General features: G+C 32.4%; 56 protein-coding genes and 6 pseudogenes (1 of these 62 running past the window's edge). 49 read left to right on the forward strand and 13 right to left on the reverse strand.

Going from position 1 to position 57671, the window contains the following annotated elements:
- A partial coding sequence (locus ACQKNR_RS05675) for a DUF4183 domain-containing protein (protein ID WP_427316031.1) occupies positions 1 to 511 on the forward strand: 511 nt, incomplete at its 5' end.
- A gap of 66 nt (positions 512 to 577) precedes the next feature.
- On the opposite strand, the gene ACQKNR_RS05680 is transcribed toward ACQKNR_RS05675, so the two are convergent.
- The gene (locus ACQKNR_RS05680) at positions 578 to 868 is read right to left on the reverse strand and encodes a DUF4183 domain-containing protein (protein ID WP_001121647.1); all 291 of its coding nucleotides are present in this window, start codon (positions 866 to 868) and stop codon (positions 578 to 580) included.
- 710 nt (positions 869 to 1578) lie between these two features.
- Complete coding sequence (locus tag ACQKNR_RS05685; protein ID WP_427316994.1) at positions 1579 to 2229, reverse strand: cupin domain-containing protein; 651 nt, start codon at positions 2227 to 2229, stop codon at positions 1579 to 1581.
- A gap of 293 nt (positions 2230 to 2522) precedes the next feature.
- Between ACQKNR_RS05685 and ACQKNR_RS05690 the strand changes: the two genes are divergently transcribed.
- The 3 genes from ACQKNR_RS05690 to ACQKNR_RS05700 all read left to right on the forward strand — a co-directional run bounded on the left by ACQKNR_RS05690 (position 2523) and on the right by ACQKNR_RS05700 (position 5079).
- Positions 2523 to 2828 carry a luciferase family protein gene (locus ACQKNR_RS05690; RefSeq protein ID WP_141556101.1) on the forward strand — a complete coding sequence of 102 codons (306 nt, stop codon included), beginning with the start codon at positions 2523 to 2525 and terminating at the stop codon, positions 2826 to 2828.
- A 93-nt stretch (positions 2829 to 2921) separates the two neighbouring features.
- Positions 2922 to 4232, forward strand: a complete 1311-nt coding sequence (locus ACQKNR_RS05695; RefSeq protein ID WP_427316034.1) for a phytoene desaturase family protein — start codon at positions 2922 to 2924, stop codon at positions 4230 to 4232.
- Positions 4210 to 5079, forward strand: coding sequence for a sigma-70 family RNA polymerase sigma factor (locus ACQKNR_RS05700; protein WP_427316036.1), 870 nt, complete (start codon positions 4210 to 4212; stop codon positions 5077 to 5079). The genes ACQKNR_RS05695 and ACQKNR_RS05700 overlap by 23 nt, the downstream gene beginning before the upstream one ends.
- Before the next feature lie 39 nt (positions 5080 to 5118).
- Here ACQKNR_RS05700 and ACQKNR_RS05705 read toward each other — a convergent pair whose 3' ends face one another.
- Positions 5119 to 5277 carry a hypothetical protein gene (locus ACQKNR_RS05705; protein ID WP_001100984.1) on the reverse strand — a complete coding sequence of 53 codons (159 nt, stop codon included), beginning with the start codon at positions 5275 to 5277 and terminating at the stop codon, positions 5119 to 5121.
- A gap of 304 nt (positions 5278 to 5581) precedes the next feature.
- Between ACQKNR_RS05705 and ACQKNR_RS05710 the strand changes: the two genes are divergently transcribed.
- From ACQKNR_RS05710 to ACQKNR_RS05725, 4 genes and pseudogenes are all read left to right on the forward strand, one after another.
- On the forward strand, positions 5582 to 6175 hold the full coding sequence (locus tag ACQKNR_RS05710; RefSeq protein ID WP_427316038.1) for an O-methyltransferase: 594 nt from the start codon (positions 5582 to 5584) through the stop codon (positions 6173 to 6175).
- Between the two features lie 314 nt (positions 6176 to 6489).
- On the forward strand, positions 6490 to 7602 hold the full coding sequence (locus tag ACQKNR_RS05715) for a toxic anion resistance protein (RefSeq protein ID WP_061457196.1): 1113 nt from the start codon (positions 6490 to 6492) through the stop codon (positions 7600 to 7602).
- Positions 7603 to 7626: 24 nt separating this feature from the next.
- On the forward strand, positions 7627 to 8460 hold the full coding sequence (locus tag ACQKNR_RS05720) for a DUF3974 domain-containing protein (protein ID WP_427316040.1): 834 nt from the start codon (positions 7627 to 7629) through the stop codon (positions 8458 to 8460).
- Positions 8461 to 8636: 176 nt separating this feature from the next.
- Positions 8637 to 8735: pseudogene (locus ACQKNR_RS05725) on the forward strand (DUF6688 family protein); the annotation flags it as partial.
- Positions 8736 to 8773: 38 nt separating this feature from the next.
- Here ACQKNR_RS05725 and ACQKNR_RS05730 read toward each other — a convergent pair.
- A complete protein-coding gene (locus ACQKNR_RS05730; protein WP_427316042.1) occupies positions 8774 to 10333 on the reverse strand; it encodes a glycoside hydrolase family 10 protein in 1560 nt (519 codons plus the stop codon).
- Positions 10334 to 10559: 226 nt separating this feature from the next.
- On the opposite strand from ACQKNR_RS05730, the gene ACQKNR_RS05735 reads away from it, so the two are divergent.
- The 7 genes from ACQKNR_RS05735 to ACQKNR_RS05765 all read left to right on the forward strand — a co-directional run bounded on the left by ACQKNR_RS05735 (position 10560) and on the right by ACQKNR_RS05765 (position 16965).
- Entirely contained in the window at positions 10560 to 10865 is a 306-nt protein-coding gene (locus ACQKNR_RS05735) for a PTS sugar transporter subunit IIB (protein ID WP_427316044.1), read from the forward strand.
- 11 nt (positions 10866 to 10876) lie between these two features.
- On the forward strand, positions 10877 to 12160 hold the full coding sequence (locus ACQKNR_RS05740) for a PTS sugar transporter subunit IIC (protein ID WP_098991865.1): 1284 nt from the start codon (positions 10877 to 10879) through the stop codon (positions 12158 to 12160).
- A gap of 78 nt (positions 12161 to 12238) precedes the next feature.
- Positions 12239 to 12508, forward strand: a complete 270-nt coding sequence (locus tag ACQKNR_RS05745; RefSeq protein ID WP_427316046.1) for a hypothetical protein — start codon at positions 12239 to 12241, stop codon at positions 12506 to 12508.
- Positions 12509 to 12526: 18 nt separating this feature from the next.
- Positions 12527 to 13681, forward strand: a complete 1155-nt coding sequence (gene anmK / locus ACQKNR_RS05750) for an anhydro-N-acetylmuramic acid kinase AnmK (RefSeq protein WP_427316048.1) — start codon at positions 12527 to 12529, stop codon at positions 13679 to 13681.
- A 15-nt stretch (positions 13682 to 13696) separates the two neighbouring features.
- Complete coding sequence (locus ACQKNR_RS05755; RefSeq protein ID WP_427316050.1) at positions 13697 to 14590, forward strand: BadF/BadG/BcrA/BcrD ATPase family protein; 894 nt, start codon at positions 13697 to 13699, stop codon at positions 14588 to 14590.
- Positions 14591 to 14730: 140 nt separating this feature from the next.
- The gene (gene plsY / locus ACQKNR_RS05760) at positions 14731 to 15279 is read left to right on the forward strand and encodes a glycerol-3-phosphate 1-O-acyltransferase PlsY (protein ID WP_427316052.1); all 549 of its coding nucleotides are present in this window, start codon (positions 14731 to 14733) and stop codon (positions 15277 to 15279) included.
- Positions 15280 to 15369: 90 nt separating this feature from the next.
- Positions 15370 to 16965, forward strand: a complete 1596-nt coding sequence (locus ACQKNR_RS05765) for an aminotransferase class V-fold PLP-dependent enzyme (protein WP_427316054.1) — start codon at positions 15370 to 15372, stop codon at positions 16963 to 16965.
- Between the two features lie 104 nt (positions 16966 to 17069).
- Here ACQKNR_RS05765 and ACQKNR_RS05770 read toward each other — a convergent pair whose 3' ends face one another.
- A complete protein-coding gene (locus ACQKNR_RS05770) occupies positions 17070 to 17207 on the reverse strand; it encodes a DUF3956 domain-containing protein (RefSeq protein ID WP_000443202.1) in 138 nt (45 codons plus the stop codon).
- A gap of 342 nt (positions 17208 to 17549) precedes the next feature.
- Here ACQKNR_RS05770 and ACQKNR_RS05775 point away from each other — a divergent pair, with 342 nt between their 5' ends.
- Positions 17550 to 17762, forward strand: coding sequence for a hypothetical protein (locus tag ACQKNR_RS05775; RefSeq protein WP_000416118.1), 213 nt, complete (start codon positions 17550 to 17552; stop codon positions 17760 to 17762).
- Positions 17763 to 18013: 251 nt separating this feature from the next.
- Here ACQKNR_RS05775 and ACQKNR_RS05780 read toward each other — a convergent pair whose 3' ends face one another.
- Positions 18014 to 18343 (reverse strand): YkvA family protein, encoded by a 330-nt coding sequence (locus ACQKNR_RS05780; protein WP_427316057.1) that lies wholly within the window; start codon positions 18341 to 18343, stop codon positions 18014 to 18016.
- A gap of 203 nt (positions 18344 to 18546) precedes the next feature.
- Between ACQKNR_RS05780 and ACQKNR_RS05785 the strand changes: the two are divergent.
- Positions 18547 to 18807 (forward strand): annotated as a pseudogene (locus ACQKNR_RS05785) (MazG nucleotide pyrophosphohydrolase domain-containing protein); the annotation flags it as partial.
- A gap of 72 nt (positions 18808 to 18879) precedes the next feature.
- Here the strand turns inward: ACQKNR_RS05785 and ACQKNR_RS05790 are convergent.
- On the reverse strand, positions 18880 to 19410 hold the full coding sequence (locus ACQKNR_RS05790; RefSeq protein WP_427316059.1) for a GNAT family N-acetyltransferase: 531 nt from the start codon (positions 19408 to 19410) through the stop codon (positions 18880 to 18882).
- Between the two features lie 533 nt (positions 19411 to 19943).
- On the opposite strand from ACQKNR_RS05790, the gene ACQKNR_RS05795 reads away from it, so the two are divergent.
- Both ACQKNR_RS05795 and ACQKNR_RS05800 read left to right on the forward strand, forming a co-directional pair.
- Positions 19944 to 20129, forward strand: a complete 186-nt coding sequence (locus ACQKNR_RS05795; RefSeq protein ID WP_427316061.1) for a hypothetical protein — start codon at positions 19944 to 19946, stop codon at positions 20127 to 20129.
- A gap of 443 nt (positions 20130 to 20572) precedes the next feature.
- Positions 20573 to 21259 (forward strand): MBL fold metallo-hydrolase, encoded by a 687-nt coding sequence (locus ACQKNR_RS05800; RefSeq protein ID WP_427316063.1) that lies wholly within the window; start codon positions 20573 to 20575, stop codon positions 21257 to 21259.
- Positions 21260 to 21303: 44 nt separating this feature from the next.
- Here the strand turns inward: ACQKNR_RS05800 and ACQKNR_RS05805 are convergent.
- Positions 21304 to 22005 (reverse strand): annotated as a pseudogene (locus ACQKNR_RS05805) (hypothetical protein).
- Between ACQKNR_RS05805 and ACQKNR_RS05810 the strand changes: the two are divergent.
- From ACQKNR_RS05810 to ACQKNR_RS05845, 8 genes are all read left to right on the forward strand, one after another.
- Positions 22004 to 22273: a hypothetical protein gene (locus ACQKNR_RS05810; RefSeq protein WP_427316065.1), complete on the forward strand. Its 270-nt coding sequence runs from the start codon at positions 22004 to 22006 to the stop codon at positions 22271 to 22273. The pseudogene ACQKNR_RS05805 and the gene ACQKNR_RS05810 overlap by 2 nt on opposite strands.
- A gap of 73 nt (positions 22274 to 22346) precedes the next feature.
- Positions 22347 to 23693, forward strand: a complete 1347-nt coding sequence (locus ACQKNR_RS05815; RefSeq protein WP_427316067.1) for a DEAD/DEAH box helicase — start codon at positions 22347 to 22349, stop codon at positions 23691 to 23693.
- A 257-nt stretch (positions 23694 to 23950) separates the two neighbouring features.
- A complete protein-coding gene (locus ACQKNR_RS05820; RefSeq protein WP_427316069.1) occupies positions 23951 to 24586 on the forward strand; it encodes a TetR/AcrR family transcriptional regulator in 636 nt (211 codons plus the stop codon).
- 64 nt (positions 24587 to 24650) lie between these two features.
- The gene (locus ACQKNR_RS05825) at positions 24651 to 25895 is read left to right on the forward strand and encodes an MFS transporter (protein ID WP_427316996.1); all 1245 of its coding nucleotides are present in this window, start codon (positions 24651 to 24653) and stop codon (positions 25893 to 25895) included.
- 6 nt (positions 25896 to 25901) lie between these two features.
- Positions 25902 to 28241, forward strand: coding sequence for an FtsX-like permease family protein (locus ACQKNR_RS05830; protein WP_427316071.1), 2340 nt, complete (start codon positions 25902 to 25904; stop codon positions 28239 to 28241).
- 12 nt (positions 28242 to 28253) lie between these two features.
- Positions 28254 to 29015, forward strand: coding sequence for an ABC transporter ATP-binding protein (locus ACQKNR_RS05835; protein WP_427316073.1), 762 nt, complete (start codon positions 28254 to 28256; stop codon positions 29013 to 29015).
- A gap of 106 nt (positions 29016 to 29121) precedes the next feature.
- A complete protein-coding gene (locus ACQKNR_RS05840; RefSeq protein WP_427316075.1) occupies positions 29122 to 29832 on the forward strand; it encodes a class I SAM-dependent methyltransferase in 711 nt (236 codons plus the stop codon).
- 119 nt (positions 29833 to 29951) lie between these two features.
- Entirely contained in the window at positions 29952 to 30359 is a 408-nt protein-coding gene (locus ACQKNR_RS05845) for a VOC family protein (protein ID WP_427316077.1), read from the forward strand.
- A 44-nt stretch (positions 30360 to 30403) separates the two neighbouring features.
- On the opposite strand, the gene ACQKNR_RS05850 is transcribed toward ACQKNR_RS05845, so the two are convergent.
- Positions 30404 to 32080 (reverse strand): alpha-keto acid decarboxylase family protein, encoded by a 1677-nt coding sequence (locus ACQKNR_RS05850; protein WP_427316079.1) that lies wholly within the window; start codon positions 32078 to 32080, stop codon positions 30404 to 30406.
- 123 nt (positions 32081 to 32203) lie between these two features.
- Here ACQKNR_RS05850 and ACQKNR_RS05855 point away from each other — a divergent pair, with 123 nt between their 5' ends.
- From ACQKNR_RS05855 to spoIISB, 5 genes are all read left to right on the forward strand, one after another.
- Positions 32204 to 32686 (forward strand): MarR family winged helix-turn-helix transcriptional regulator, encoded by a 483-nt coding sequence (locus ACQKNR_RS05855; protein WP_427316081.1) that lies wholly within the window; start codon positions 32204 to 32206, stop codon positions 32684 to 32686.
- Between the two features lie 167 nt (positions 32687 to 32853).
- Complete coding sequence (gene gpmA, locus ACQKNR_RS05860) at positions 32854 to 33591, forward strand: 2,3-diphosphoglycerate-dependent phosphoglycerate mutase (protein WP_427316083.1); 738 nt, start codon at positions 32854 to 32856, stop codon at positions 33589 to 33591.
- Between the two features lie 186 nt (positions 33592 to 33777).
- Positions 33778 to 34518, forward strand: coding sequence for a type II toxin-antitoxin system SpoIISA family toxin (locus ACQKNR_RS05865; RefSeq protein ID WP_427316084.1), 741 nt, complete (start codon positions 33778 to 33780; stop codon positions 34516 to 34518).
- A 113-nt stretch (positions 34519 to 34631) separates the two neighbouring features.
- On the forward strand, positions 34632 to 34757 hold the full coding sequence (locus ACQKNR_RS05870) for a D-alanyl-D-alanine carboxypeptidase (RefSeq protein ID WP_427316086.1): 126 nt from the start codon (positions 34632 to 34634) through the stop codon (positions 34755 to 34757).
- 75 nt (positions 34758 to 34832) lie between these two features.
- Positions 34833 to 35009 (forward strand): stage II sporulation protein SB, encoded by a 177-nt coding sequence (spoIISB, locus tag ACQKNR_RS05875; RefSeq protein WP_427316088.1) that lies wholly within the window; start codon positions 34833 to 34835, stop codon positions 35007 to 35009.
- A 48-nt stretch (positions 35010 to 35057) separates the two neighbouring features.
- Here spoIISB and ACQKNR_RS05880 read toward each other — a convergent pair whose 3' ends face one another.
- Complete coding sequence (locus ACQKNR_RS05880; protein ID WP_427316089.1) at positions 35058 to 35447, reverse strand: YxeA family protein; 390 nt, start codon at positions 35445 to 35447, stop codon at positions 35058 to 35060.
- Between the two features lie 243 nt (positions 35448 to 35690).
- Here ACQKNR_RS05880 and pepD point away from each other — a divergent pair, with 243 nt between their 5' ends.
- The 4 genes and pseudogenes from pepD (at position 35691) to ACQKNR_RS05900 (ending at position 40480) form a co-directional block, all read left to right on the forward strand.
- Positions 35691 to 37160: a beta-Ala-His dipeptidase gene (pepD, locus tag ACQKNR_RS05885; RefSeq protein ID WP_427316091.1), complete on the forward strand. Its 1470-nt coding sequence runs from the start codon at positions 35691 to 35693 to the stop codon at positions 37158 to 37160.
- A 159-nt stretch (positions 37161 to 37319) separates the two neighbouring features.
- Positions 37320 to 38128, forward strand: a pseudogene (locus tag ACQKNR_RS05890) (papain-like cysteine protease family protein).
- A 25-nt stretch (positions 38129 to 38153) separates the two neighbouring features.
- Positions 38154 to 38756, forward strand: coding sequence for a hypothetical protein (locus ACQKNR_RS05895; protein WP_427316093.1), 603 nt, complete (start codon positions 38154 to 38156; stop codon positions 38754 to 38756).
- Positions 38757 to 39298: 542 nt separating this feature from the next.
- Positions 39299 to 40480, forward strand: coding sequence for an agmatine deiminase family protein (locus ACQKNR_RS05900; protein WP_427316095.1), 1182 nt, complete (start codon positions 39299 to 39301; stop codon positions 40478 to 40480).
- Positions 40481 to 40751: 271 nt separating this feature from the next.
- Here ACQKNR_RS05900 and ACQKNR_RS05905 read toward each other — a convergent pair whose 3' ends face one another.
- Both ACQKNR_RS05905 and ACQKNR_RS05910 read right to left on the reverse strand, forming a co-directional pair.
- Entirely contained in the window at positions 40752 to 40967 is a 216-nt protein-coding gene (locus ACQKNR_RS05905; RefSeq protein WP_427316097.1) for a hypothetical protein, read from the reverse strand.
- Positions 40968 to 41265: 298 nt separating this feature from the next.
- A complete protein-coding gene (locus ACQKNR_RS05910; protein ID WP_427316099.1) occupies positions 41266 to 41517 on the reverse strand; it encodes a response regulator transcription factor in 252 nt (83 codons plus the stop codon).
- A 247-nt stretch (positions 41518 to 41764) separates the two neighbouring features.
- On the opposite strand from ACQKNR_RS05910, the gene ACQKNR_RS05915 reads away from it, so the two are divergent.
- The 7 genes and pseudogenes from ACQKNR_RS05915 to ACQKNR_RS05945 all read left to right on the forward strand — a co-directional run bounded on the left by ACQKNR_RS05915 (position 41765) and on the right by ACQKNR_RS05945 (position 50450).
- A complete protein-coding gene (locus ACQKNR_RS05915) occupies positions 41765 to 42643 on the forward strand; it encodes a helix-turn-helix domain-containing protein (protein ID WP_427316101.1) in 879 nt (292 codons plus the stop codon).
- A gap of 139 nt (positions 42644 to 42782) precedes the next feature.
- Entirely contained in the window at positions 42783 to 43061 is a 279-nt protein-coding gene (locus ACQKNR_RS05920) for an AbrB/MazE/SpoVT family DNA-binding domain-containing protein (RefSeq protein ID WP_427316103.1), read from the forward strand.
- Positions 43062 to 43462: 401 nt separating this feature from the next.
- Positions 43463 to 44019 (forward strand): annotated as a pseudogene (locus ACQKNR_RS05925) (type B chloramphenicol O-acetyltransferase).
- Positions 44020 to 45334: 1315 nt separating this feature from the next.
- The gene (locus ACQKNR_RS05930) at positions 45335 to 46648 is read left to right on the forward strand and encodes a D-alanyl-D-alanine carboxypeptidase family protein (RefSeq protein ID WP_427316105.1); all 1314 of its coding nucleotides are present in this window, start codon (positions 45335 to 45337) and stop codon (positions 46646 to 46648) included.
- Between the two features lie 501 nt (positions 46649 to 47149).
- The gene (locus ACQKNR_RS05935; protein ID WP_427316107.1) at positions 47150 to 48307 is read left to right on the forward strand and encodes an acyltransferase family protein; all 1158 of its coding nucleotides are present in this window, start codon (positions 47150 to 47152) and stop codon (positions 48305 to 48307) included.
- A gap of 351 nt (positions 48308 to 48658) precedes the next feature.
- Positions 48659 to 49690, forward strand: a complete 1032-nt coding sequence (locus ACQKNR_RS05940; protein WP_427316108.1) for a VanZ family protein — start codon at positions 48659 to 48661, stop codon at positions 49688 to 49690.
- Between the two features lie 142 nt (positions 49691 to 49832).
- Complete coding sequence (locus tag ACQKNR_RS05945) at positions 49833 to 50450, forward strand: SGNH/GDSL hydrolase family protein (RefSeq protein ID WP_427316110.1); 618 nt, start codon at positions 49833 to 49835, stop codon at positions 50448 to 50450.
- A 281-nt stretch (positions 50451 to 50731) separates the two neighbouring features.
- Here ACQKNR_RS05945 and blaIII read toward each other — a convergent pair whose 3' ends face one another.
- On the reverse strand, positions 50732 to 51682 hold the full coding sequence (gene blaIII / locus ACQKNR_RS05950; RefSeq protein WP_400529977.1) for a class A beta-lactamase BlaIII: 951 nt from the start codon (positions 51680 to 51682) through the stop codon (positions 50732 to 50734).
- Positions 51683 to 52281: 599 nt separating this feature from the next.
- Here blaIII and ACQKNR_RS05955 point away from each other — a divergent pair.
- From ACQKNR_RS05955 to ACQKNR_RS05980, 6 genes and pseudogenes are all read left to right on the forward strand, one after another.
- Positions 52282 to 52686 (forward strand): annotated as a pseudogene (locus ACQKNR_RS05955) (thiol-activated cytolysin C-terminal domain-containing protein); the annotation flags it as partial.
- A gap of 295 nt (positions 52687 to 52981) precedes the next feature.
- The gene (locus ACQKNR_RS05960) at positions 52982 to 53686 is read left to right on the forward strand and encodes a response regulator (RefSeq protein ID WP_427316112.1); all 705 of its coding nucleotides are present in this window, start codon (positions 52982 to 52984) and stop codon (positions 53684 to 53686) included.
- Complete coding sequence (locus ACQKNR_RS05965) at positions 53686 to 54672, forward strand: sensor histidine kinase (protein ID WP_427316113.1); 987 nt, start codon at positions 53686 to 53688, stop codon at positions 54670 to 54672. The genes ACQKNR_RS05960 and ACQKNR_RS05965 overlap by 1 nt, the downstream gene beginning before the upstream one ends.
- 143 nt (positions 54673 to 54815) lie before the next feature.
- Complete coding sequence (locus tag ACQKNR_RS05970; protein WP_427316115.1) at positions 54816 to 55586, forward strand: ABC transporter ATP-binding protein; 771 nt, start codon at positions 54816 to 54818, stop codon at positions 55584 to 55586.
- Positions 55561 to 57531 carry an FtsX-like permease family protein gene (locus tag ACQKNR_RS05975; protein ID WP_427316116.1) on the forward strand — a complete coding sequence of 657 codons (1971 nt, stop codon included), beginning with the start codon at positions 55561 to 55563 and terminating at the stop codon, positions 57529 to 57531. Before ACQKNR_RS05970 ends, ACQKNR_RS05975 begins: the two co-directional genes overlap by 26 nt.
- Before the next feature lie 32 nt (positions 57532 to 57563).
- A protein-coding gene (locus ACQKNR_RS05980; RefSeq protein ID WP_427316118.1) for a lipoprotein BA_5634 family protein crosses the window boundary here: on the forward strand, positions 57564 to 57671 show its beginning. The gene runs 636 nt beyond the window's last position; 108 of the gene's 744 nt are visible here — the first part of the coding sequence; its start codon is at positions 57564 to 57566; its stop codon lies off the right edge, out of view.

Below are 57671 nucleotides of genomic sequence, written 5' to 3' on the forward strand. Positions count from 1 at the left end.
AAGCGGGCCCACCGGATCAACAGGGGCAACTGGAATAACAGGGCCGACGGGATCAAGCGGGCCCACCGGATCAACAGGGGCAACTGGAATAACAGGGCCGACGGGATCAAGCGGGCCCACCGGATCAACAGGGGCAACTGGAATAACAGGCCTGACGGGATCAAGCGGGCCCACCGGATCAACAGGGGCAACTGGAATAACAGGGCCGACGGGATCAACAGGTCCCACTGGAGAACCTGGGGTTATTGGACCTATAACAACAACTAATTTATTGTATTATACTTTTGCAGATGGAGAGAAACTTATATTTACAGATGCGGATGGGATAGCTCAATATGGTACAACGCAGATATTATCTCCTAGTGAGGTTTCATATATTAATTTGTTTATTAATGGAATACTGCAACCGCAACCATTATATGAAGTTAGTGCAGGTAAACTCACTTTATTGGATAATCAGCCACCGTTGCAAGGAGCTTCAATTATTTTACAATTTATCATTATTAATTAAAAAAGACAGATCCTTAATGAATGAAAAGGAATCTGTCTTTTTCGCTCTAATTTACATTAGTTGCAATTAAGTGACGATAAATTCAATTGTAATTGGAATTCCACCGTCTAACGCATCTCCGCCAGGAATTGTAATAGCACCAGTAGGACCAGTAGTAACACTGGAGTTCACACTAGGTTGAAGAATACCGTTTACATAGAGATTATAATACGTAAAAGTCGGAAAAGCAGTTGCAGTAGTACCGGCATCGTTTAAACAAGCTGTAGCAGCGATAGCAAAAGCTGCACCTGTGCCTGTTCCAGCTCCTAGTGTAGATGTAAATCTTCTTGATGCCATAAATGGTTGAATGATAGGCAATTAATTCTCACTCCTTTTAATATTTTATTGGAACGAAGTATAGAATAACTTGTCCACTATAGTGTATGAGAGTTTTCTATAATAGAAACGGCATCATGGCTATAGGACTAGTACAATTTTAGTAAAGGTATAATCTTTACCAAAATGAAAAAAGTGGTGTTGTTACTTGTGGAATATATGCTAAGGGTTAATTTGAATTTGTATATTAAAATTTAAATGCTTTGGAATTTAATAGATAAACGTGGAAAATTAAAATTTATCATTTACACTTTATAGTTCATGGAATAAATTATACCGTTTGAAGAATTCCCCATCCCTTACATATACTATATAGTAGGATAGTATATTGTTTATCGTGCGCAGTGAAAGATCATTGTTCAAATTAGTAATAAACTATTTATTTTTATTACAGTTGCATCCTTTTTTCTTTACATAGCCTTGTTGAGCTAACTCTTTTTGCGATTGGGAATCGGAAGATTGGGAATTCGAAGATTGAGAGGATGCTGACGAACTACTATTTGTATTATGAGAGTAGTTTTTTCGATAGTTATAATTACTCATAGTACTATCACCTCCAATTAAATATATAAATATTATATGTATGTACACTATTAATTGTTACGATAAAGAATAGGAAGAGAACATACAATAAAAAATCTCCTAGATATTTTCCGAGGAGATAAATGATGTTTCTCTTAAAATGTTATAAATTAATATCCCCAGTAAAGAGGGAAATAATATGAATCTTGGTAATATAGATTTTGTTGTTGAGTAGATGGCTGAGATGGTGGATTTATTATTCCTCGGTTTGGATTACAGTTTGCTGGAGGACCAATTACTGTAGTGGATTGAATTGGGGAGATCGCTTGTTTCCATTGTTGTTCATTGAGACAATAAGTATGATCCATCATATTGGCTGGTGTTAATCTTAAAATGTCAGACCCAAAAATTACTTCTGGGGTTGGGGCATCGAAAATGGCTAATAAATGCGTACTATCGGTTGTAGCAATTTCATAATGCCACCATGCTTGTGGAATGTTAGCAACTTGCCCTGGTTTAATCGGTAAGTTTAATATTTGGTTCGTAAATGGATTAAGTAAAGAAACAACAGCAGGTCCTGAAATACAGTAAACAAGTTCAGCTGCATTTTGATGAATATGTGGTTCTACAACATTCCCGGTACTTAAATAAATATCTAATAAAGAAGTATTTTCTAAAGTATTTAATTGTTTAATACCTAGTACGTTTATATAATTTGGGGCATCTTTCTTAAAAAAATTAATTTTACTTAAATCATAAGTGAAGTTCGTTGAAGGAGAGGTGTAGTCAATTGTATTACCTGCCTTTCTATTGGTAAGTATGGATACAACTTTAGGATATGTGCCTAGTGTTAGTTATGTGCATTTGTCTGTATCGTAATAAATTCACCTGTTTTATAACGAATATAGGCTGTACTTCTTATTTCTCAATAATGTTAATACGGATAAAAATTAGAGTGAAATAGTGAAAATCGGAATTATTGATGTTAGGTCAGGATTAAGTATATTGAGATTAAACTATATTCGTATTCCCATTCATACTTTGGATTGATGGAAAAAAGTAATGAACGTGTTAATTTAAAATTACATCAATCATTAATAAGGAGTGAATGTTCATGTCATTTAGTGAAATAATTAGAAATGAAGTGCTCAGCTGGGCGGGTGTTTCTGAAAAACCGCATCGATTTGGTGGTATTGAAATAAATTATGGTAAGAAAGAACTTGGTCATCTGCATGGTGATAAGTTAGTTGATTTACCATTTCCGAAGTTAAAGCGAGATGAATTAGTGAACGAAGGATTAGTGAAACCACATCACGTATTACCTGAATCAGGATGGATAAGTTATTATATAAAGAGTGAAGAGGATATTCCATTTGCAATTGAGTTATTTCGTATGCAATATGATCGAATAAAAAAATAATGAAATAAAGTAGAGTAATAGAAATTTATTTTCATGTCACATCCCTCCTTATTCGTTCGTCTTGTATGTAGAACGATAAGGAGGGATTATATTATGAATAAATTTGATGTAGCAATTGTTGGCGGTGGGCTTGCTGGATTAACAGCATCTATATATTTAGCGAAAGCGGGAAGAAAAGTGATTGTATTAGAAAAATCCAGTCGCTTTGGTGGCCGAGGGATGACAATAAATAAAAATGGGATTTGCATGAATCTTGGTGCACACGCTTTATACAGAGGAGGAGAAGCATTTTTAACTTTTAATGAGCTTGGTATGAATCTTCCGGGTGGAATGCCATCTACAAAAGCGCATGGAATATGGAAAGGGGATGTATTTACCATCCCAACAGATTTTCGCTCTATTTTATCAACACCGTTACTTTCATGGTCTGCAAAAGTACAATTCTCTCGTCTGATGATTCATTTAGGGAATTTAGATGTAGAGGAAGTTCCAAAAATGAGCCTAACTACATGGGCGGAAAAAGAAATAAAGGATCCAATGGTTCGAAATATATTTTATGCGCTATGTCGAACAACAACATATACGTATGCTCCTACAATACAATTAGCATCATCAGTACTAAAGCAAATACAGCTTTCTATGAAAGAAGGAGTATTTTATGTAGATGGTGGTTGGGAGACGATAATAACAAAATTAAGAGATATAGCGAATGAAGTTGGTGTGCAATTTCTGGCTAATAAGCATGTTTTGGAAATAGAGCATAGCGAAGATAAACAAAGAATACATTGTTTTGCCGATGAGATATTTGAAGCAGGTACAGTCATCGTGACGACTCCACCGAAAGAAGCTTGTAAAATAATAAAAGGTGCAGAAGGAACTAGTTTGCAAAAATGGAGTAAGCAATCAATACCAGTGACCGTGGCGGCGTTAGATATTGGTTTGAAGCGATTACCAAATCCGATGCATCAATTTGCATTAGGGTTAGATCAACCTATATTTTTTACGAACCAATCAAGAGCAGCTAAATTAAGTGAAGATGGATCAATTGTAGTGAGTTTAATTAAGTACCATAATCCTATGGTAGAGATAAATCATTTTCATGATGATAAAGAACAGTTAGAAAAAACGATGGAGTTGTTACATCAAAATTGGAAAAGAGAAGTTGTTGTAAAGCAATATTTACCGAAAATAACGGTAGTACATGATTTTCCTCATATTGACCGAGTTGAAAACCCGGGTCCTAATATCCCTGAAATGCCAGGTGTTTACGTTGCAGGAGATTGGGCTGGACAGGATGAATTATTAGCTGATGCTGCGGTAGCAAGTGGAAAACGTGCAGCGTTACACATTTTAAAGCAATTAGAAAGTGAGGCTGTTCATCATGGAAACGGAGCACTTATATGAAACTTATCAACCATTATTATTTTCATTAGCATACAGAATCCTTGGGAGTGTTATGGATGCTGAGGATATAGTTCATGACGTATTTATCACGCTAAATAATATAGAGGACGATCAATCTATTGAAAATATGAAAGCATATTTATGTAAAATGGTGACAAATCGTTCAATTGATAAATTACGTTCGGCAGCGCATAAACGTAACGTATATGTAGGGATGTGGTTACCAGAGCCACTTGTGGAAGATAGTGATGAGCCATCAGAGTCATTTGTAATGAAAGAATCCCTTTCTACGGCATATTTATTACTTTTACAACAACTGTCTGAGGTAGAAAGGATTGTTTTCATATTAAGAGAGGTTTTCAGTTATGACTATGAGGAAATAGCTTCAATTGTTGATAAAAGTAGTGTGAACTGCCGGAAGATCTTTCAACGCGCACGAAAAAGTTTTTTGGATAAGCCGAAGCAATCAAAATTAAACACGAAGAAAATGGCTACTTATGTTGAAAAGTTTGTATCATCATTACAGTGTGGGGATGCACAAGGCATGTTAGAGGTATTAAAAACAGATGCGATATTCAAAGCAGATGGTGGCGGTAAAGTTACAACTGCCATTAATCCGATTTATTCTGCGGATAAAATTATACGTTTGTTCTTTGGAATTGCAAAACGATTGCCAGAAGAGTATACGGTTGATTTCAAAATGGTAAATGGTGCACCAGGAGTTATTGTTACAATAAATAATAAAGTGACTTATGTACTTTCATTTGCATTTGAGGATGAGAAAATTTCAAACATTTATATGATGGTTAATCCCGAAAAACTTATGCATTTAAATGTTAAAATATAAAATAAAGACGCATTTCAATAGAAATGCGTCTTTATTTTATTACTTTTCTAACATTTCAAGGGGTACATCTTTTTCTCCGGCTACCTCAAATTTAATTTCCCCGTCTTCTTCATAAATACGTGTAATAATCGGTATAGTAATCATTAATTTTTTATGCTGCTTTCGCTTTCTAGCAGCATCCAAGCTAATCACGTTCATTGTAAGCATCCTTTCCTCTAGAAATATATAAACAAAAGAAAATGCGTCCGAAAAGGGCGCTTAATTGAATTTGAAATACCGATTCATTTAAATGGGGTTTATATTACTTAATAACTGCAATTTTAATGAAAAATGATATGAATGGAATAATTGCACGTAGAAATTAACTTTACCAAAAAACGAAACAATATGCTATAAAAAAATTCAAATCTTTGTCATAAAATGAGAAAAAGGTTTTCATTTCGCATATAATAAATAGTAGACGGGCAGCACGAGCTTATTCATCATATTGCTTGGAAAGGTGATGAAAAGAATGGATACTTTAGATTCATTATTAATTCAACTTGAACAGTATGGAGAAGAGCATGATCGAAATAAAAAAACACGGGAAGAAAAATTACGGAATATTTCTCGTGAGATGGGGCAATTTTTATCAATTTTAGTAAAAGGGTGTAATGCAATAAACATTTTAGAAATTGGAACTTCTAATGGTTATTCTACATTGTGGTTAGCTAACGCGGTAGAAGAAACAAATGGAAACATAACAACTGTAGAGCTTTCTTCAGAACGAGTTGGAGAGGCACTTGTAAATTTTGAAAAGGCAAACCTTTTACAAAGAATCGATGTTCATAATCAAGAAGCAGGGGCATTTTTAGATTCGCAGCTAGATCATTCATTTGATTTTATTTTCCTAGATTCAGAGCGTACGCAATACATGTGGTGGTTGGAGCATTTAAAACGTATGTTACAACCAAAAGGTCTTCTTGTTGTTGATAATGCAACTTCTCATGCGAGTGAATTAGCTGAATTTATAAAAATGATTGAAGAAGATGATACGTTTGAAACTGTGTTATTAGCGTTCCAAAAGGGAGCGTTTGTAGCACGGAAGAATAAATAGAAATGAATGTAATATAATTATCACATTGAAAGAGGGCAGATGTCAAAACATTGAGTACAGCATGATAGTAAGAACGTAGATTATATAGTGAATTTATGAAGAATCCGCCTTCAGCATGTTAGTCTCTAGGTCTTAAGTCTGAGGAAAATAATGCTGATAACAGGTATACTTATACTAAGAAACAGGGAATGACTGCATAAGCAGGTATTTCTTGAAAAATCGATTTCAAATAGGCTGATTGTACATGAAATACGATATATTTGATGAAATATAGTGCACATAAATTCGCACATATAAATAAAGGAGCGATTTTGTTGACTGAACTCGAGAAAAAAGAACCCGTATCAATTGTGAAAGATAATAATGTAGAAGTAGTAGTTGATACAGTTATAAAAGATGAAGAACTTGATGAACTGAATAAAGAAGCTGACCTTTATGTACAAAAGTTAAATAGCGAGCAAAATACAGATTTATCAAAAGTATTGTCGCAGCTTGGAGACTTAGGAGATAAAGAACAACAAGCGGCGGGACAAACGTTATCAGCTTTAAAGCGCCCTGTAACAGCGATGATGAATGGGAAAAATGAAGAAATTCCAAATACATTGTTAGAATTACGAAAAGTGGTATCAGAGCTTGATCCGAATTCATTAAAAGCAAGTGGTATGAAGAAAATAATGTTTAAAGTATTCAAGAAGAATCCTCTTGAAACATACGTGCATAAATATCAATCTATAGATAAGCAAATTGAGGAAATTATACGATCACTTCTAATTGGCCGTGATAACTTACAAGAAGATACAGTTGGTCTTGAAATGTTAAAAGAGCAATCGCACGATAAAATTCATGCTCTTGATAAACAAGTATACTTAGGGAAAAAACTTGCTGGCATGCTTGAAGCTGAGAAGCAAAACCCAGATCGCCAAAGAGATATTCCGTTAATTAACGATGCATTAGAAAAGATACTAGTACGTACACGTAATATGCAGCAAGCAAAAAGTGTATTATTACAGTCTATCGCATCTGTAGACATCATTAAGAAAAATAACGAAAAATTAACAGAGGCAATTCGTAATGCAATTACGATGACGCAAAATGTTGTAACAGTTTCAGCTGCTATTCAGCTAGCATTAACGAACCAACGTAAAACAATTGATGCCGTTAATGCGACAAATGAAGCGATTGAATCAATGGTATTAAGTAATTCTCAAGCGTTAAAACAAAATACAGAAGAAACAACAAAACTACTTGAAAATCCTGCTATTAGCATGGATAAATTACGTGAATCATTCCAAAATGTATTTGCTGCTATTGAAGCATCTGAGAAATCGTCAGAACGTATTATCGAGTCTAGTAAGAAATTCGTCATTGAACTAGACACGTTTAATGATGAGATGAAGCAGAAACTCATTCAACGTCCAAGGAAATAACAGATTATTAGAGGAGGTGAAAAAATGAGTTTCATTCAAACAGTATTAGTACTATTAGGTACTTTGCTTTTAATAGCATTTACTGTCGTTGTATTAGTTGTATATTTCGGACGAAAACTGTATTTTTCATGGACGAAACCATACAAAAGGGCACAAGATTCTATAGAGAAGTTATCGAACAAATCAACACCGTTTTTACAAGAATTCACACAGCACCCACTTTTTTATCGCTGGATTCGTACTGAAGGGAAGAAAGAACAAAATACATTAAACACTCTTTTCTGTACTTCAGGCCAACGTACGAGAGAGCAAGTATTCTCAATGTTACCGAAAGAAAAACAGAAAAAAGTGCATCTAATGGCAAAAACAACGAAAAAGCTTACAAATGAAGATATTGATATGGCCGCGATGAAAGTGAAAGATTTCTTAAGACAAGAAACGCAGCAAACTGTAAAACCGACAGACCTATCGTTTTATAAATTGTATTTTTATGATCGATATCCAGATGCATTAAATACAATTCAAGCGTATAAACGCTCAATAAATCCTTCATTACAAAGAACGGTTGATGATATTACAATTTCAGTATTAAATGCTCTTCCGTACTATCAAGAGCAACGTATGTTTGAACAACAACATAAACTTGAAACGTTCTTAATGAAAGATTTAACAGCAATGTTATCATTAGTAGTACAATTACCACCTTCACAACGTCCCGAAAAAGAAGAAGAATTAAAAATCTACTTGCAAAATTTCCAAAAAGAAATGGAAATAGTCGAGCGAGATATTCGCGACTCCATTGATCATGATTTGAATGTGAAGATGAGAGCAGCGACTGAAAAGTTTAAGAACAAATAGAAGAGACCGCCTTAAAAGTTGAATGTTTCAGCTTTTAAGGCGGTTTTTTTGTGAATTGAGGGAGTTTAATCTTTTGTAAAATTGTATATACAAACGTTAATAAATGGTAAAATATAGAATAGTGTTTTGTATTTTGTGTAAACAATTATTATAAAAGGGGTATGGTATTGTGTTAAATGAAGCCACTAGAATGGTTCTTCTTATTTGTACTTTACACAGTAGATAAAAACCCTGAGAATAGAATTCATATTCAATATAGTGAACTACGAAAATAAAAGTAAGAGCCCCCATTCAAAAAATGGGGCTCTTACTTTTATTTTGCTTGAATGGTAGATTTACTAGAAGCAACACTTTCATTATGCAATCGATCAACTGCAGTTACCACATACGTATACGTTTCTCCAGAAATAGCCGTTTTATCTACATAAATTTCTCCAAGTTTTGTTTTTCTTACAGTAGTAAGTAAATTTTTTGTATTTTGTATATCCACTTCATTTTTGCCATTCACACGGTAAATGGCATAATAAGCAGAGTCATTATCTCTATTGTCGATTATACCTATAGCAATACCCTCATCTCGTGGAATGGCTCCTTTTAAGGTTGGTTGTTTTGGTGGATCATGATCAAGCCAAGGCATAGGTGGGATTAATGCAGGATATTTATATATGTCTTTCGAGAGTCTATCTTTAATTCCTAGTGGATTGTTATTCATATCTTTTAAGCTGAAATGCATACTACCTTTTATTTGAGGATATTGATGGTTTAATGCAAGTTGCCTTGGATATTCTTCTGAATCAGACCAAGCAGGAACAGAATTGTTATTAATTTTATAGGCCGCCTGACCGATGTATAGGTGAATTGGTTTGTTATTTGTTTCTTTTACCCACCAATCTACTAATATGTCATATGCAGCAGGTGTGAAACCAATATTCCAGTATATTTGCGGTGTAATGTAATCAATGTATCCTTTTTGTATCCATTCACGTGTATCAGCATAAAGGTCATCATAGTTTCTTTGGCCTGCGGTTGTGTTAGAGCCGGTTGGATCGTCAGCTACATTTCGCCATACACCGAATGGACTAATGCCAAACTTTACATATGATTTTTCTTGCTTAATAGCTGCATGTAAACCTTTTACAAGTTCATTTACATTGTCACGTCGCCAATCTTCTATATTTGTAAATTTATCGTTATTATAAGTTTCGTACGTTTTTTGATCAGGAAATACCTCATCAACTACTTTATAAGGATAAAAATAATCATCCATATGCAGTGCATCAATGTCGTAATTTTGTACAATTTCTAAAGCGCCTTCCGTTATAAACTTTTTAACTTCTGGAATACCAGGATTGTAATATAACTTTCCGCCATAAGGCACAACCCAATCGGGATGTTGTCTCGCAGGGTGCTTTTCTGATAATCGATTTATATCAGTGTGATTCATCGTTATTCGATATGGGTTAATCCATGCGTGGAATTCTATATTTCTTTTATGTGCTTCTTCAATCATAAATGCAAGAGGGTCATAACCAGGATCTTTTCCTTGTGTACCCGTAATGTATTCAGACCAAGGACCGTAATTTGAGGGATAAAAAGCATCAGCAGTTGGTTTAATTTGTACAACAACGGCATTCATACCAGTGTTTTTTACATCGTCTAATAATCTTATAAATTCTTGTTTCTGAGTTTTAATAGATAAGCCAGTTTTTGAGGGCCAATCAATATTAAGAACAGATGCTATCCATACAGCGCGTAATTCATGTTTTTTGTAAGTGGTATTTACTTCAGCATAAGTAGAGTGAGGGGAAATGAAAGAGAAAGGAGTAAACAAGATGACGATACAACACATCATTAATAAACGTTTCATAATCATTTATACGCCTCCCTTTTATACGATTATTTAAAATAATATATGATGTGAGGTTGGCCCTGCAATTGAGAAAAATAAATATTGAAACATTAATTTAATAGGAAAAATATTTTTATTGAAATTTACTTTCAGTATAACTAAATCGTTTCATTTCTTCATATGCTTGTTAGTAAAGTGAAACTTTCTTTCATTTGAAGGAAACAATTTATAAGTATAGGAGGATTCAATAATGAAAGTTTTATTCGTTTGTTCTGGAGGAATGTCCAGTGCAATTGTTGTAAACGCTTTAAAAAAGGAAGCGGAGAAAAAAGGTGTAAACATGAAAGTGCATGCAATTGGAACGAATGAGGTAGAGGAAGAAGTAAAGAATGGTTGGGATGTTGTAATGGTTGCACCTCAAGTAAGACACCGATTTGACTCTGTAAAAAAATTTGCAGAACAGGAATCTATACCGTGCGGTATCATTCCGCCGCAAGCATACACACCGCTTGGTGGACCAACATTATTGAAAACTGTAAATGAATTAATTAGTTAGGGGGAAGCGTTATGAATAAGTTTGTCACGTTTCTTGATAAAAACTTATCTGGACCGATGGCAAGACTTTCTGAACAGAGGCATTTGCAAGCAATCCGTGATGGAGTTATTTCGGCGTTACCATTTATTATCGTAGGAAGTTTCTTTTTAATCGTAGCATTTCCACCATTGCCGAAAGATAGTTTCATATCAGTTTGGGCATTGAAAAATCAAACAAGTATATTAATACCATATCGTTTAACGATGTTTATTATGTCTTTATATATAGCATTTGGAATAGGATATAATTTAGCGAAAAGTTATAAGTTAGATGCTTTATCAGGAGCACAACTTGCAGTATGTTCACTACTATTAACATTAACGCCGGAATTAATTGATAAAAAAGGCTTTATGCTTCCGATGACAAATCTCGGAGGTCATGGATTATTCGTGACGATGATTGTTTCTATTTTATCAGTTGAGATTTTAAGATTTTGTAAGAAGAATAACGTGACAATCAAAATGCCAGAACAAGTACCTCCGTCAGTATCGCGTTCGTTTGAAGCACTTATACCTGCAGCTTTCGTAATTATAATCATGAGTCTTATTACAGTCGTTTTTAAAGTGGATGTTCATTACGTTGTAGATAAACTAGCGGCACCGTTAGTAAAAGCTGGTGATAGCTACTTTGGAGTTATTATACCTGTATTTTTAATTACATTTTTCTGGTCTTTCGGAATACATGGGGTATCGGTTGTAGGTACTGTGGCGAGACCGCTTTGGGATGTGTATTTAGGAAAGAACGGTGAAGCTGTAGCAAGTGGTGCGAGTCATTTTCCATTCATTGCACCAGAGCCGTTTTATCAATGGTTTATTTGGATTGGTGGTTCGGGAGCAACGTTAGGACTTGTGTTAGCGATGATTGTATTTGGTCGATCAAAATATTCGAAAGCATTATCGAGAACTTGTATTGTACCTGGGATTTTTAATATTAATGAACCAGTTATATTCGGTTTGCCGATTGTATTAAATCCAATTTTAATTATTCCTTTCGTCATTACACCGTTAGTAACAGCTACTATAGCTTATGCTGCTACTGCAATGGGATTTGTAACGCCAACACATATTATGCCGCCGTGGACATTACCAGCTCCAATTGGCGCTTATTTAGCTACAGGTGGAGATTGGCGTGCAGTTGTATTAGTTTTTATAAATATAGCAATATCTTTCCTTATTTATCTACCATTCTTTAAAATGTATGACAAAAATATGCTTGAAATTGAAAAGAATGGTGACGGGGAATCTGTTAATCCTTAATCTGTATACTGTTATTTTGAGTGATAGACTTTTTGTCTATCACTTCTTTCATATTAAACTGAGAGAAGGTGTAAAGGAATGAATATAAAATTTAGTTATAAAGGTGTATTTATATTATTGTTTGGAGTAATATGTGCAAATTTACTCTTAGTACCATTATTAAGAATGCTAAATCTATCACAAATGCATAGTATATGGCTCGTTACAAGTATTGCGGCAAGTGTTTTGCTTACGATTGTTGTTTCTTTCATTGATGGCACATTTGTATCGAAAGTCCAGTTGTTTATTAGATTTATATCGTTTTCTGTAGGTTGTACGTTGTTTACTTACATAATTGTTTTTTTGTGAATAGGGGGCATGCATATTATGTATATTGCAGGGATAATGTCCGGTACATCGTTAGACGGAATAGATGTAGCGCTCGTTCATATAGAAGGGAACGGTGTAGATTCTAAAGTCGAACTCATCCATTTTACTACTGTTCCATTTTGCAATGATATAAAAAATGAGATACAACAGGCTTTATCAATTGATACATCTAATGTTCAACTTATATGCAGTTTGAACTTTAAGCTTGGTTTATGTTTCGCCAATGCTGTAAAGGAAGTTTGTAAAAAGGCTGATTTGTCATTGGAACAATTAGATTTAATAGGTTCTCACGGACAAACGATTTATCATCAGCCAAAGAAAGACGGCAATATTATTTCATCGACATTGCAAATTGGGGAACCAGCGGTTATAGCATATAAAACGGAAACAACAGTAATCTCTAATTTTCGAACGATGGATATGGCAGCGGGAGGACAAGGAGCACCACTTGTACCATATTCAGAGATTATTTTATACAAGCATCAAACTAAAAATAGGCTACTGCAAAATATTGGCGGGATTGGTAATGTTACAGTCATTCCAAGTAAACGAAGTAATAAGAGTGTTATTGCTTTTGATACCGGCCCAGGAAATATGGTAATCGATGAAGTATGTCAAAGATTATTTCATTTACCATATGATCAAAATGGTGGAATTGCAAAACAGGGAGTAGTTGTAGATGAAATGTTGACATATTGCATGAGCCATCCATTTTTGGAAATGAATCCTCCAAAATCAACAGGTAGAGAGCGGTTTGGAAAAGAATTTGTGAACGAATTATTGAAGCGGTTTGAAAAGCATAATAAAGAAAATATATTGACGACTGTCACAATGTTTACAGCAAGTACAATTGTTCATCATTATAAGAAGTTTATTTTTCCATTGTATGAAATTGATGAGGTAATTCTAGGTGGGGGCGGAAGCTATAATGACACACTCGTCGAAATGATACGGAATGGATTAAGAGAAGAAAAATGCAGAATACGTACTCAAGAAGATATTGGTCATTCTTCAGCGGCGAAAGAAGCAATCGCATTTGCAGTTTTAGCAAACGAAACGTACCATCGTAATCCGAGTAATGTACCGAATGCTACAGGTGCTAAGGAACCAGTTGTTTTAGGGAATATAACTTTCCCTCCGATTAGAAGATGAAAGTGGGGCAAGTATATGAAGTATATGATTGGAGTAGATGGTGGCGGAACGAAGACAGAAGCAATTGCTTTTGATCAAGACGGAAATGAGCTTGCAAAAGGTACGAGTGGATTTGGAAATATAGTAATAGATTATGAGGATGCACTCACACATATTATGGATGCGATTAATCAATGTCGGGAACGTTTAATAAATGAGTATTGCGTTTGTATTTGTTTAGGATTAGCAGGTATAAGTGGAGCAGATACAAATGAATTAACATTACGATTAAAAAAGGAGTATGGAACAAAAATTGAAGTTTTTAATGACGCAATGATTGCACATGCAGCTGCTTTAAAAGGTAAGGATGGAATATTAACTATAGGTGGTACAGGTGCAATTTGTATAGGAAAGAAAGAGGGAATGTACGAGTATAGCGGTGGATGGGGACATATTTTAGGAGATGAGGGAAGCGGATATTGGATTGCATTACAAGCTTTAAAGAAAATGGCATTACAATTCGACCAAGGAGTTAGCCTTTGTCCATTAAGCTTGAACATTCAAAGGCAGTTTCAACTTTTAACACCATCTCATATAAAAACCCTAGTATATACTTCTTCAAAAGATAAAGTTGCAGCAATCGCACCATTAATTATTCAGGAAGCGAGAAATGGGAACGATGACGCACATGAAATTATGATGCAAGCTGGTAAGGAATTAGCGGAAATTACAGTAGATGTTTATAACAAGATGCAATGTAAGCTTTCAACTCCAATTGCAGTAAATGGTAGCATATTGCGTTTAGTTCCTGAAATATATGCTGTATTTAAGAAGTGCTGTGAAGAAAGAATTGAAGAAATTACATTTGTATCACAATCAGAAATGGCAGTGAAAGGAACATATTATTTAATGAGGGATATATATTTTTAAAAATAGTTGTATGAGAATTTTTGTATGATTTGTAAAAATATGATGTTAAAATGTATGAAGGGATGTAGGTTTAAAAACGTACAATATACGTAGTAATTGAATATTGTATATGTATTCCCATATAGAAAGTGAATGATTACATGATTAATAGTATGCAGTTTTTATATTTGGCGGCTTCTTATTTATTTGGAAACATATTGACCGCTTATATGGTAACAAAATTGAGACATAACGCTGATATTAGGGATGAAGGAAGCGGAAATCCTGGCGCAAGAAATATGGGGCGTGTATATGGAAAAGGGTATTTCGTTGCGACATTTTTAGGTGATGCGATCAAAGGGGCAATCGTAGTTTCGATAGCAAAATACCTTTTTGAAGATGCTACATTTGTAATGTTAACATTATTGGCCGTTATCACTGGACATATTTACCCAGTTTTATTTAAAGGCAAGGGCGGAAAAGGCATTTCAACATTTATTGGAGGACTAATCGCATTTGATTATTTGTTAGCGCTTACCCTTGTAGGTATTTTTATTATATTTTATTTAATATTTAAAGGATTTACTAAGCCAGGGTTAATTACAATTGCTTGTTTACCAATTTGTATGATTTTTTATTCTTACTCCATTATTACGACCATATTAAGTGCACTTATAATTGTACTTATTCTATATGTAAATCGAGAATAAAGTGAACTTTAATAAGTGGGGGGAATCTCCACTTATAATTTTTATTCAATAGAAAATGAGTTATTAGTAGAGAGGCAAAGGAGATAGGACATGGGGTTAATTTATAAAGTTGCTGATCAAGCTTGGGAATTTGAAAGTATACATAATTTGAACTATAAAACATTTGTAGAAGAGATTCCGCAACATGAAGAAACGAAAGAACGTTTTCGTATAGATCGATTTCATGAAGAAAATACATATTTAATTTGTTTAGACGGTGAGAAATTAGTAGGTATGGTCGCGGTGCGGGGAAAACGACCATTCTCGTTAGATTATAAAATCTCAAATTTAGATGTTTATTTACAAGAGCATGGAGAAAAAGTGTATGAAATTCGGTTACTCTCAGTAGAAAGGGAGTATCGAAAGGGTAGAGCACTGTTAGGATTAATTCGCTTTTTACATCGTTATTTGCTTCTAAATGGATATGAATTGGCACTCATTTCAGCTACAACACGTGAGCTACCTTTATATGAGCAAATGGGATTCAAGCCTTTCCATACGTTAGTTGGTACAGAAGAAGCAGCCTTTCAGCCAATGTATGTTACACCGGCTATGTTTGAAGAGTCGAGCGTTGGGGGTATTATGACGAAAGAATATACGTTTTTACCTGGCCCGGTAGACATTGAAGCGAATGTCCAAAAGGCATTTTCGGCTAAGCCTATTTCCCATCGTTCTAAGTCATTTCAAGTGACGATGGACAATGTAAAGAAACGATTACTTCAAATGACAAAAGCAAAGCGTGTACAAATAATGTTAGGAACAGGGACGTTAGCGAATGATGCGATTGCTTTACAGTTACATTCTTTAAAAGGTAAAGGACTAGTATTAACAAATGGGGAATTTGGTAATAGATTAGTTGGACAGGCAAAACGAGCGAATTTAAATTTTGATACGTATAAAAAACAAATGGGAGAGCCGTTTATACAAATCGAATTAGAAAAAATAATTGTAAGTGGAAATTATGAATGGCTTTGGCTTGTTCATCATGAAACATCAACTGGAATGTTAAATGATTTAGATGAGCTAAATGTACTTTGTAAAAGGTATAAAGTGAAACTATGTGTAGATTGTATAAGCTCAATTGGTGCAATACCAATAGATTTAAAGGATGTATATTTTGCAAGTGGTGTTAGCGGTAAAGCAATTAAATCATATACAGGATTATCTTTCGTTTTTCATAATCACATTGTAAAAATAAACGAGGCAGTACCGACCTATATGGACATTGGCATGTATGAAGAAAACGAAAGCATTCCATACTCTCATTCATGGAATTTAATTTACGCACTGCAAGAAGCGTTGAAGAGATTTGAAGATGAAACGGCATTTGTAAAAATAAAAGAGACATATGCTTATATTGAACAAGCTATTTCTAGTATGGGTTTAAAGCTTGTTTCACCTAAAGAGCATACCGCGCAAATTATACTTACCATTCAGTTAAACGAAGGTCATTCTTCTAAAGCAGTAGGTGATGCATTAGCATTACAAGGGTACATTGTTCATTATGAGTCATCTTATTTGCAAAAAAATAATTGGATTCAAATTGCATGTTTAAATCATTATAAAGAACGTGATGTGAAGAGGTTGTTGAATTGTTTGCAGATGTGTGTTACAGAAAGTTCTTTTAGCGTAAATAATTATATATAATTTCTACAAGGCTATAAGTTACACTTGCTAAGCGAATAGAAGTGCATGTATTGACAAGAGTTTAAAAGAGAGCGAAAGCCCTCTTTTAAACTTACTTGAATGGATTACTCACAGATTGGAATACCGAGAACTCTCAAAGCTAGTGCTACTTGAAGAGTAATTTCCAATCTAGCAATTTCGATGCCAGCAACTGTGAGTACTAAAAAAGGTTGGCCGTTTACGAACACAATACAACTTTCCATATACACGCCTCCTTTCTTGTAATCTACTACAGTATATGAATAAAACTATAATACGTTATAGTTAGATTTATGAATTTAATAAAAATAATAGATTTACCCTATGTTCACGAAACAAATGGAGCTTGATAGTGTTAAAATTTAATTGTTAGACAAGGAAGCATCTAAAATAAGATGCTTTTTATTATATTTACGTTTCAGCTTGACAAAAAATAAAGCTAATTAATGACCAATTGAGAGGGAAATATATTGATAAATATTTGTATGAGGTAAATTAAGAAGGTTTTAGAAAAATGAAAAGGAATTTTTATACTTGCAACATAAAAATTCTAGGGGGATGTTAATATGGAAAAAACTATGATGGTAGAAACAACAAACATGATGATGTCTATGGAAAAAATGATGTGTGAAATGAAGTGTATGAAAATGATGATGAACAACATGATGCAAATGGATGTAGAAATGGATAAGGCAATGATGGTAAAAATGAACGAATGTGATGAAATGATGAAGACTACTATGTCTATGATGAAAGCGATGAAAGAGAAATGTTGTTGAAGTAACAAAGTATAGCGTAAAATGATGCGGATCTTGTGAATTTGAATTAGTAAAGAGCCTGTTTTAGTTGGTAAATTAAAATAGGCTCTTTTTAAATATCGTTCAAAAATAAATTGATTTGGCTAAAAAAGAACTAAAAGATTATTTTAGTTCTTTTTTCTGTTTTTAACCGTCTTCTATATCATTTGTTTAAATGTTATAGAAGACGGTTAAGTAGTGAACAAATGCAAGTGAGAGCTTATCTTTCTTCATTAAATGTGTGCTGAAGTAAATAATGACTCCATTTTGATTTTACTCTTTTCTCGAATTTCAGCGTCTGCATGCCGCATAACATATTTATGCGCTACAGCAATTGCTAAAACATCATCTAATAAGCCAATCCCGATAATAGCAGCTACATCTGGAATGAAATCGATTGTTAATACGTAATAGGATAAAGCGGCTAATATTATGAGTTTCGCTTTAGTAGGTAACTCTTTCTTTTTCATTATGTAGAATAAAATAATACTTTCATATACGCTGGATTTGCCGATGTTTGCTGAGCTTTTTTTGAACTTTTTCCAAAGCGTCTGTTTCTCCATATAAACACCCCTTTTACAAAAACATAGATTTTTTAAAAGGATAGACAAAGAAGTGAGGGAATAATCAATTTTATTGTTTTTCTTATTGTATATTTCCATAAGAATAGGAAATTACCTGTTCAAAATAATATAATGTTTGTTATGCAACGACCAACAGTGTTTCATTACATAGTATGGATAATAAAATTTATGCAGTCAAAAATGGTGAGGTTGCTGATATTGTAAAAAAAGCTATTTTCCATGGTCATGGATTTGATCCGGCTCATTGTTTAGGAGAAGAGAACGGGAGTACTTATAAGTTGGCTTTAGAATTGGGTGACATTATGGACTATATCTCTAGCATGGCTCATGAGGTGGGATATACCTTAGAAGATATCGCTCAAATGAATATATCTAAATTAGCAACAAGATACCCAGACGGATTTAATCGAGAAGCTAGTCAAAAACGTGTTGATGGGAAGTAAGACCAGATTTGAATTTTGTACAGAAACTAAAGAAGCCCACACTTCAATAGAGTATGGGCAGAGTGACTAAAATTAATCGGTTATTAATTTTGAATAGATATTTAAATCGATCAGCTTCCCGGCTGATTTTTCGCTCTTTCTTAGAGTCCCTTCAAAAGTAAATTTTAACTTTTTTAATACTTTTATGGAGTTCACATTTTCAGGTTCAACTTTTGCTTCAACACGATATAGTTTCAGATGTGTAAAAGCATAATCTAATAAAGAGGATATTGCTTCAGGTGCATACCCTTTACCCCAAAATACTTTCGAAATATCATAGCCAATCTCAGTCTTTGAGTTTTCGAAATCTAAGGAATTATAACCACATGAACCGATAATTTGATTAGATTCTTTTTCAATAATAGTAAAACGTATAGCTTTATTATTTTGAGCGAGTTCGTTAAGGAAATGAATCATATCTTTCGCTTGATTTTCATCAGTGAAATTACTTATATTCATGAATTTAGTAACATCAGAATCAGACCATATTTTAAACATACTTAATGAATCAGATTCTTTCATTTGTCTTAAATGCAATCTCTGTGTGTGTAGTTCTGTAATCAATACTTTTACCTCCGTTATGTTGTTGTGATAGGTAGATTAAAAATATTGATATCTGCGCATAATTCAGTCCCTTCTAGATTAATTAACTTTTATTATACAAGAAATTACAAAATCGAACAAAATCGTTATTTTGTACATCAAGGTAGTCAGCGCAATTAACTAACGGTTTGTTGAAAAAAAGAAGCCCCGCAAATGTTGCAGAGCTTCATAGGGTTGAGTTATGTCGTACTCACAAGGGATTTTAACATGAATGTTGTGGTAAATAAACTGGAAAATTCGCCCAATTGCTTTAGAGCTATTATTTTAAACAAAAACGCTATTTGGTAGAAAATAAAAATAAAAAAAGGGCACCGTATATAAGTGCTCTTTGTAAAGAGGGTTTTATGAGAGAGATCCCTATGTCAATAATATATGCTCGTCCACTCTAAGGGTGACAAGCTATGAAAACTAGAGGAAACCAATTCATTAAAGCAGCAATAAAAGCTGCTTTAGGAATAGGTGTCCTTTTATTTTGAAAAGGGAGATGGGGAGAAATGAAGGCGCTAAAAGATCAATTTCGTGTATGGACAAGGCAATCAAAACAAGCAAAGAAGAAAAACAAGAAAAAACAAAATGAAAAATTAAGTACTCGAGATATTGAAGATTTAATAGAAGAAAGAAGAAATATTTATATTGACATCACCCTGTTGGCATCAACCTTGTCCTTCCATTTTTATTAAAATATAGGCAGAAAAAAACGTACGCTTTACCGGAATTTTAGCTTAAATAAAAATAGCCATTTTACCAACCACGAATTAATAACAAATAGTGATATCGCAAAAAAACGTACATTTTAAATGACGTGTGAAACGAAATGAAACTAGTTAAAACGAAGGTATATTTCCACATATAAGTACCCAATTGGAAACATAATCAGTAAATTAAGAAGGAATGTGAGTATTATCTAAACAAAAAAGTGCTAACAAGTTTGCAAACGAACTTGCTAACACATATAAGAAATAGACATAAAATATCGCTGATATGCCACATTTAAAAATAGACTTAATCAATAAAAAACATTAAAACGAAATACTCATAAAACCATTCGTGATATGTATAGTAAAATGTATGTGGATGATGCAGTTATTATTAAACATTTAATAAACGGTATGGGGGAAGGAAAATGAAGATAATAGAATTGCCAATTGAATTCGAATTTAACGGGCGAAAACAATGGATTTATCCGAGCTTAATTATATTAAACAATGAATTAACTTTAGTAGATACAGGTTATAAAAATTTTTTACCTTTAATTGAAAATGCAATTTTAAAACATGGATATGAGATGAAAAACTTAAAAAATATAATTATTACTCATTATGATGATGATCATATAGGGTCTTTATACGATTTTAAAGTGAAATATCCTCAACTCAATGTTATTGCTAGTGAAATTGAATCTAACTATATTAGTGGTGTAATAAAATCAGAGAGATTGGTTCAAGCTGAAGAAATGCTAGGAAGTATGCCAAATGAAGAAAAAGAATTTGGTGAATGGTTTATACAGCAGTTAAAAAACGTAAGACATATTTCCGTTGATGAAAAGGTATATGATGGTCAAATGATTTTAAAAAATGAATGCCAAATAGTAGCGACGCCAGGACATACTTCGGGTCATATTTCATTATATTTTCCCAATTTGGACTATGTAATTACAGGAGACGCAGCTGTTCAAGATAATCGTGAATTAATAATAGCTAATCCGAGTTTTTGTTTAGATATAGAAAAAGCAGAACAGTCTTTAAATAAGATTAAAAATCTTAAGGCGGAAAGATATTATTGCTATCATGGAGGAAAACTCACAGTATAAAATATTAAAAAGCCTATCTTTCCTATATCAGAAAGATAGGCTTTTTAATTCATAGATTCTGCAATTTGAATCAGATCATTAATAGTGTATTTTCTTTTTATATGTAGTTTGTTACCAATTGCGATTTTATATTGAAAACTGTCTTTCTGAAATATAAGCTCATATGCTAAGTTAAACGCAGGATTATATAATGCTTTCGTATTATTTTTAAAATTGTAGAACTTTGTTCCTCTATGTACATATTGATCTAATGTATTGTGAATTGGTGAAACAGTAATTTTGAAAATCCTATGAATATCTTCATTATAGCAATGTAGTTCTAAGGTGTTATTATAGATGTAACCTTGAAGTCCCTGGATTTCGAACGGGAATTTTGTAGGTGTTAGTATATGCTGTTTAAACTTCATTTCTTATTCATTTACCATCGTAGTTTCTTTCATAAAGGGATTCGTTCCATCGTAAATTTGATTAATGTGAGATATTTTATTATTTATCGTTACTATTTCTAAAATAGAACCAATAGTACATACATCATCAGTGTCTTTGAAATAGGCAATAAGAGTTGTAGTATTCTCGTTAGGAGACGGTACTTCTATAATTTTATGAAGATGTTTATTTTTAGAAAAAGTAGGTATTTTAATTCTTTCTGTTATATATGACTGCATTAATTCTTCGTGATTTTTGAGTAATTGAAATATGTATAGGAGCTTATATATTTTAAAAGAAGTTATAGGAGGGAAGAATATGAGCTCATTATTAGATGTAATAGCAAATATTATTTTGTTGTACCCTCGAAATGATCTGAAATTAAAACATCACATTGCGAAGTTAAGTGAATTAGAGTGGTTTCGAAATTTACATGAAGACCTGAAGTATACAAGTTTGATTTGGAGTAATAGAAAAATTAAGAAGTTCATTTTGTCTTCTACAAATATGGAAGTGTTAATGAAATCTGAGCAAAAGCAAAAAGAATTTGTCCATCTAGTACAAAATGAATATAAAAAAAGAAGGTAAGAATTTTTTTATTTTTCATATTTGGCGAAACAAATGGTACAATGAAAGCTAATGTGAAAAATAAGGAAAAGAAGTGGTCTATTTGAAAAACTTTTTAGAATTAGGAATTAGTGAAACTTTTAATCATACATTACGTGAAAATGGAATTGCGGAAGCAACACCAATTCAGGAAAAAGCAATTCCTGTTATTATGTCAGGAAAAGATATTATTGGGCAGGCGAAAACAGGTACGGGTAAAACATTAGCATTCGTTTTACCGATGTTAGAAAAAATCGATTCAGAGTCTAGTGATGTTCAAGCTTTAATTGTTGCCCCAACAAGGGAACTAGCGCTGCAAATTACAAAAGAAATTGAAAAAATGCTTGTTCAAAGGGAAGATATTAATGTTCTAGCGATTTATGGTGGACAAGATGTAGCACAGCAATTGAGAAAACTAAAAGGTAATACACATATTGTAGTAGCAACACCAGGACGATTACTTGATCATATACGACGTGAAACAATTGATTTAAGTAATCTTTCAATGATTGTACTAGATGAAGCGGATCAAATGCTTCATTTCGGTTTCTTATATGATATGGAAGATATTTTAGATGAGACACCTAATAGTAAACAAACGATGTTATTCTCAGCAACGATGCCAAAGGATATTAAAAAATTAGCGAAGCGTTATATGGAAGAGCCGCAAATCATTCACGTACAAAGTGAAGAAGTAACGGTAGATACAATTAAGCAACGTGTCATTGAAACGACAGATCGTGCAAAGCAAGATGCACTTCGTTTTGTTATGGATCGTGATCAACCATTTTTAGCAGTTATTTTCTGCCGTACAAAGCTTCGAGCAAGTAAACTGTATGATAATTTAAAAGGATTCGGTTATAACTGTGCTGAACTTCATGGTGATTTATCTCAAGGAAAACGTGAAAGAGTCATGAAGAGTTTCCGCGAAGCTAAAATTCAATACTTAATTGCAACGGATGTAGCAGCTCGTGGACTTGATGTAGATGGTGTAACTCACGTATTTAACTATGATATCCCTGAAGATGTAGAAAGTTATATCCACCGCATTGGCCGAACAGGACGTGCTGGTGGATCAGGTATTGCAATTACGTTTGTTGCAGCAAAAGATGAAAGATATTTAGAAGAAATTGAAAAAGCGCTTGGTGCACCTTTGCAAAGACAAGTAATTGAACAACCGATGATAAAACATGTAGATGAAAATGGAAAGCCGAAACAAAAGCCGGCTCAAAAACCGAAGAAAACAGGTGGATATCGTCAAAGAGATAGCCGCGAAGGTTCAAGAAATAGTTCAAGAAATGATTCAAGAAATAGCTCGAGAAATGATAACAACCGATCATTTAATAAGCCAAGCAATAAGAAAAGTAGTACAAAGCAAGGTCAGCAAAGACGCGGTCGTTAAATGCTAATAATTGTAAAAGAGTCGCAAAAAATTGCGGCTCTTTTTTGTTTTTTTATAACGAAGTCGATATAAGTACAAGGGTGATGCTAAGAAGAAACTTTTTAAAATTTCATTTACCGTATTTAAAATGAATTTTAAAATTCATAAAGGAAATATAAAGTAGGATGTTGTATATGTACGATGATAGGAAACTTTTTACAAACTAAACATATAATTTAAATAGACCGACAGTCGGTCTATCGGGAAGGAGAACATGAATGAGAATAGTAAAGGGGTATGAGGAGCGTAGAAATGAAATTTTAGAAACTGCTGAACGTTTATTTGTTACGAAAGGTTATACGAAAACAACAGTAAATGACATTTTAAAAGAAATAGGTATAGCAAAGGGAACGTTTTATCATTATTTTAAGTCGAAAGAGGAAGTGATGGATGAAATCATTATGAGGATTATTAAAGAGGATGTAGCTAAAGCAAAAGTAATCGTCTCTAATCCAAATATCCCAGTTTTAGATAAGTTATTTCGAGTTTTAATGGAGCAATCGCCAAAATCAGGAGATATAAAAGAGAAAATGATTGAACAATTTCATCAGCCAAATAATGCGGAAATGCATCAAAAAAGTTTGGTCCAATCAATTATACATTTATCTCCAATTTTAACGGAAGTTTTAGAGCAAGGAATCGAAGAAGGCATATTTTTTACCCAATATCCTCAAGAAACGATTGAATTATTAATCTCCTCAGCACAAGTCATATTTGATGATGGGTTATTTCAATGGAAACCAGAAGAAATGATGAGAAGAGCTAAAGCTTTCATCAAAATGATGGAAGCATCTGTTGGAGCGAAGGAGGGATCCTTTAATTATATGGTGGAGGTTTTAATCAAACAGAAATAGTAATTTTCTGTTTGGGTACTATAGACCGACAGTCGGTCTAAATTATATGAAGGTTGTGAGTATGATGTTAGTTAGCACAAAATCTTCTATGAAAGACTTTTATTTAATGGTTAGTGGTCAAGTTATTACGATTTTAGGAGCAACACTTTTACGTTTTGCTTTGTCTTTATATGTGCTAGATATAACAGAGCGTGCAGATATATTTGCAGGATTATACGCATTAACGAGCACTCCATTTTTGTTGGCACCCCTCGGAGGGGCAATTGCCGATCGCTTTAATCGCCGTAACTTAATGGTTATCTTTGATTTTATAAATGCTGCAATTGTATTAGGCTTTATTACTATATTAATTAATGGCCCTGTATCTATTATATGGATTGGAATTGTTATGTTTCTATTAGCAGTTGTTAGTGCGATGTACGCGCCAGTTGTAATGGCAAGTATTCCGCAATTAGTACAAGAAAAAAAGCTAGAGCAGGCGAATGGTATCGTAAATGGTGTGCAAGCATTATCTAATATAGTTGCACCTGTATTAGGAGGAGTGCTATATGGCATTATTGGTCTGAAAGTGCTGGTCTTAATAAGTGGTCTTGCATTTTTTCTATCAGCAATATTAGAGATGTTTATTAAAATACCATTTATAAAAAGAATACAAGAAGACCATATCGTGCCGACAATTGTAAAAGATATGAAAGAAGGTTTTCTTTATGTTTTAAAACAACCTTTTATTTTGAAGGCTATGCTGTTAGCAGCACTCCTAAATTTAATTCTTACACCACTATTTGTAGTTGGTGCCCCAATTATTCTACGAGTGATAATGGAAAGTAGCGATACTTTATACGGAATTGGGATGGGATTAATTGATTTTGCAACAATATTAGGTGCATTGTCGATAGGCTGTTTCGCTAAAAAGTTGCAGATGAAAACATTACATTACTGGATGTTCGTTATTGCTTTATTAGTTATACCAATGACGTTATCAGTTACACCACTTATTTTAAATATGGGACACTATCCACCATTTATCCTCTTCATACTTTCTTCTATTTTTATTGCCATAATTATGACAATCGTCTCCATTTATGTAATTACTGTTGTCCAAAAGAAAACACCAAATGAAAATTTAGGAAAGGTGATGGCGATTATAACAGCGGTATCACAATGTATGGCACCAATTGGGCAATTTGTATATGGTTTTATGTTTGAAGAATTCAGTATGAAAATTTATTTACCTATAATAGCTATTAGTTTCATAATGATAATAATAGCTATAGTTACGAAGAAAATATTATGGAATGAAGGGAACTAGCTTCATATGATTAGGAGAATGTTAAAAAGAGATTTCTCTCAAAATAAAATGGTAATTATCATTTTATTTATGTTTATCATGTTATCAACGCTTTTAATGGCTAGTGCTTTCAGTAACATTGTAAATCTATTGAACTCCACGGATCAATTGTTTAAAGTATCAAACGCACCTCACTTCGTACAAATGCATACCGGAGAAATAAATCAAAAAGCTATTGATATTTTTGTTAAGAAAACGCCATTTGTAAAAGAACAACAAACGGCTGAAATGATCCAAATAAACGGGTCTAATATTTTTATGAAAAAGAAAAACCAGGCGGAACATAATAGTGTAATGGACATTAGTTTCGTTAAACAAAATACTCATTTTGACTTTTTATTAGATTTAAATAATAAAGTAATTGATATTAGTAATGGTGAAATAGGTGTGCCAATTTATTATATGCAAAAATATAATTTGCACATTGGAGATAAAATATGGATTGTAAAAAACAATGTTGAACTAGAATTTACTATTTCTACATTTGTTCGTGATGTTCAAATGAATCCATCAATTGTTAGTTCAAAACGATTTATAATAAGCGATGAAGACTTAGAAAGAGTAAAAAGAAATTTTGGAGAAAGTGAATATCTTATTGAATTCCAGCTAACAGATTTAAATAAAATAAATGAATTTGAAGATCTATACGAGTCATCGAACCTACCTCAAAAAGGTCCCTCTATTACTCATTCTCTCTTTAAAACACTCAATTCGTTAACGGATGGAATAATCGCCGCAGTACTTATGATAATAAGTGCATTATTAATGCTAATTGCAATTTTATGTATTAGATTTACGATCATTACTTCGATGGAAGAGGACAATCGGGAAATTGGCGTTATGAAAGCGATCGGTATTCAAAATAAAGATATTCAAAAACTATATGTAACAAAATATGTTGTTATTTCTGCTAGCGGATGTATATGTGGATACATTCTTTCATTATTTGTTACAAAAATATTTACCTCTAACATCGTACTTTATATGGGGGCAGCTGATAAAAGTATTTTACATTATGTTGTGCCATTGATAGTCACAACTTTGTTATTTCTAGCCGTTATACTTTTCTGCCGAATTATTTTGCGGAATTTCAGGAGAATTACAGCAATAGACGCTTTACGATCAAGAGATAAACTAGGAAAAAGAAAGATCAGAAGATCTTTTTCCCTCTATCAAACTAACATTCCAAATGTAAATATATTTATCGGTATACAAGATGTAGCGAAACGATTTAAGTTATATCGAATATTAAGTGTCGTTTTAATAATAGCGGTGTTTATGATTGTTGTTCCAGTTAACTTTTTGTACACAATTCAGTCATCACATTTTGTTAATTATATGGGGACAGGAAAAAGTGATATACGAATTGATTTACAGCAATCTGAAAATATAGAGAAACGATTTAATGACGTTATATCGTATATACGAAACGATGATGAAATAGAAAAATATGCAGCATTTGTAACGAGTACATTTAAAATGATGAATGATGATGGTACACACGGAAATTTAAACGTAGAAGTAGGAGATTTTACTAAATTTCCATTAGACTATGTTCAAGGTATACCGCCTGAAAATGAAAATGAAATTGCTCTTTCTTATATGAACGCAAATGAATTAAAAAAGAATGTAGGGGATGAGGTAGTTTTATTTGTAGAAGGGAAAGAGAAAACGCTAACTATTAGTGGTATATATCAAGATGTTACGAATGGTGGGAAAACGGCTAAGGCGTGCTTTTCTTATAACAAAGAAAATACATTATGGTATGTAGTAAATGTAGATATAAAGCCAACTGTGAATCTGCAAGAAAAAGTAAAGGAGTATAAACAAAGTTTTAATTCTGCAAAAATAACAGATACGGATGATTATTTATCTCAAACTTTAGGAGAGACAATTAAACAATTAAGACTCGTGACTCAAGCTGCAATATTAATTGCTATTGCGATATCGATTTTAATTACTGCAATGTTTTTTAAAATGTTATTAGCAAAAGATGCTTCGCAAATATTAATTATGAAAAGTATTGGCTTTTCTTACAAAAATATTCGTATACAATATGTCACTCGTGTTATTGCAATAGTATTAATAGGTATTTTAACAGGGACATTTATGGCTGCTACGTTTGGAGAAACGCTAGTAAGTTGGTTAGGTTCATTTATGGGAGCAGCTCATATAAAGTTTGCAGTGAATCCAATCGTTTCTTATGTAGTATGTCCAGCTATTTTGTTTATCGCCGTAGTTATAACAACGATCTTTAGTAGTTTCACTGTGAAACAAACAAATGATTTAAAGCTAGATGGGGAGTAGGAGATGTATAATTTGAAAAAAATTTTAGAAGTAAAGCAATTAAATAAAAAATACGAAATGGATGGAAATAAAACTTACCATGTGCTAAAAAATATAAATTTAGAGATTTATGAGGGAGAGTTTGTATCAGTCATGGGGCCTTCTGGTTCGGGGAAATCGACGTTACTATATAATATTAGCGGAATGGATCGAATGTCATCAGGCAGTGTGAAAGTTGATAGTAAAGAAATATCATGTATGAAAGAAGAGACGTTAGCAAAATTACGCCTTAATGAAATAGGATTTATTTTTCAACAGAGCAATCTTCTTAGAAATTTGAATCTATTTGATAATATCATCTTGTCCGCATATTTAGCGAAATGTGAGAGTAAGAAAATAATAAATAAACGTGCTCTTGAATTGATGAAAAAAATGGGTATAAGTGATATAGCGACTCATTATATAACCGAAGCATCTGGAGGGCAATTACAAAGGGTTTCCATTTGTAGAGCGCTTATCAATAATCCGAATATTATTTTTGCTGATGAACCAACTGGTGCTCTAAATTTAAAATCCACGGAAGAGGTAATGCAAATATTATTAAATATTAACGGAAATGGAAATACAATTATGTTAGTTACTCACGATGTAAAGGTAGCGATGAAAACAGAAAGAGTTCTTTTTATGGTGGATGGAGAAATTGTTAGTGAAATACAAATGGGTAAGTATAGAAGTGATAATTTGAAATTGCGAGAAGAGAAGCTGTTAAAATGGTTAGCCGTACTTGGATTTTAAAGAAATAATATTTTTAACTCCTATTGAATATAGGAGTTTTTCTTTGTCTCAAAGTTCGAAAAGATATATAATAATTTTCTGACTATTAAAGTGTGGAGGGGTACAAATGAAAAGTGAAACGTTACATACACAAGAAGATATTTTAAAAATGCTTGATTCATTATTAAGACCTGCAGAACCTTTTTGGAATGAATTTTATGCAAATAGAGAAAAGGACGTTCCGTTTTTTGAAAATGTTCCAGATGAGAACTTAGTTTCGTATATACAAAAAGAGAGAGTTTCAATAGGGAAAGTATTAGAGCTTGGATGTGGCCCAGGAAGAAACGCAATTTATTTAGCAAATGAAGGATTTGATGTAACCGCAGTGGATTTATCTGTAGAAGGTATTAATTGGGCGAAAGAGAGGGCGTTAGCAAAAGGGGTACAAATTCACTTTATTTGTGATTCGATTTTTAATTTAGAGGCTCAAAATGAATTTGATTTTGTTTATGATTCAGGTTGCCTTCATCATATTCCACCTCATAGAAGAATGAATTATATAGAGCTAATTGATAAATCTTTAAAAATGGGTGGTTATTTTGGTTTAACATGTTTTGCAGCAGGTGATTTAGATGAACGAAATGGATCCGAAATAACGGATTGGGATGTATATAGAGGATGGAGTTTGCAAGGTGGCCTTGCTTATTCGGAAGAAAAATTAAGAGAGATATTTAAAGAATTTGAAGTAATTGAAATGAGAAAAATGAAACAAATGGAACAACCGAATGAAATGTTTGGAGAATCATTTCTTTGGACAGCATTGTTTAAGAAGAAATAAAAATTAGATAATTGACAAACTCATCGTTTTTATAGACAATATATTCACAGGAATGTACGTTCGGTTTTTGTTGTCCGATGTATGTTTTGCATAAATACATAACAAGGGGATGTCTCTATATGAGTAACACAAATCAAAAAATCACTACGTTTTTAATGTTTGAGAGCAAAGCCGAGGAAGCGATGAATTTTTACACGTCACTATTCGATCAATCAGAAATTGTAAGTATCTCTCGTTACGATGAGAGTGGACCAGGTAAAGAGGGCACTGTAATTCATGCAACTTTTAAGTTAAATGGACAAGAGTTCATGTGTATTGATAGTTATGTAAAGCATGATTTCACATTTACGCCAGCTATGTCTCTTTATGTAACTTGTGAAACGGAAGAAGAAATTGAAACTGTCTTTAATAAACTAGCGCAGGATGGAGCAGTACTTATGCCTTTAGGTTCCTATCCGTTTAGTAAAAAATTTGGTTGGTTAAATGATAAGTATGGTGTATCTTGGCAGTTAACGCTTGCTGAATAAATATAAGAAAAAGCGTAGCTATAAATAAGCTATGCTTTTTCTTATTAAGAATTTTGCTTGCCGAATCTATTCCCAAGTTTAGCTAACAATTCAGGTTGATCCCCTTGGCTCATTACAACTTCAATAAAGACAAGGTGATCCGTATTAACGGGTATTTTAGTTAAGAGCTCTGCCAATTCCATTTCATTTTCCACCTTAAATGATAGGTTTTGTTCTTTCAGCCCAAATACGTTTGGAAGTTTATAATAATCCCACATTTGAATATCATTATAAGGCTGATTTTGACCGTGTATCGCGCGTTCAACAGTATAACCGTTGTTATTAATTAAAAATATAATTGGCTTTATTTTTTGACGTAACATAGTGGATAGTTCTTGTGCGGTTAACTGAAAAGAACCGTCACCGATTATTAAGATGTTCCGTCGTGATAAATCAGCGAGCTGTGTACCAAGTAGAGCAGGTAGTGTATAGCCGATAGATCCCCATAATGGTTGCCCTACATATGTAGTGTTGTTTGGTAAAGGGATAGCGGCACTACCAAAGAAAGGTGTTCCTTGCTCTGCAATTAAGACGTCGTTTTCTTGTAAGAAATGGTATATTTGTTGCCAAAAACGTTTTTGCGTAACCATTTGTACTTTTGGATTGAATTCTTCAGTAATAGATGATGATTCTGAAATAAACGGCTTAATTTCAAACGTTTCCTCATTGCGATGCTCGATTGAATCACTTAAATGTTGTAATACGTCTTTCATTACAACTGGCCCGTACTTTTTATCTATAATTTTTACAGTGTAGGGATGGATTTCTATAACTTGCTCTTTCGTAAAACCTTGTGTGAAACCGCCTGTAATAGTATCTGTTAATTTCACACCAATACTAATGATACAGTCAGATTCATCAATTCTTTTTCGCAAGTATGGAGGACTAACATCACCAGTGTAAATCCCTATAAATTGAGGATGTTTTTCTGGGAATATTCCCTTGCCCATACTTAGTGATGCGATAGGGAAGCCAGTTTTTTCTACCAATTGATATAAATCTTCTTCAGCATGAAATCGATTCACTTCAAAATCAGCTAAAATAACAGGTTTTTTGGCACTATTTATTTTTGAAGTGGCATGTAGAAGCATTTTATGCAATGCTTCTTTATTACTTACTATTGGATTATTTAATATTGGTTCCGTAGGTTCATTAATTGGTTTATTATATACATCAATCGGTAAATTAATATGAACAGGGCGCTTTTCATTCCAACATGCACGAAGTACACGGTCAATTTCCTCAGCAGCATGCTCAGGGGTTAAATTTGTTTGCGCAACTGTAATCTCTCGATACATATTGGAAAAGTGATCGAACTTTCCATCACCTAAAGTATGGTGAACGAGTGCTCCATTTTCCATTACTTTTGTTGTTGGCGTACCAGTTATTTTTATAACTGGTACTTTTTCTGCATATGAGCCAGCAATACCGTTAATGGCGCTTAATTCTCCAACCCCGAAGGTAGTAATGAGAGCAGCGATTCCTTTTATACGAGCATATCCATCTGCTGCGTATGCCGCATTTAATTCATTACAATTTCCAATCCATTCTAGATCTTTATGTGCAATTACATCATCTAAGAAGGCAAGATTATAATCGCCAGGAACACCAAATACATGTTCAATTCCTAACTCGTGCAGTCGATCTAATAAATATGTACTTACAGTATATTGTTTTTTCAAGCGATTCATCTCCTAATTGTTTTACTTACAATGAATACTTCCATAAACTAAAGCAGCTCAGGAGCATTGATTAAAATATTCATTACTAGATTGTGGTATAATTTACATACAGGGGGAAAGTAGATGACACAACATAAAGAAGAACAGATGAATGAAGCATTAGCATTATTTTACTTTGCATATAAAACATTTACTGAAAAGCCAGATGAAATTATAAAAGAGTATGGTATACAGCGAGTACATCACCGAATCTTATTTTTTATCGCACGTTTTCCAGGGCTTAGTGTAAATGAGCTATTATCCTTATTGGAAATAAGTAAACAAGCTCTTCACGGACCGCTACGTCAACTTGTGGAAAAGGGACTTATTGAGAGTAATGAAGCTACACATGACCGCCGTGTGAAACAGCTATCATTAACAGAAAAAGGTATAGATTTAGAGAAAAAACTGAGTGATGTTCAAAGAAAGCAAATGGATGCTATTTTTTCAAAATTTGGTGAATCATGTGAAGAAAATTGGCATCAAGTTATGAATGAAATGGCGAATAGTCGTTCAGGTTTTGATGCATGGATATCGAAACGCGAAATACCAGTCGATCAAAAATAATGAAAAAATATCTGTCTTTATAGTTTGAAAAAGAACAAATTTTATCCATGTATTTGGCAAATATGTATAAATCATAGTATGTACGGATAAAAAAATTACATTACCAGAAACTTAATATGTGCGCGCGAAGTAATATTAAAATTCATATTTCCGAGAGGGGAATTATAATGATAAAACTTGTACTTATTCGTCACGGACAAAGTTTATGGAATCTTGAAAATCGCTTTACTGGATGGACAGATGTAGATTTATCAGAGAATGGATTAAGTGAAGCGAGAGAAGCAGGTGCAATATTAAAGAAAAATGGATATACTTTCGACGTTGCTTATACATCTGTATTAAAACGAGCAATCCGGACGCTATGGATTGTACTACATGAGATGGATCTTACTTGGGTGCCTATACATAAATCGTGGAAATTAAACGAAAGACACTATGGAGCACTACAAGGATTGAATAAAGATGAAACTGCAAAAAAATATGGAGAAGAACAAGTTCATATATGGAGAAGAAGTGTTGATGTAAGACCACCTGCTCTTACTGAAGATGATCCTCGATATGAGGCGAACGACCCAAGATATAAAACACTCAAAATAGGCGAATTCCCATTGACTGAATGTTTAGAGGATACGGAGAAAAGAGTGCTTGCTTATTGGCATTCAGAAATTGCGCCGTCATTAAAAAGTGGTAATAAAGTAATCATTTCATCACATGGTAACACAATCCGCTCACTAGTGAAATATTTAGACAACCTTTCAGGTGATGGTGTTGTTTCATTAAATATCCCAACCAGCATTCCGCTTGTTTATGAATTAGACGAACATTTACGTCCGATTCGTCATTATTACTTAAGTATGGATGGAGAAGTACCTGAAGGGGAAATTCCGAAACATATTTTTTTTTAACATGAAAATTTGAAACGCATGCTTGTCTACATATACAATGTAGACTCATGATAAAAGACGTGGCCTCCTTCTAATGTATATGCGATATAGCTAAATTTAGAAGCTTGTCCACGTCTTTTGTCATAAAGAGAGTTGCTTGCGCATGTAATGATATCGTGAGTAGTTTTTGAATGGAGGGTGATGTAATTGGCGATCTCTAACATTCGAATCGGCTTATTTATTCTAGCAATTGTCTTTATAGTTCTTATTTTCTTTTATTGGAAAAATGAAGAGTTGTACGAGGAGAAAAAGCAACGTATTAGAAAGACTTGGTATGGTTTGTTTATAATATCAGTCACAGTGTACTTCATGATAAAAGGAATCGATTTAACCCTCTGGAAAAATCTTTTAATGTTCACTGCGATGGTCATTTTCGTTGATATTGCATTTATTTTAACACCTAACATTTCAGAAATATGGGGCGCAAAATTTAGCGATATCGGCAAGACAGTTCAATCGATAAAACGGTCATTAGTTGCTTCTAAAGCAAGAGGAGAAATATACACGACAATTATACAAAATGTAAATCCAGCAGTATTTGGTACAATGGAATGGCATACAGAAGAGGAATATACAAAAAGCTTAAATGTATTTTTAGATTCATATGGGGAAAAAATTGGTGCGAAAATTGTTGTATTTGAAGCAGCGAATGAATTAAACACGAATTTCCGCGGTATTCGCTCTCAATTTAGTATTACAATACCTTTAGAACATATAGAGCTATTGAATGAACAAAAAGCAGTTCAAGTAGAAAACATCGGAATTATACCAGCAAAAATAGTGAATGATGTTTTTATTGTTATTGATGGGAAGAAGAATAGCCTTCAAGATCGAGATTTTGAAAATGTATATAATTTAACAATACATCATAGTTATTTTAGTAAGTAAGGACAGAATCGTTATTCTGTCCTTTTCTTCTATACATAAATCCAAAACAAAATCCGACAAAGTTGAATAAAATTGGACAATCATTCCTACACTAGCACGTAGAGGTGATTGTAGTGATAAAAGATTATAACAATGATTTTTTTAAAGAAGAGCCTGAAGATACAACAGATTTTTCTTTAATAAAAGGAGATACGTTGCAGCAAGTAGAAGAATTAGAAGAAGAATTAAAAAGAAAATGATACGTGTACACTCAGTTTACATTTGCTATATAATATAAATAGAAGGTTGTATCTTTATGAAAAGGGGGAGAAGAGATGGCTGAAATAAATGTACAAAAGTCTTCGTTTTTTAAAGAAAAAAAAGAAGAATCAAATACAGATTTCTCTCTTGTGAAAGGTGCATTGACGGAAAATATAAATCGGTTAGAAAAGCTTATGAACCGTAATAGTTCGAAATATATACAAGTGAAAAAAATAAAAGAAAATGCATAGGGCATTTTCTTTTATTTTTTATTCTGTTATTTGCGGATTAGTTTCAATTTAGTTAACATTAAACTTTTCTTTTACTTTTTCAGGTAAATCTGCTTTCTGAATTTCTTCATAGGACTTCACTTCAATAGATGATATTTCATTTTTATCTGTATCATCTTGATCTACATAAAGGCGTAAAAACGCATTATCATTTAATTTATGGTCGTTTTCTTTTTTTGTACTTCTAAATGTAATTTGTTTTTTTACTCCGTCTTCATCATATGCGGGCAACGTATAGTTCCATAGGCTTCTGCCTTCTACTTTTTCGATAGCGCCTTCACCTTTTATCTGTACGTAATATACATCCTTACCAATTCTATTTAGTGAGGCTCTCTCACATCCAATAGTAAAACTTGAAAATAATAAACATAGTGTAATAACAGTGAAAAGCTTTTTCATATTCTTTATCTCCTTCAATTTGCTTCTTTAAAAAGTATACGACTATTTTTAAATTAGAAAAATCGATATAGATTACAACACTCTTACAATGATGTAAGAGTATAAGGTATAGAGTGCAGAAGGATTAAAATGAACTGTTCATAACAAATTTTTAAAACGTTTAAAGAAAGGTAAAATAATGAATCATGGTATAATAATAAAAGACTTACATACTATTTTTTCATTTTGAGAGGAGCTTGAAAAATGTATTCTACTTTAGAACAATTAACAAAGCACCCTGTATTTTATCATTTTGCAGAAATTTCAAAGATTCCTAGAGGATCAGGAAATGAAAAGGAAATTAGTGATTATTTAGTGGGTTTCGCAAAAGAACGTAACTTAGAAGTGATTCAAGATGAAGCATTAAATGTCATTATTAAAAAAGATGCAACTGCTGGCTATGAAAACGTACCAGCTATTATCATTCAAGGTCACATGGATATGGTTTGTGAAAAAAATCAAGCGACGGTTCATGACTTTGAAAAGGATCCGATTGAACTAAGAATTGTTGGAGATATGTTATACGCGAATCAAACAACTTTAGGTGCAGATAATGGTATTGCGGTTGCGTATGCATTAGCTTTATTAGATTCAAAAGACATTCCGCATCCAGCACTTGAAGTGGTTATAACTACTGAAGAAGAAACGACAATGGGCGGGGCTTTTGCAGTTGATGCAAATCACTTTGACGGCAAGATTTTTATAAATATTGATTCTGAAGAAGATCATAAATTACTTGTAAGTAGCGCAGGTGGTGCGAAAGCGGTTGAAACAATTCCAGTAATTTGGGATGAAACGCCAGCTGATATGGATGCATACAGTCTATATGTCGGAGGACTTAAGGGCGGACATTCTGGTATGGAAATTGATAAACAACGCGGGAATGCGAACAAAGTATTAGGACGAGTATTACGTGATTTATCAATAAATATTCAATTTGATATTAGTGAAGTTCACGGCGGATTAAAAACAAATGCAATTCCACGTGAAAGTGTAGCTACAATTTTATTACGTCAAGAAGATGTAGAGAAAGTTGAAGAAAAGTTAAAATCATGGACGCGAGTATTACAAGAAGAAATGCGTGCTGTTGATCCGGATGTTCATGTTACACTTACAAAATTAGATGAGAAAGCAGAAAAAATATTTGCTAAAGAAACGCAAAAGCAGCTTATTTCATCATTATTCTTAATTCCGAATGGCATTCAAAGTATGAGCATGGATATTAAAGGGCTTGTAGAAAGTTCAACAAATTTAGGAGTTATTGAAACACTGCAAGATGAAGTTAAATTACGTAACGAAGTGAGAAGTTCTGTAAGTAGTTTAAAACAACATATTGCAGATGAAATTAAATATATTGCCGAATTAGTTGGTGCCAGATTTGAAAAAGAGTCAGAATATCCAGAGTGGCCATACAATCCAAACTCACAGATTCGTAATTTATTCGAAAAAGTGCATCAAGAAAAATACAGTAAAGATGCTGAAATCTTCGCAGTACATGCAGGGATTGAGTGCAGTGTATTCGTTCAAAAAATGCCGGAATTAGATGCAATTTCATTTGGTCCAGACATTTTTAACGTTCATACACCAGATGAACATATTAGTATTTCTTCTGTTGTGAATAACTGGGGATTCTTCGTTGATGTAATGAAGGGTACGGAAGAATTAGCTAAGTAATAATGATGAAATGAAAAGTAGCCTATAAAAATTTATAGGCTACTTTTTTATATTGAATTTTATTAAAATTTCATTTTTCGTTAGTATGTAATATTAAGCTTGAACAATTAATAAGGATTAATTGTTGGTGTTTTTTAGTACTTATGAAGGGGTGGAGAAATGAAGGGAAGAAAGCATTTTATTGTTTGTATGTTTTTATTGTTCTTCACATTTAGTTTTATCGGTGTTCAGAAAATAATTGCAGAAGAAGTTGAATTTTCAGGAACAACTGCTCCATTGAATGTAAATGTTAGAGAGGCCAAAAGTTTGAATGCAAATATTGTAGATATGATTCCCGGAAATACAAAAGTATCTTTTAAAGGATGGGAGTATGGTGAAGCGGTTAAAGATTACTGGACAGGAAACTTAGATAATCGTTGGTTTTATTATTTTAAAGATGGAAAAAAGTATATGTAACGTCAGCTTATATAAATGGTAATCCTCCAAATACATCAACAGATCGTAAATTATCTGTTCCTAACATATTACAAGAAAGATCAAATTGGTGTTGGGCAGGCACTTCGGTCTCAGTTTTAAATTATTTTGGGAAAACTCCTTCACAAGATCAGTACGTTAGGTATGTTAAGGGTGGATCATATAATAATCCTGCAACTTCACGTGAAATACAATATGGATTATCGGGATATGGTGTTAGCTCAGCAATAAGTTCTGGAGCAAAATCGTATGATTGGTTCAAAAGTCAAATTAATAGTAATCAGCCGATGATTGCACTCATTATGTGGCAAAATGGAGCTAACATCGGACACTTTCTAGTACTTGATGGATTTTATAAAGGGACAAATGGAACAGATTATATAACGTACATGGACCCTTGGTATGGTGATCATTATAATCATAATTTCAGTACGTTCCATAACAATAATAATTTTTGGTGGAATGAAACTGTTTATAATATCCATGCAAACTAATAATCTTAAAAGTGGAGGTTCATTAATGGAAAAACTACTTAAGCTTGCGATACCGTACATTTGTTTAATGGCTGTTATTATTTTCGCTAGTAAAATTAGTTATGCATCAAACAATAAAAGTGAACCAGTACAATCGATTGCATTAAAAGATTATCAATATAGCAAGGGGAATCCTTCTGAAAATTTAAGTTTTGAAAAAATAACAACCTCTCCATTTTCGTTACCAATCTATGAAACAATTCCAGCACAGCAAATTTTAAATAGCTCTGAATTTAAGAATATACTATTACCAACAAATGAAAAGCTTTGGTTTATTATGAATGGTGAGCAGCCAGAAGGACTGATTGTTGCGAATGATACTGAACCGATTCGAACGGGCGGAGAAAATAGAAGTAAAGATTTATACGGGGTATATAAAGCAATAAAAAATAATACAAATGAAACAAAAGATATTAGTTATTTTGAATTTGAAGGGCAAGGAATATTGATAGTAAATCAAAATAATGACCAAGAAATATACCTTAGTCAGGGTGCCGCTGCCATATTAAAACTTCCTGCTGGTCAAAAAGTATTGAGCAGTGAAGTAATCCAGAAAATGAAAGAGAGAATTGTAACTGCTTTTGAATAGTTAATTATAAACTGAATAAATATATACGTATTTAATATGAAATTTCATACACTGTATTATTTTTAGAAATGAATAATTTCATAAATAATACAGCTGGAGGGGCAGAAAAGATAATAAGCGAAAAAAGCGTGAGATATTATAGAAATAAATGGTGATTATAGTAGGAATTGTTGATTCTTTTTTGTTATTTATATGCGGTTGAACAGGGAACAGGCAAAAGGATTAATGGTAGCATTAGGGTATCTCATCTTTATTTTTGGAAGCATAATAGTGCATATAAAAAGGTTAGAGAAGCTAATTCTCTAACCTTTTTATATGAATTCCCGAAGTTTTAAAAATGGTGGAGTTACCCCATGTACATCAAGTTAAAATCTCATATCACTCTCAGAACGAAAATTTTGTGCATTTTGCTTGGAAAGATATTTTTCGTTTTGTATAAGGTTCGATTCAAATCTCGCTTCATATGTAAAAAAATTAAATAGAAAAGCTTGACCTTCACACTATGTAAAGGTTTACAGTAAGGCAGAAAAGGAGGTTAAGGAATGCAAAAAATAGCGAATTTGTGTATGAGTGCTGTACTAACCACATCTATTATCAGTGGTTATGCTCAAGGTAAGGGGATTGGGAAAGTTCAGGCGAAGGAAATTGAAAAAACGCAGAGAGAAAATATGAAGAAAGTGGAGGCGCAAAAAAAAGTAGGAAAGTATACAATGCCAGATGAAAAAAGCAAACATGAAGGAACATGGCTACAATGGCCTCATGAATTTACATACGGGCAAAATTATCAGCAAGAAGTAGAGCTGATTTGGATTCAAATGGCAGATGCTTTAAGCAAAGGCGAAAAAGTTCATATTGTTGCATATGATCAAGAAGAAAAAGAAAGAATTACTGAAGTTTTAATGGATCAAGGGGTGAATATGGGGGAAATTGATTTCTTTATCGCACCTACTGACGATGTATGGGCTAGAGATACTGGACCAATTTTTGTTTATGATAATGACAAAAATCTAAAGATATTAAATCCAGGATTTAACGGATGGGGAAAGAAAACACCATATAAGAAAGATGCTCTTCTTCGTGAGAATCTTAGCAAACAGTTAGGCATTGAAAGAATTGATTGGAATAAATTTGTTCTTGAAGGCGGCGCATTTGAATTAGATGGTAATGGAACGGCTTTATTAACTAGAAGTGCTGTGACGAATAAAAATAGGAACGCTAAATTGTCAGAAAAGGATATTGAAAAATATATTAGTGACCTTGGGGTAACAAATTTTATTTGGTTAGATGGAGTAGCTAACTTAGATATTACTGATTTCCATATTGATGGGTTTGCCAAATTCCACGATAAATCTACTATTATTACGTTAAAAGAAAAAGATTTAGCTGAATGGGGAGCGTCTGACAAAGATATTAACAAGTTGCTGCAGGCAAAAGATGCTGCAGGTAAAAAGTACAAGTATGTATATCTGCCGCTAAGCAAGAATAATGTTACATTAGAAAATGGGAAACAGCTTGATTATAAAGGTTCATATATTAATTATTATATAGCGAATCAAGTTATCTTAGTTCCTAACTATAATGATCCTAATGATAAAATAGCAAATGAGATGATTCAAAAACTATACCCTGATCGTAAAGTGGTGGGGATTGATGTAAGAGAGCTTTATAAAAATGGTGGTATGATCCATTGTATTACTCAACAACAACCAATTAATTTGAAATAATATATCTATAGTTTTTTTGAAGTTGTCTATTTCTTATGAGAACCTGTTTATCTATAGGATAGGTAAAGATGCCATGGTATTTTTACCTATTTTGTTGTATTTTTTATGAGTTAATTATTACTTTCCTATAAACTGAAGAAACCCACCCTTTTTGAAAAAAAGCTTAATCAAAATGGATGGATTTCATTTAGAGAAGAGTTATTTTATAAAACAAATTGATTGTTTCTATACTCCATTTATAATTATAGCCACTGTTTATTAAGAAGGGGAACTATAGCCACCATTCTTTAACAGTAATTTTATGTGATTTCTCATTTTTATCTATAATTTCTACTAGACAATCATATGTTTCTAATTCAGCACCAGAAACATCAGTTTTGGGATTTTCTAAATTAAAAGCTATACTTGCTGTTGCGGAAGAAGCATTGTCTAAAGGTATATTTTCACCTTTTAAAAGTAGTTCGAAGTCCTTCAATAAATCATCCAAAGACTCCTCTATTACTGGAATTTCAAAAAGCTTCTGGTAAAATCTTTCTTCTTAAAATATCTATAAGAATACGATCTGTATTTTTCATTTTAGCAATTCATACATGCCCATCAACTTAAGAATTCAGAATTGCCCCGAAATGAAAAAATGAACTTTTTTGTTGCAAGTTAGCACGAAATTTAGTTTTGGAGGTACTATGAAATTTTAGCTTGATGATAATGTGGAGTTACCCAAAATAATAAAAGTTCAGCGGCTCTTCTGTTTTTATATGTAACTTAAACGCATTATATTTCGCCAATTATTGTGCAACCTTTCCGAATAAATCCCTGTCTTTATTCGGAAATAAAGGGGCATCTATAAAACCATAATGATAAACTAAAATACCTAATTCCACTCTAGAATTAATATGCCATTTTTCTTTAATATGATTAATTATCGTTGAAATTCTTCTAGGGCTAACATATATTTTTTTGGAAATTTCTGCATCTGTTAATCCTTTTGCTACATAAATAGCCACTTCTAACTCTCTTTCGGTTAACATTCTTTTCATAAAATAAGCTCCTTCGAAATTATTTATATAAAAATCAAAAGAAACTATTATTTGAAATAAAGCTGAAAAATCATATTCAATACTCTTTATTCCTTTTAATTGTAATAATTTCTCTCATTGCGATACAAGTTTGTAAAAGAAACGTTAAATCAATATAATTAATAATTGCAACCATACTAATTTTACATTACATTAAAAGTTGGAAAATATTCTTATACTCATAAATTGTTACACTTGAGGGGGAAAAATGGAATTCTACAATCTTGGGATTATTATTAAAGAACTTAGAAAGAAAAAAAATATATCACAATCCGAATTGTGTCATGGAATATGTTCACAAAGTCAAATTAGTAAGATAGAAAAAGGGATTATTTATCCATCTAGCATATTGTTGTATCAATTATCTGAAAGACTTGGTATTGATCCGAATTATATATTTGCGCTAACTCAAAACAAAAAATTAAAATATGTAGAAAACGTAAAATATGTAATAAGAGATTGCATAAAGCAAAAACAATATAAAGAACTTTATGAAATAGTGAAAAAAGAGAAAAACGAAAATAATTTCCAGTCAAAAGAAGATAAACAATTTCTAATATGGCATGAAGCGATAGCTATATTTAGTGTAAAGGGATCAACCCAAAATGCTTTGGAACTTTTAAATCAAGCATTAAAATTAACTTTAACTAATGTCAATTTTTTATCAGAAAAAGAAATAGATATTATGCATACAATGGCAGTAATCTATGCGGAAAATGAAGAATATGAAAAAAGTATAGGCATATTAAAGAAATGTTTAAGTAATTTTAATAAGATAGAATTTCCTAGAAATAAAGAAATTAAATTAAGAATTATTTATACCTTAACAAAATGTTTACATCTTACATATGAACATGTAGAAGCAATAAAGTACAGTGATATAGGTATCAAATTAGCCATTAATATAAATAGTTTATACTTATTGGGTGAACTAAATTTCGAAAAAGGTTCAAATTTATTAGAACTTCAGCAATCTAGTGAAGATGGTTTTAATTATATTAATAAGGCTTTATTTATTTTTGAACTAACAGAAAGAAAACAATATATAAAGATAATCAAGGATAAATATTTTAAAAAACAGAAATAAACAAGAGAAAGCTTTAATATGAACAATCCCTCATTGGAATTTCCTGTTAAAATAAGTGCTGTAATACGAACTATTCCTTATTGCTGTTTATTGCTAAAATAAGTGCTGTACATTAGTTGAAAATAAAAGGTGGCATTTTATGAAATCAAGAGGGATTACTCGTAAAGCAGATAGTATGGGGCGTATTGTCATTCCAATGGAAATAAGACGGAATTTAGGAATTGTAGAAAAAGATTCTCTTGAAATGTTTGTAGAAGAGGATAAGATTATTTTACGAAAATATCAATCTCCACAAGCTTGTGCAATTACAGGTGATATTTCAGACAGAAATATTTCGTTAGCGAATGGAAAAATTGTTGTAAGTCCGAAAGGGGCCGAACTTTTAATAAAGAAATTACAGCAATATCTTTTACAATAAATGATTCGTAAGAACTTTAAAATAGAATGTAATCTAAAAAAGCTCCCATTATTACATGAAGTTATTAGGTGGGGAAGAAATTAGTGTTAAAGCTTTAAATTAAAAGAAAAATATCGAACATTTCTTCATTATTATACATAAATATTAATATAAGAATTATGTAATTTTTTATAGGTACACATAAATCCCCTAATCAATTGATTAGGGGATTTATGTAAAGTATGAGTATATAATTTTACAATTTGACTTATATAATTTATCACGTTATGATTCTTTTACTAGAAAAGAAAGGCTTGAAGATAATGATTCGTCGTTTGAAAAAGTTTAAAAATGTCGCTGTCGTATTAAGCTTCTAAGTAAATTGCAAAAATCTACAATACTTAGAAGCGAGGAATATAGTTATGAAGCATCCATTATATAATCATTGGTCTGAAACGAAGTATTTAAAAGACATAGTAACAAATCCACTCATTGAAGTAGGAGAGTACTCTTATTATTCAGGGTATTATGGCCATCAAAATTTTGAAGATGGTTGCGTTAGGTATTTATGGGGGGATGCTAAGTCCCAAACACTGTTCAATCCAATTGAACAGATGGGGTGGCACCTTGATAAACTCATTATTGGAAATTATGTTTGTATTGCAAGTGGAGTTGTTATTTTAATGGGTGGGAATCATAATCATCATCCTGAATGGATTACAGTTTATCCATTGGTGAAGGGGCAATCGTTGCAGCCGGATCTGTCGTATGTAAAGATGTTCCGCCGTATACAATAGTTGGTGGAAACCCTGCTAAGGAAATAAAGAAACGGTTCACAGATACAGAAATTAATATGCTAATGGAAATGCGTTGGTTTGATTGGGATAGAGAATTGATTGAGAGGGCAACTCCTCTTTTATCTAGTCCATCCATTGAACCATTGTTAGCTTTTTATAAAAATGAAGTGAAAAATAAATAAATCAGTAAGAAAAATTACATTCAATATAGGATGTAGTTTTTTACTACAAAAAAACTTAGATTAATAAAAATTCATATTTTGTATGAGTCTAGCAAATAGCTGGATTTAATAATTAAAATCCTTAATATCTAATAAGCTAATGCTAGGAGTAAAGTCTTTATGAAAGAGTTATCAATTTTAATATCTGATTCATATAGCATTTACAATATGTAATAGAAAAAGGTCAAAATATATTAATTGATGAATGAAAGTGCATTTATTGATTCTTTCAAAGATGGTTATTTTTAAGGACACAAATAAATGGATTTGATTTTTTACTAATAATAAAAAATCAAATCCACTTTTGAAATTATAACCAACATCTTTGAATGGATTATTCCTTATCAATCTAGCTTTATCACATTTATAACTGCACTGTTGATTAGCTATGTATCGGTACTAATTCCGCTTCGGAAAATTCAAAAGGATAACGTTATAGATGTAATTAGAGAAGAATAGCAGTAGTCATAGTAATATATGGTTCTGGTGCAAATATAGTAATTTTTGAAAAGAGACCGACAAATCCTATCAAGTAGACAATAAGAAAAAGGCTAAGCAACCAGTGTGCTTCGATATTCAATCGGGGCACACTGGTTTTATTTTTTGTAAATGTGGAACAAATGTATTACTTAGATTGTCTATTAAGTGTAATCCTAAAAAATATGAAAGTACGGATCATTTTGAAAAAATACAAGGGTATTAAAAATAAGAATTTGTGTGGGAATACTAAGTGTCAGTCTTGCAAGTGTAAAAACTTTTTACAGGTGAACGCAAAAAAAAGCTGAGAAAACTAAATTTGCAAATTATGCGATTCATCTAGAATTTGCGCAATTTAAGAAAAGATTTGACGCTAGACTGGGGTGCCCATGCTATCGACACCGGTACCAATGGGTAAGCGACTGTCCAATTTAATGAGCGCTTTCACCTATAAGGCTTTAGCTCCAGGGGTAGTACTACAGTAAAATTCAAGTGTCAAACTTGATAAATTTATCACCTTCACAAAAGATGAATTAGCTCAGTATTCACTAATTATAAAAAATAAGTGGATATTGATATGACTCTTGAAGAATTTACGGTGACCGCTATTCGTTACAGTGATAAAACTGCTGGAGACGAACTGATTTGTGTTGGCGCCTAATAGGATGAAATGAGATGGTCTATATGAAAGCGATTCTAATGTCTTATTTGTATATAGAATTTGATAACACTGTCTATTTTTTGGGGATTATGCTAGAATAACGTTTTTTTGAGTACAAAGATATTGGAGGTAACAGAAGTGAAAGGTATGTTTTGCAAGAGATTTATTGCAATAGTAACAGTGCTTACACTATCTTGTAGCATGGTCGTTACATATGGAAGAGCATCAGCGGAAACAGTTCCTGCCATAGACATAGAAGCAGGATCAGCAATTTTAGTAGAAGCAAATTCCGGAAAAATTTTATATCAAAAAAATGCAGATGAATCATTAGCAATTGCTAGTATGACAAAAATGATGAGTGAATACTTAGTTCATGAAGCGGTAGATAAAGGAAAACTTAAATGGGATCAAAAAGTTAAAATCTCTGAATATGCACATAAGATTTCGCAAGATCGCTCATTATCAAACGTTCCATTAGAAAATGGTGGCTCTTATACGGTAAAAGAGTTATATGAGGCAATGGCAATTTACTCTGCAAACGGTGCAACAATTGCTTTAGTTGAAGCAATTGCTGGTAAAGAAATCAATTTTGTAAAAATGATGAACGATAAGTCGAAAGAGTTTGGAATGAAACATTATAAATTTGTAAACTCTACCGGCTTAACAAACCAAGATTTAAAAGGACATCACCCCGAGGGGACAACTCTAGACGAGAAAAATAAAATGTCTGCAAGGGATTGTGCGATTTTAGCGCAACGTCTTATTCAAGATTTTCCAAAAATATTAGATACAGCAAAAATCCCTAAAAAAACATTCCAAGAGGGTGGCAAATATCCAATTGATATGGCGAACTTTAACTGGATGTTAAAAGGTTTAATTAAGCAATATGAAGGTGTAGATGGTTTGAAAACAGGAACTACTCCAGAAGCTGGAGATTGTTTCACTGGTACAGTAGAAAGAAACGGTATGCGTCTAATTTCTGTAGTGATAAAAGCAAACTCTCATACGGCACGTTTTGATGAAACAAAGAAATTATACGATTATGGATTTGCGAATTTTGAAGTGAAGAAGGTCTACGGAAAAGATACCGTAGTAAAAGGGCATGAAACAGTGCGAGTAGGAAATGCAAAAGACAAAGATGTAGTTGTTCAAACGAAGCAAGTTGTTTCACTTCCAATGCCAAAGGGCAACATAGACGTTTATAAAAAAGAGTTTAAAGTATCGAATAAAGAACAAGAAGCGCCTATTAAAAAAGGTGTAACAATTAGTCAAATGATTATATCGCCTAAAGATAGTACAGATCCTGGGTTCTTATCAGGTAAATCATTACAAGTAGACCTTGTAACGAAATCTGAAGTAGAACAAGCTAATTGGTTTACACGTTTAATGCGCGAAATGGGATCTTTCTTTAGAGGTATGTGGAATAGTGCGGTTGATATAGTAAAAGGTTAACTTTATAGGATAAAACTAAATATTAGCCTGAAATAAAAGGATTCAAAGTATTACAGATTCTTATGTGGATGGCTTGGAATGGAAGATTGCATTAATTCTTAAATTTGGTTCTTCGGAACTTTTGGTATTGCAATCGAGCTAAGATAAGTTTGTATCCATATAATCAAAAAACGCTATTCTTTTTGTAGAAATATACAGGAAGGATGGCGTTTATTATGAGTTGTTCGATTCAAAGGGTTCTGGTGCAAGGTTAGTTTAATAAAGTTACATGATGATTCATTATTCCATCAAGTCACAATAAAACTTGATACCTGGTACTTATTTCTGTTATTAAATTTTATAAAAATTTAATAAAATCTTTTCTTTCTATTAAATATTTTGTTTTAAATTAATTATATAAAGAAATGGAGGCCAGAAAACAGATACATAGATTGACTTTGTACTGCTTATATTAGGAATTTAAAGAAACAATATGTACAATTCTCCCACTACACTAGTATAGTGGCCTTTATTAACAGCAAAATCTACAATTTACAAGGAGAACATTTTATGAGTAAGAGAATAAAAGAATTAGATTCCATACGAGGGTTAGCGGCACTTACAGTGGTATTTGGACATTTTTGTTTAATGCTACCATCGTTGCCTAATTCTATTAAATTTTCCCCGCTTAGGTTTTTATGGGCGGGTGGAGAAGCTGTAATCATTTTTTATGTACTAAGTGGTTTTGTGTTATCTATGGCACTTTATCATTCAAAAACAAATTATTGGGGATATTTAATTAAGCGATTTGTACGAATCTATATCCCTTATTATTTTTGGATAATCATTACCTTTGCTTTATTTATTTTGTTTTCGTCGTATGAAGTGGCAGGATTACGGGATTGGTTCTATGATAGGTGGCAAGGGTCTATAACAAAAATAGATATTATAAACCACTTTGTACTTCTTAATAACTTCTTTACGGAAAATTATAATCCAGTTATCTGGTCATTGGCTCAAGAAATGCGTATATCTATTGTGTTTCCTTTGTTATTCCTTCTTTTTTATAAACTGAGTTGGAAGAAAACGATACTATTTGCTTTGAGCTTTTCTTTAATTAGTGTTTTCCTTAATATGTTGCATATTGGGAAAGCAGAGGGGTTTTATAATGGTTATGCCGATACACTGCATTTCACATCTATGTTTATAGTTGGAATGTTGCTTTTTAAGCATCAGGAAAAACTTATCTACTTATATAGGAATATGAAAAAATTTAATAAAGGATTTCTTATTGCACTAGGGATTATTCTATATTTATATTCCATTTTAATTTATGGTTTTTCCCGTAATGATACTACTTTCTTATTAAAAGATTGGGGTGTTGTAATCGGTGTTAGTATATTTATTACCATGACCATGAGTAACCTAAAAGTAAAAGCATTTTTAAATAAGAGTGTATTTGTATACTTGGGAGAAATTTCATATAGTATCTATTTGTGTCATTTTCCAATCATGATGGTACTATTTAAACTTTTGTATACAAAGATACCTATCTTTTTCCTTCTTACTTTGTGTATTACAATGACAATACTTTTTTCTATAGTATCGTATCATTTAATTGAAAAAAAATGTATCAACTGGGCAAAACAAAGAACAACAAAATTTCAAAAAAAAATGTAATCTTGGAGGAATCTTATTTCTTTAGTAAATATACGAATATTTCCGGTTCCTAAGTATATTAGGAATCGGTCAATTTTGGATTCTAAAAGTAAACATACTAAAATTGAACAAATTTTTAATTTTATACTTAACTCCCAAAATCCTCTTACTAAAGAGAATCTTCGTAACGTTTATCCAAACATAGCCGAAAGTACAACTAGTAAAACGTTAGTTTCAAGAGGAAGAAAAGCTCAATGGATACAGGTTTAATTCTGTATTAATAATTATTGGGGGTAACAACACATCGCTATCTATATCTAGAATGTTATATAAAACTATTGAATATTTTATTCGTAAAAACAGAGGTGTAAAATGAACTTTATTTCCGGACTACTCGTTACCGTTGCAATTCCTACGATACAACTCACATTCTTGTTACTACTTATATTTGCTTTTAGCTACTTTGTAGTATACAAAAAGGTATGTAAAGGAGGAAAAAAATTTACCGTACAACAAATTATATTATTTATATTAATAATAGGATATTATTCCCTTGCATTATCAGCTACTTCATTTGGCCGTTCAGATGATATAACCTTTGCAAGAACAATTGACTTTGATGTACTTAGTGTTTATAAAAAAGCATGGAATACCTTTTCATTTTCTTCTTTTTTCCATATCATTGTGAATATAGGTATGCTTTTTCCGTTAGGAATTTTATTACCTTTATTTAGTGGTTTTTTCCAAAAAACAAAATGGATGTTAATCAGCTCAATTATAGCAAGTTTATTGATTGAAATTCTTGAATTTACAATGCAACGTGGAAGTATGGAACTAGCCGATTTGCTTCATAATACTTTAGGAATGATGCTAGGATACTCTATGTTAAATATAGTTCTTATATTGTTGAAGAAAAAAGAAACGGATACACAAATAATCAAATATGTATTCCTTCCGATTACAGTAAGTTTCGTTGCACTTGGAATAATGATTTCGTATCAAATGAAGGAATTTGGGAATACGCCTATTGATCCCATTACAAAAACAGATATGTCTGATGTCACTATAAAAACATCAATAGAGTTAAAAGACGAGGGTAAAAAAATGCCTGTTTACAAAGAGAAAATTACAAAAATGCCTGATGACAATGAGCTAGTTACAAAAAAATCACATATTCGGGATGTCGAAATTCTGTCTCCCAAAGAAGCATTTCAAAAACTAAAACAAGGAGACTTTGATCCTATAATATCTTTCAAAGCAGGTGATACATTAGTCATTACAGATTATAATATAGGTTACTACGCTGATACAAAAGGCTTTTCTCAACCTATGTATGTTTTTCAAGTACGATTAAATGATAATGACAAAGATAGTTGGTCTCAACCTATTTCCGCGAGAAAATAACGTGAATTTTCTTATTTTCGTTCATGTGAATGGTGTAATCTAGTTCTACTTGTTCATTTTAAAAATCACCTATGGAATTTAATTGAAATTGAAAAACATTTAGGAAGAACAATTCCGCTGTGAGCTATTGTATAGTGTAGATATGAATAATAAAAAAGGGGGACTAGATATGTGGAAGCGATTTGTAGCTATTGGTGATAGTTTTACAGAGGGGATAGGCGATGAAGTTGAGGGAATAGCATTAAAAAGCTGGGTAGATCATTTTGTTCAACTGTGTGTAAACGATTTAAAGTATGCTAATTTTGCAAAGCGTGGGTTAGTAACTAAAGAAATTCGCTCACAGCAATTGGAAAAGGCATTAACTTTTAATCCAGATTTAGTTAGTCTAATTGCAGGTGCAAACGATGTTTTAAAAGGACGTTGGAATCATCATGCATATAAGAACGATATGGAATTTATGATAGATACATTAAGTAAAACAGGTGCGGATATTATTATAGCAAACCTTCCAGATTTTACAGTTAGATTTCCTTTTTCTTCAGAAAAAAAACAAGTATTAAAAGAACAATTATTAGAGGCAAACGAAGTTATACTTTCACTGAGTAAAGAGTATAAGCTTCATCATGTTGACTTTTGGAATCATCATTTAGTTAATGACAATACACTTTGGTCTACGGATTTAATTCATCCAAACTCAAAAGGATATGTGGAAGTTGCTGAATTAATTTTTAGTAGTTTGCCTGTACAGAAGACAGAATAATAGTTCGTAATTTAACAAATATGATATTAATTGTATTAAGCGATGTTTTTTAGTATATGGAGAGAACTAAAAATTTAGCAAACAAACCGTATCTATGATATATTTCTACAGTAGTGTACAAATGCAGAATCACAAATAAAGATCACTTATGGAAATAGGTGGTCTTTAAACATTTTTTTAATTGCTTCCGTAACATTAAATGGTCAATTCTTGTAAAATACCTAAAAAAACGTCACAGTACTATGACGGAAAAATGGAAAATTTTTAATCTATTACTATTATTATTTATTCGTAGCTTTTAAAGTATTTAACACTATTTTGGTTGCTTCTGCAATAAGTTTATCATCGTATTCAGCATCCTCTTTATCATGATTAGAAAGTATCGCAAGAACAATTGGCTTTTTATTTGGTGGCCAAATAATTGCAATATCATTCCTTGTTCCGTATGATCCTGCACCTGTTTTATCAGCTACTTCCCATCCCTTTGGTACGCCCGCACGAATCAAATTATTCCCAGTTGTATTTCTCTTCATCCAATCTACTAATAGTTCACGTTTCTCGGGTGGAAGTACAGTTCCTAATGTAAAAGATTGAAGCGTCTTAGCTATCGCTTCTGGTGTACTGGTATCATGTGTTTCTCCTGGATTTACTTCATTTAATTCAGGTTCAAATCGTTCTGAATTAGTAACAGTATCCCCAATTTCTCTCAATATTTTTTCAAACTCAGAAGGACCACCTAATTGTTTAAGAATCAAATTATGTGCCGTACTGTCACTATATCGAACAGAAGCATCAGCAAGTTCTTTTAACGTCATTCCTGTATCAACATGCTTTTCAGTAATTGGATTATAATTAGAAAGATCTTCATGAGTATACGTAATCCTTTGATCAAGAGCTTCTAATGAGTTCTTACGTAAAAGAGCGCCCACAGCTAATGCTTTGGATGTAGATGCAAATGCAAAACGATCATCTGATCGATAAGTAATAGTTTGATTTGTTCCCGTGTCCAATGCATAAATACCGAGTTTAGCATCAAATTCTTTCTCAAGTTTAGCAAAAGAATGATTAACCGTATTTTCTTGTTTAACTTGATTCGTTTCATTAGTTTGTTTAGGTGATTCAGATTGAGTATTACTATTGGAACAACCTATAAGTGTCACACATGAAAGCAATACTACAGGTACAATCTTTTTGTAATGTGAAGTGTTAAAGAACTTGTTTAAAATTATCATAAATTTTCAACCTCTTTCAAGAATATATGGATTTTTTCTAGGTACTCTAAATACCGATGCAATTAAAGTGTGTATAGGATACCAATACCTCTGCAGCCAAAATTTTATTGCTTAAAGCACATGCAAAATGTTTATATGATTGATAAGCTGCTGTTTGGGTTGTTTCTTTTTAGCGTTCACTTGCAATTCTTTACCTGTAAAAGTATTAAGCTTGTACTCCTCAAATACTCATCCTTTTTGCATCCTTTTACTTTTCAAAATAATACGTCCTTTCATATTTTTGTAATACATAAAAATAGATGTCAAACGGGATATAATGTATCCAATTTGGACATTCAATTTTAGAAATACACCTAATAGACAATATAAGTAATAAATTTGTTCCACTTTTACGTTGAGGAAGAATTTTGGGTTTGTATAATAACAGAACTGTGCATAAGCTAACAACAATTTTTGAATTTAAGTTGAAAGAAGGCTATATTTTCTTTCAGGAAAGGTTTAAAGAATCTCTTATTATGATTTGTTAGCTTTTGGATTATTACGTTTCTTTTCTATGGTTAAGGCTTGTTACAATAGGGTGGGGTCGAGATTTGAGATATGAAACACGAAATATCATCAAAGATAGTGCAGAATAAAGTCTTAAAAATCCAGCATAACCAATTTTATATACAAGCACTTTCTTAAAAGGAAATGCAACTGCTGCTTATAACAATACAGATTATATCGAGACTACAACTACAGAATATTCAAGGGCGAAAATGACACTTGATCATTACGGCGCATATGTTGTTCAATTTGATGTATCTTGGGATGAGTTCTCATATGAACAAAATGGAAAAGAAGAACTAACACATAAAATATGGGATGGTAGCGGCAAAGACACAACGGCTCATTACTCTACAGTTATACCACTTCCACCGAATTCAAAAAATATATAAGTTGTAGCAAGAGAATGTACAGGGCTTGCATGGGAATGGTGGAGAGCAATTATTAATGAACAACATTATATCCAACTTCTAATTTTAATCATTAGATAAAAATGAAGCGCCCTGTAAACAGGGCGCTTTTTCAATTATATCCTACTCATCAAATTGGAGAGTCAACATGCTATTCTAAGTAAAGAAAAAAGATGGAAACCATCTCTATTAAGTTTATTAATTAAGAAACAATAAATATACGTTTTATTGGATACTTATTGCATTTGAGGGGGGATGTAAGATATCATCTTTTTTAAATAAATAAAATATAAAACGCTAAACGAACTTTAAAAATTACACCTAAATTAAAGGAGAGTACGAAATGAATACAATCATGATTGTAGAAGATGATATGAAAATCGCTGAATTACTGGGAACTCATATAAAAAAATATGGATACCAAAGTGTTATTATAGAGGATTTTGAAAATATCTTAGAAATATTTCAAGAGATAAAACCAGATTTAGTGCTATTAGATGTAAATTTACCTAATTTTGACGGTTATTATTGGTGTCGCCAAATACGAGCTATTTCTACTTGTCCAATTGTATTTCTATCTGCAAGGAGTGGGGAAATGGATCAAGTTATGGCTTTAGAAAATGGTGGTGATGACTACATTACAAAACCTTTTTATTATGAAGTTGTAATGTCTAAAATCCGTAGTCAACTCAGAAGAGCATACGGTGAATATGCTCCTAAAGTAAAAGAACGAATAGTTGAGCAATCAGGATTATTCCTGTTCCCAGAAAGGATGGAACTTCAACTAGATGATAAGACGATTTTACTTACTAGAAAAGAAACAACTTTATTGGAAATATTGATAACAAAGTCTCCGCTTCTTGTAAAACGTGAAGTGATTTTAGAACAACTATGGGATAGTTCATATATAGACGAGAATACATTGAGTGTAAATATAGGTAGAATTAGAAGGAAATTGCAAAATTTGGGTATTGAAAACGCACTGGAGACAGTTCGTGGTGCTGGTTATCGTTTGCATGCTACTTGGGAAAAGGAAGGAAAGGAATAATGAAATTATTTTTACAAGAACATATTCCACTCATTTGTTATACATTTGCCCAATTGCTTATCATCCTTTTTATTTATTGGTTTGATGGTTATCCACATATTTTGACAGCATTATATTCTGTATTTTTGGGTGTTTTTTTATTAATGGGTTATCTAATATATCGTTATTATAGTCATCGTTCATTCTACAAGCGTCTATCAACACCAATGGAAACTTTAAATGAGTCAATAAAAGAAAGTGATTTGACTCCATTATCAATGGCCTTAGATAAATTACTACAAGCTCAATATCAATATTATCAAAACCAATTAAAAAAATGGGAACGAAAACAACAAGAACAAATGACTTTTATGAATCAATGGGTCCATCAAATGAAAACACCTCTTTCTGTTATTGAGTTAATTACACAAGATGCAGATGACTTTCGATTTGACAGTATTAATGAAGAAACGGAAAGAATCAAAAAAGGATTAGAAATGGTCTTATATGTTGCTCGTTTAGAAACATTCGAACAGGATTTTCATGTAGACAGCTTGAAATTATTGGGAATGATTGATTCTGTAATTCATGAAAATAAACGTCTGTTTATACGTAGTTATGTGTATCCAGAGGTAAAAGTAGATCCGAATCTTATTGTAGAAACAGATAAGAAATGGTTTCGATTTATACTCAATCAAGTGCTGTCAAATGCAATCAAATATTCATCAAGTAAGAAAGAGAAAGTAATAGTATCGGCATATTCAAAAGGACGAGCAATTATTTTGGAAGTAATAGATTATGGAGTTGGTATTCCTACTGCTGATTTACCACGTGTTTTCAATCCATTTTATACTGGAGAAAATGGTAGGAAATTTAAAGAGTCTACGGGAATGGGATTATATCTTGTTAAAGAAGTATGTGGAAAATTAAATCATAAGATTGATCTAGAATCTGAGGTAGGTAAGGGAACAAAAGTTAGAATCGTATTCCCGTATGCATCTCGTTAACCGATGAAAGGTAGACTTTTCATCGGTTTTTTCTTTTGAATCTTACAAACTTGTTAGATAAATGTTAGGGAAATCGATATGAGACATACTAAATATAGGTTACACTTCATGTATCGAAAAGAGAAATGGAAGGTGAAATACTTGTGGAGATACTACATGTTTCAGATTTAGGGAAAGTTTATCCTGGGAAAATTTCTTATACAGCATTATCCCATATTGATTTAAAAATAAACAAAGGTGAATTTGTAGGAATTATGGGACCATCTGGGAGTGGTAAAACAACGCTATTAAATATGGTGTCTACTATAGATGCTCCAACATCAGGAGAAGTATTAATTCATGGAGAAAATCCATATCTGTTATCTCCAGATCAGTTGTCTTTATTTCGAAGACGTGAATTAGGGTTTGTTTTTCAATCATTTAATCTCCTTAATACATTGACAGTGAAAGAAAATATTGTTCTTCCACTTACGCTTGATGGTGTAAGCCCTAAAGAAATGGAAGGTAAAGTTGAAGCCATTGCTGAAAAACTAGGGATAACTGAAATATTAGATAAACGTACGTATGAAATTTCTGGTGGGCAGGCACAAAGAACAGCAATCGCACGAGCTACTATTCATAATCCGAAGTTATTACTTGCGGATGAGCCTACAGGCAATCTGGATTCAAAATCTGCTTGTGATGTGATGGAATTATTGACAAGGCTTAATAAAGAAAGTGGCACAACGATGATGTTAGTGACACATGATGCAATGGCTGCAAGTTATTGTGATCGCATTGTGTTTATCAAAGATGGACAGTTGTACAATGAGATTTATTGTGGAGATAATCGCAAAGTATTCTATCAAAAAATTCTAGAGGTTTTAGCATTATTAGGAGGAAATGCACATGACTTTTCGACAGTTCGCATTTAATAACGTCATTCGAAGTAAACGAACATATTTGGCTCATTTTTTAAGTAGTACGTTTGCCATTATGATTTTCTTTACTTATGCATTACTTGCATTTCATCCTAATTTACAAGGGGATCTTGCTACCAGTGTAACAATCAATACATTTGCAAAGTCAGGTTTGCAGATATCACAGGGGTTAATATTTTTCTTCTCATTCTTCTTTATCCTATATTCTGTAAGTGCATTTTTAAAAACAAGAAAAAAAGATTTTGGAATTCTAATGCTACATGGGATGTCACGTTCACAGTTAAATAAATTAGTATTTATTGAAAATATAATTATTGGTATCGCTTCTATTTTAACAGGAATTACAATTGGAATGGCGTTCTCTAAGTTTATCTTAATTATGAGCAACAATCTGTTACTTATTGATAAAGGACTCCCATTTTACATGCCCTTTAAAGCAATTGGGATAACATTTGGAGCTTTCTTCTTATTATTTTTATTTATTTCACTTTTCACTTCTCGACTAGTAAATGTAAAGCAATTAGTAGAATTAATAAAGGCAGGAGAAAAGCCAAAGCCTGAACCAAAAGCATCCTTTTGGCTATCTTTATTCGCGCTTATTTGTATTGGATTAGGATATACGGCTGTTTTCCATAGTGTTAACGCAATTCAATACAAGGATATGAATTATGTATTATTCATGATGGCGACAGGGGTGAGCTTTGTTGTGCTTGGAACGTACTTCTTATTTACACAGCTCAGTGTGTATGTGTTACGTGTATTAAAAAAAAGAGAAAATATTTTCTTTAAGAAAACAAACATACTCACCATCTCAGATTTAGTGTATCAATTAAAAGATAATGCAAAAATGTTTTTTATGGTCACTATTATATCTGCCGTTGCCTTCATTGCAGTGGGGACTTGTATGGGATTAGGCAATTCATCCATGGCTGAATCGGATAGCCCTTTTGCATTTTCTTATCAGTCTTATAATAATAACCATCTAGAAAAAGAACATCTAAAAAAAATAGAAAGCGAACTCCATGATGGTGAGTTTAATTTCAAACAGGTGACTTATTCAATAAAACAAATTCCAGATACTCTCTATTACAGTAATATATTATCAAACGTCATAAAATTAAGTGATTATAATAAGTTAGCTAATGTATTTGGTTTTGAAAAAGAAAGCTTAAAAGATGAAAATGATAGTGTTGTCATACCTTCAAGAAAATTCGCTAATACAAAATCGAATCAAAATAACTTTCAATTGTTGTATAAAAATATAAATAAAGATATGCATGTAAATAAAATACTGACTCCGAAAGAATTACAAGATAAAAACCAAACGATAATTATTGTACAAGACGCTGTATATAATCAAATGATAGTGGATGCAGAGGATCACTATGGTAAATCCACTATAAATGGTTTTATTGTGAAGGACTGGGAGAAAACGCAAAAAGTTTCTGAAAAAATCGTGACTATTTTTCAGAAAGATAATGAAGGTAGAAATGAGCCTATAGTATACAACGAACAATATAAATTTTCTTCTTTAATTTCTACATGGATAGTGATGAAGCAAGGTTTTGGACTTGCATCCATCATGAGTGTATTAATAGGCATTGTTTTCTTTACGTTTGCTGCAAGCTTTTTATATTTCCGATTATACACAGACTTAGAACGAAATCAGCAGCAATATAAAATGATAGCAAAAGTTGGTTTAAGTAAACCTGAATTAAAGAAAATTGTGTCACGTCAACTTGCATTACTATTCTTTTTACCCATTGTAATAGCAATTACACATAGTGCAGTAGCTTTTACGGCCTTGCAAGAGTTAGCCGATTTTTCAGTCTTGGGTAGTTCAGTTATGGTATTAATTTGTTTCTTAGTTTTGCAAATTATATACTTTTACTTTGTTCGTTCTCAATACTTGAAAAAAATGTATAAAACGATTTTTTAATTCAAATATAATTAAAAGAAGGAGAATATAGGTTGAAAAAAAGACTTGGATTATTAATAGTAGCTGGTATTTCGATTACCATGTTAGGAGCATGTTCATTATTTGGTGTAAAAGATTCTCCAGCAAATGGAATTTCAATA

It is taken from the genome of Bacillus sp. NPDC094077 (assembly GCF_050279465.1).
Classification (GTDB): domain Bacteria; phylum Bacillota; class Bacilli; order Bacillales; family Bacillaceae_G; genus Bacillus_A.

What these genes read in the sequence shown, in the direction of transcription:
- ACQKNR_RS05745 (WP_427316046.1), top strand. Translation starts at nt 12,239, where the DNA reads ATGAATATAAAATTTAGTTATAAAGGTGTATTTATATTATTGTTTGGA.
- ACQKNR_RS05770 (WP_000443202.1), bottom strand. Translation starts at nt 17,207, where the DNA reads ATGGAAAGTTGTATTGTGTTCGTAAACGGCCAACCTTTTTTAGTACTC.
- ACQKNR_RS05780 (WP_427316057.1), bottom strand. Translation starts at nt 18,343, where the DNA reads ATGGAGAAACAGACGCTTTGGAAAAAGTTCAAAAAAAGCTCAGCAAAC.
- ACQKNR_RS05830 (WP_427316071.1), top strand. Translation starts at nt 25,902, where the DNA reads ATGATTAGGAGAATGTTAAAAAGAGATTTCTCTCAAAATAAAATGGTA.
- ACQKNR_RS05840 (WP_427316075.1), top strand. Translation starts at nt 29,122, where the DNA reads ATGAAAAGTGAAACGTTACATACACAAGAAGATATTTTAAAAATGCTT.
- ACQKNR_RS05895 (WP_427316093.1), top strand. Translation starts at nt 38,154, where the DNA reads ATGGAAAAACTACTTAAGCTTGCGATACCGTACATTTGTTTAATGGCT.
- spoIISB (WP_427316088.1), top strand. Translation starts at nt 34,833, where the DNA reads ATGGCTGAAATAAATGTACAAAAGTCTTCGTTTTTTAAAGAAAAAAAA.
- pepD (WP_427316091.1), top strand. Translation starts at nt 35,691, where the DNA reads ATGTATTCTACTTTAGAACAATTAACAAAGCACCCTGTATTTTATCAT.
- ACQKNR_RS05710 (WP_427316038.1), top strand. Translation starts at nt 5,582, where the DNA reads ATGAAAAGAATGGATACTTTAGATTCATTATTAATTCAACTTGAACAG.
- blaIII (WP_400529977.1), bottom strand. Translation starts at nt 51,682, where the DNA reads ATGATAATTTTAAACAAGTTCTTTAACACTTCACATTACAAAAAGATT.
- ACQKNR_RS05845 (WP_427316077.1), top strand. Translation starts at nt 29,952, where the DNA reads ATGAGTAACACAAATCAAAAAATCACTACGTTTTTAATGTTTGAGAGC.
- ACQKNR_RS05940 (WP_427316108.1), top strand. Translation starts at nt 48,659, where the DNA reads ATGAACTTTATTTCCGGACTACTCGTTACCGTTGCAATTCCTACGATA.
- ACQKNR_RS05900 (WP_427316095.1), top strand. Translation starts at nt 39,299, where the DNA reads ATGCAAAAAATAGCGAATTTGTGTATGAGTGCTGTACTAACCACATCT.
- ACQKNR_RS05880 (WP_427316089.1), bottom strand. Translation starts at nt 35,447, where the DNA reads ATGAAAAAGCTTTTCACTGTTATTACACTATGTTTATTATTTTCAAGT.
- ACQKNR_RS05810 (WP_427316065.1), top strand. Translation starts at nt 22,004, where the DNA reads ATGAGCTCATTATTAGATGTAATAGCAAATATTATTTTGTTGTACCCT.
- ACQKNR_RS05755 (WP_427316050.1), top strand. Translation starts at nt 13,697, where the DNA reads ATGAAGTATATGATTGGAGTAGATGGTGGCGGAACGAAGACAGAAGCA.
- ACQKNR_RS05765 (WP_427316054.1), top strand. Translation starts at nt 15,370, where the DNA reads ATGGGGTTAATTTATAAAGTTGCTGATCAAGCTTGGGAATTTGAAAGT.
- ACQKNR_RS05915 (WP_427316101.1), top strand. Translation starts at nt 41,765, where the DNA reads ATGGAATTCTACAATCTTGGGATTATTATTAAAGAACTTAGAAAGAAA.
- ACQKNR_RS05945 (WP_427316110.1), top strand. Translation starts at nt 49,833, where the DNA reads ATGAATAATAAAAAAGGGGGACTAGATATGTGGAAGCGATTTGTAGCT.
- gpmA (WP_427316083.1), top strand. Translation starts at nt 32,854, where the DNA reads ATGATAAAACTTGTACTTATTCGTCACGGACAAAGTTTATGGAATCTT.
- ACQKNR_RS05735 (WP_427316044.1), top strand. Translation starts at nt 10,560, where the DNA reads ATGAAAGTTTTATTCGTTTGTTCTGGAGGAATGTCCAGTGCAATTGTT.
- ACQKNR_RS05965 (WP_427316113.1), top strand. Translation starts at nt 53,686, where the DNA reads ATGAAATTATTTTTACAAGAACATATTCCACTCATTTGTTATACATTT.
- ACQKNR_RS05720 (WP_427316040.1), top strand. Translation starts at nt 7,627, where the DNA reads ATGAGTTTCATTCAAACAGTATTAGTACTATTAGGTACTTTGCTTTTA.
- ACQKNR_RS05700 (WP_427316036.1), top strand. Translation starts at nt 4,210, where the DNA reads ATGGAAACGGAGCACTTATATGAAACTTATCAACCATTATTATTTTCA.
- ACQKNR_RS05855 (WP_427316081.1), top strand. Translation starts at nt 32,204, where the DNA reads ATGACACAACATAAAGAAGAACAGATGAATGAAGCATTAGCATTATTT.
- ACQKNR_RS05975 (WP_427316116.1), top strand. Translation starts at nt 55,561, where the DNA reads ATGACTTTTCGACAGTTCGCATTTAATAACGTCATTCGAAGTAAACGA.
- ACQKNR_RS05910 (WP_427316099.1), bottom strand. Translation starts at nt 41,517, where the DNA reads ATGAAAAGAATGTTAACCGAAAGAGAGTTAGAAGTGGCTATTTATGTA.
- ACQKNR_RS05920 (WP_427316103.1), top strand. Translation starts at nt 42,783, where the DNA reads ATGAAATCAAGAGGGATTACTCGTAAAGCAGATAGTATGGGGCGTATT.
- anmK (WP_427316048.1), top strand. Translation starts at nt 12,527, where the DNA reads ATGTATATTGCAGGGATAATGTCCGGTACATCGTTAGACGGAATAGAT.
- plsY (WP_427316052.1), top strand. Translation starts at nt 14,731, where the DNA reads ATGATTAATAGTATGCAGTTTTTATATTTGGCGGCTTCTTATTTATTT.
- ACQKNR_RS05795 (WP_427316061.1), top strand. Translation starts at nt 19,944, where the DNA reads ATGAAGGCGCTAAAAGATCAATTTCGTGTATGGACAAGGCAATCAAAA.
- ACQKNR_RS05695 (WP_427316034.1), top strand. Translation starts at nt 2,922, where the DNA reads ATGAATAAATTTGATGTAGCAATTGTTGGCGGTGGGCTTGCTGGATTA.
- ACQKNR_RS05825 (WP_427316996.1), top strand. Translation starts at nt 24,651, where the DNA reads ATGTTAGTTAGCACAAAATCTTCTATGAAAGACTTTTATTTAATGGTT.
- ACQKNR_RS05690 (WP_141556101.1), top strand. Translation starts at nt 2,523, where the DNA reads ATGTCATTTAGTGAAATAATTAGAAATGAAGTGCTCAGCTGGGCGGGT.
- ACQKNR_RS05820 (WP_427316069.1), top strand. Translation starts at nt 23,951, where the DNA reads ATGAGAATAGTAAAGGGGTATGAGGAGCGTAGAAATGAAATTTTAGAA.
- ACQKNR_RS05730 (WP_427316042.1), bottom strand. Translation starts at nt 10,333, where the DNA reads ATGATTATGAAACGTTTATTAATGATGTGTTGTATCGTCATCTTGTTT.
- ACQKNR_RS05800 (WP_427316063.1), top strand. Translation starts at nt 20,573, where the DNA reads ATGAAGATAATAGAATTGCCAATTGAATTCGAATTTAACGGGCGAAAA.
- ACQKNR_RS05960 (WP_427316112.1), top strand. Translation starts at nt 52,982, where the DNA reads ATGAATACAATCATGATTGTAGAAGATGATATGAAAATCGCTGAATTA.
- ACQKNR_RS05775 (WP_000416118.1), top strand. Translation starts at nt 17,550, where the DNA reads ATGGAAAAAACTATGATGGTAGAAACAACAAACATGATGATGTCTATG.
- ACQKNR_RS05705 (WP_001100984.1), bottom strand. Translation starts at nt 5,277, where the DNA reads ATGAACGTGATTAGCTTGGATGCTGCTAGAAAGCGAAAGCAGCATAAA.
- ACQKNR_RS05740 (WP_098991865.1), top strand. Translation starts at nt 10,877, where the DNA reads ATGAATAAGTTTGTCACGTTTCTTGATAAAAACTTATCTGGACCGATG.